Source organism: Rheinheimera baltica, assembly GCF_030731985.1.
Taxonomy (GTDB): domain Bacteria; phylum Pseudomonadota; class Gammaproteobacteria; order Enterobacterales; family Alteromonadaceae; genus Alishewanella; species Alishewanella baltica.
The window spans coordinates 321,778-378,710 of record NZ_JAPJDY010000003.1 but is presented as its reverse complement, the minus strand read 5'-3'; the positions used below and the strand labels follow the sequence as shown (position 1 = coordinate 378,710).

Genomic DNA, 56,933 nt, shown 5'->3' with positions numbered 1-56,933 from the left:
GCGGCTTAAACCCTCACGCTGGTGAAGATGGACATCTTGGCCGGGAAGAGTTGGATATTATTATCCCAACACTGGATACATTGAGAGCACAGGGTATGGATTTAGTAGGCCCTTTGCCGGCAGACACCTTGTTTCAGCCAAAATATCTGGACGACGCCGATGCTGTATTGGCCATGTATCATGACCAAGGACTCCCCGTATTAAAGCATATGGGTTTTGGTCGCTCGGTCAATATAAGCCTTGGTTTACCGCTGATCAGAACATCGGTAGACCATGGCACCGCGTTAGATCTTGCTGGCACAGGTAAAGCAGATGCAGGCAGTTTATTTCATGCTGTAAACCAGGCCATAGCATTGGCCACCAAAACGATGACTCAACATGACTGATAATGTACATCAGGGCCACCGGGCCCGTAAGCGCTTTGGCCAGAACTTCCTGCATGACCCAAACGTGATAGGCCGCATTGTAAAAGCTATTGCACCTAAACCTAACGACGTATTAGTTGAAATAGGCCCGGGGTTAGGCGCATTAACCGAGCCCGTTGTAGAAGCTGCAGGGCATCTGACGGTTATAGAGCTGGATCGTGATTTAGCTGAACGACTACGCCATCATCCTCAAATGGCGGATAAATTGACAATACATCAAGCAGACGCGATGAAATTTGATTTCACCAGTTTGGTACGAGCAGGTCAGAAAATTAAAGTGTTTGGTAATTTGCCTTACAACATTTCTACACCCTTGTTATTTCATCTCTTCCAGTATGCTGATTTAATAGAAAACATGCATTTTATGCTGCAAAAAGAAGTCGTACAACGTATGACTGCCAGCCACGGCAGCAAAGCTTTTGGGCGCCTAAGTGTAATGACACAGTATTTTTGCCACGCTATGCCGGTAGTGGAGGTAGGGCCTGGTGCGTTTAAGCCCGCACCAAAAGTAGATTCAGCGGTTGTAAGACTATTACCTAAAGCCATAGCAGAGCGTGCGCCAGTGCCTGCAGAAGTACTAAATCGGGTTTGCCTCGAAGCATTTAACCAGCGCAGAAAAACTATTCGTAATTGTTTTATTAACTTTGCAACAGCAGAGCAATTGTCCGAGCTCGGGTTAAACCCAGGATCACGTCCGGAGCAACTGAGTGTTGATGACTTTACTCGCATCGCACAGTGGCTCCATCAACGGGAATCAGAGGTATGACATCACATTTTAATGTCCCGGTTGAAGTAGAAACATTCTATATTGCAGCACAATCTGACCCATCGTCTGATCGCTATGTTTTTGCTTATACCATTACTATTCGCAACCTCAGTGAAGAGTCGGTTCAACTGTTACGACGCTACTGGTTAATTTCTGATGCCAACGGTAAACAAACCGAAGTTGAAGGCGATGGTGTTGTTGGTGAACAACCAAGCCTGGCTCCTGGTAGCAGCTACCGCTACACCAGCGGTGCAGTTCTTGAGACCCCCGTTGGCACAATGCAGGGCCATTATGAAATGGCAACCTCACAGCATGAGCGTTTTAAAACGGATATTCCTTTATTTAGACTGGCTATGCCTAACATTCTCAACTGATGGCGACTTATGTAATCGGCGACCTGCAAGGCTGTTTTGACGCGTTACAACGATTGCTTTGCCATGTCAATTACCAACCTGAGCATGATAAGTTATGGTTTTGTGGGGATCTGGTTGCCAGAGGCCCACAGTCTTTGCAATGCTTACAGTTTGTTAAAAGCTTGGGGGAAGCAGCTGTTACAGTACTTGGTAACCACGATTTACATCTTTTAGCCTGCTACTATGGCGTGAGCGAGATAAAAAAGCAGGACTTACTACAGCCAGTATTCGAAAGCCCAGAGCTAGAAAGTATCGTTAATTGGCTGCGCCAGCAACCGTTATTGCATGTCAGCGCAGACCAACGTTTTATGATGGTGCATGCTGGGCTTGCGCCTGCATGGTCGCTCCAGCAAGCTATAACAATGACACAGGAAGTTCAAACACAACTCAAGACGGATCCGTTGCCAATATTACAAAATATGTATGGTAATAAACCGGAACATTTTCACGATGCAACTACGGAGCAACTGCGATGGCGCTTCACAATTAACAGTTGTACACGTATTCGATTCTGTCGCCAAGACGGTTCTTTAGAACTTAAAGAGAAAGGACACCCACGTAACCAGGAGCAACTCGTACCTTGGTATGAGTTTTGGCGCAATAAACTGCAAGCTGAACTATTTTTTGGCCACTGGGCAGCGTTAAACGGGTATAGTCCTATTATCAATATACATGCGCTTGATACTGGCTGTATTTGGGGAAATGCACTTACTGCATACTGCATTGAGACTCAACAGCGTTATAGTGTGGCAGGTTTAGCGCGGACGCGGTATATTTAACATCATCATCCAAACTTGTTCAGTGTAGACAGTTGAACTAGGCCATTATTCAACACCACAATATGGGAGTTATTATGAAGTTAACCGTTGCATTGCGGGTCATTGGTGGCTTTGGCATCATCGCGTTACTCCTGCTGATTATCGGCGGCACAGCTTATGTCAGCTTGAACAATATCAGTAGTTCCACTGCTGAAGTTAATAAGGTGTCTATACCAGCACTCGAAAATAGTGCAGCAATGCAAAGCGAGTTTGTTGTGATGAGCAAGCTTAGCTTGCAGGCATTTAATGCAACATCGTTGTCTGAGATTGCTGCTTTTAGGCAGCGCTTTAATGATGAACAACAGTTGTATAAGCAAGCATCTGAGCGTTTAATGAATGCCGTGCAGCAGGAGGCTACATTAAAATCTGCAGCAGCTTCGGTCGAAAAGTCCTATGCTAACTTTACACCTGTGACGACTCAATTGTTCGAACAGCTGGAAAATAACCTGCGGTTGCGCGACGCCATTGATAAGAAAATGGAAGAGTTGGAAACACAGGCCGACGATATGGCATCGCTGGTGCTGGATTTTACCGACATTCGTGATGTTAAACGCCGCTTTCCTGATTCACTTCAGGCAGCCGCGAGTATTGAGACAGGCATTAACACCCTTGTAAGTAATGTCGTTGATTTGAATCGAACCTTGTCCCGCTCCACGGCGACTACCATTAGCAATGAAATTGCATTCCGGTTGAAAGATTTAAACGATCAGTTTGCCCTTATGCAAACGGAAACTTCCGGCCAGGTTAACTTGGTAAGTGATTTAGAAGAAAAAATAGCTGAGATTAATGGTTTGCTAGGTGGTAACAACAGTATCCCGGCATTAAAGCAGAAACGGTTACAAAGTACTGATGATGCAACCAATTTGCTAGCGTCTGCTGAGGAGCAAACTGCCAGTGCGATGAAGAGCTTAGCTGGATTGTTAAATCAGGCCAGTCACGCAGCAGAAGTTATTCAGAATGATTCAACGTCGCAAGTTTCTAATGCAATAACCTTAATTTTTGTTGTGGTATTAGCATCGATCCTACTGGCCATTTTTATTGCCACAGTGACAGTGCGCAGCATTTCAATTCCGTTGGCGAAAGTGAATCAGATACTTGGTGTTGTTGCATCGGGTGACATGACACAGAAACTTGATGACAGCGCACAGGATGAGTTTGGTGATTTGGCCCGTAACTGCAATAAAGTTATTGCGAACTTACAACAGCTAATTCAGGGTATCATTTCGCGCTCTACTCAATTAGCGGCAGCTTCTGAACAAACCTCAGCAATTACAGTGCAAACTACTCAAGCTATCCGTGAGCAGAAATCTCAAGTAACTCAAGCCGCTACTGCCACTACAGAAATGAGTAGCACAGCGCAAGGTGTATTGCAAAGTGCTAACGATGCTGTAGCTGAAATTAAAAACGCTGACAATGAAGCTGAGCGTGTTAAAGGTATTTCGGTTGAGAATAAAAATATTATCCTTCAGCTTTCACATGAAGTTGAACAAGCATCGGTGGTGATCAACAAACTGCACAAAGACAGTGCCTCTATCGGCAGTATACTTGACGTTATCCGCGGTATCGCCGAGCAAACTAACTTGTTGGCACTAAACGCTGCGATTGAAGCCGCCAGAGCCGGGGAGCAAGGTCGCGGTTTCGCGGTAGTTGCTGATGAAGTTCGCTCGCTCGCCAGTAAAACACAGGCGTCAACTCAAGAAATACAAGCCATGATCCAAGTGCTGCAAAGTGGTGCTCACGCTGCAGTAGAAGCGATGAATAAAGGTAAAAAGCAAGCTGAAAACTGTGTAGAGAAAACTGAAGTTGCAACAAAAGCACTGGATTCTATTACGCATGCTGTGCACTTGGCGCATGATATGAGTGAACAGATTTCTGACGCTGCAAAAGAGCAAAATCAAGTATCACATGAGATTAGTAAATTACTTGAATCTATTGTATCTATTGCTGAAGAAACAGCCTCAGGCGCAGAGCAAACATCAGAGTCAAGCCATGAAGTTGCACGCTTGGCAGAAGAGCTACGCGTATCAGTAGAGCAATTTAAAGTGTAACTGGCTATGAGTTTATAAAAAAACCGCCAAATGGCGGTTTTTTTTTGTAGTTATTAATCGCCATCACCGGCGCGACTTTTTAATACCGCCAATAACGGCGAGGCAGAAAATCCATTAGACTCAGCCCAGTCAATATCGCCAGAACCTGATATAGATGAGCCTGGCAACTGTTTTACGATAAATTCACCTACATCCGCCGCTTCTTTTTTGAACGCATAGCGAATCATACTTTCACCATCGCATACAACACCGTCATAAATATTACGTAAACGAAGACGATAGTCACTCAGTACCTTACGTAAACGACTTTTATCATCTGCCGCAACATAATCACATATAGAAGCAGCTAATTGATCATCGGCTACCGCAACCGGGGCTGTTAATAGTGATAATGTAACTGCAGCACCGCAAAACAAAGTTGGCAATAATCTCATTTACTACTCCTCACTAAATATGACTTAAATCATCTTATCAACATGTATCTGCCTGTGCAAACTCATGACGCAATTAGTCTAGTCGTTGTAACGTTATAAAGCGACAGTGATAAGGATTCGTTGTATCAGCCTTATGCTCAGATTCTGCTGTTACCTGCCAAGAGGCAGCATGGTCAGCCTGATAATCTGGAAAATAAGCATCGCCATCTGTCTCAAGATCAATTTTAGTCAGATACAGACGCTTCGCCAGTGGTAAACATTGATGGTAAATCTGCGCACCACCAATAATCATGATTTCAGCCTGCTCCTGTAACAAAACAAATGCTTGCTCGAGACTCGTCACCCATTCTGCGCCTTGGTTTTGCTCCGGTTGCTGCCGGCTGATAACAATATTACGACGGCCTGGTAGAACACGACCGATAGATTCAAAGGTTTTTCGCCCCATGACGACAGGCTTACCCATTGTCACTTGCTTAAAATGCTTGAGATCTGCCGGCAAATGCCAAGGCATTTGGTTATCTTTGCCAATGACCCTGTTAGCAGCCATCGCGGCAACCATTGAAATAATCATAAAGAGTTATCCTAACGCTGATAAATGACTTCTACGTCGTAATCATCATCATTGAAATCATCGTCATCATCGTCTTCGTCATCTACTACTTGCTGAACATCGTTAGGACTATCATCCCATTTAAAGTTAACCGGATCTGTTACTTTATCCGCAGGTTCGTCAGCTGGCAACAATTCAATATAATTTAAAACGTCAGCCGCCAAACGGTCGGTATTGGTACGACTGGCTGCAGCAATTTTAAAGACCGGACCATCCCAGTCTAATGCAGACGTTACCTGTTCGATAACTTCTTGCAATTCATCATCCATAACCAAATCAAGTTTGTTAAATACCAACCAGCGAGGCTTACCAGCAAGCTTCGTACTGTACTTAGCAAGCTCTTGTACTATCGTGACAGCGTTCTCAGCAGGATCTGAACCATCAGCAGGCAGAACATCAACAACGTGTAACAATAAACGACAGCGTTCAAGATGCTTCAAAAATTGAATACCAAGCCCCGCGCCTTCTGCTGCACCTTCAATTAAACCTGGAATATCCGCGATAACAAAAGAGCGATGTGATTCAACCCTAACCACACCCAAATTTGGTACTAGTGTGGTAAATGGGTAGTCAGCCACTTTAGGTTTAGCCGCTGATACAGCACGAATAAGAGTAGACTTCCCCGCATTTGGCAAACCTAATAATCCAACATCAGCGAGTAATAACAGTTCCAAACGTAGGTTACGGATTTCACCTGGTGTACCGTTAGTTTTCTTGCGAGGCGCACGGTTTGTACTGCTCGCAAAGCGCGCATTACCTAAACCATGCCAACCGCCTTTAGCCACGCGCAAACGCTGGCCATGGCGCGTTAAATCGCCAATAACCTCATCCGTATCAACATCAACAGCCCGGCTACCAACCGGCACCCGGAGTTCCAAATCTTGACCACGCTTACCAGTGCAATTCACACTGCCACCTTTTTCACCAGGCTCTGCGCGATGAAACTTTTCAAATTGATAATCAACCAGCGTATTCAGGTTTTCATCAGCAACTAAATAAACGTCTCCGCCGTCACCACCATCGCCGCCGTTAGGGCCACCCTTTGATACAAATTTTTCCCGTAAAAAACTGATAATACCATTGCCACCGTCGCCGGCTTCAACTCGAATTATCGCTTCATCTACAAACTTCATGGGGTGCGTCCTGATTAAACGGTTTAAACCAGCCAACAGCTAACTGGCGATAAGTATAACTTAGGTTACTGAAAGGTGTTGAAAAATCACGATTTGAAATGTCAACGACACCTTATTTAATAAAAAACCCCGCACCAGGCGGGGTTTCTTCGAAGTTTTTCAGCTTACTCGCTGACGATGCTTACAAACTTACGGTTGTACTCACCTTTAACTTCAAATTTCACTTTACCTTCAGTTAAAGCGAATAAAGTATGGTCTTTACCGATACCAACGTTAGTGCCAGGGTGGAATTTAGTACCACGCTGACGCACGATGATGCTACCAGCTAAAACTGACTCGCCACCAAAGCGCTTAACACCTAAGCGTTTAGCTTCTGAATCGCGACCGTTACGAGTGCTACCTACACCTTTCTTACTTGCCATGTGTCGATACTCCTGTTACGCGCTGATGCTGGTAATTTTCACTTCAGTGAACCACTGGCGGTGGCCCATCTGTTTACGTGAATGCTTACGACGACGGAATTTAACGATTTTAAGCTTATCGCCACGGCCATGAGTGACCACTTCCGCTACTACTTTACCACCTTCAACTAAAGGTGCACCGATACTGATGTCTTCGCCATTAGCGACCATCAACGGTGTAAATTCGATTGTTGCGCCGGTTTCTAAGTCTAATTTTTCAAGACGTAGAGTTTGACCTTCCGTCACACGGTGCTGTTTGCCACCACTTTGGAAAACCGCGTACATAGTTAACTCCGTACAAAGCACGCCTACGCTTTTTAAGGGGCGTGTTAATTCAATTCACAGGGCGCGAATTGTACGCAATTTCCCCTACCCCCGCAAGTAGAAATATAAAAAAGATCATTGATGCAATAAAAGGATCCGGTTTTACTTTGGGAGTGCCCCACCGATGGTGTAGAATTAGCGGCATTCTAAGGTTTAAGCAGTTGTTTTTCATGACGCTCGAACAAATTCAGCAGCTATCTTCTGCCGATATGGCTGCGGTAAATAAACATATATTCTCACAGTTGAACTCTGACGTAGCGCTAATCAATCAGTTGGGTATCTATATCGTTAACAGTGGAGGCAAACGCTTGCGGCCACTCCTGGCGGTGCTGGCAGCCAGAGCACTGGGATATGAAGGCAATGCTCACATTAGCGTTGCCGCTATTATTGAGTTTATCCACACCTCAACTCTGCTCCATGACGACGTAGTGGATGAGTCTACCTTACGTCGAGGTAAGCAAACAGCCAATGCCGTGTTTGGTAATCAGGCCAGTGTATTGGTAGGTGACTTTCTATATAGCCGTTCTTTTCAGATGATGGTATCGCTGAACAATATGCAAATCATGCACGTTTTGGCTGATGCCACCAATGTTATTGCCGAAGGTGAAGTACTGCAGTTGATGAATGTCAATGATCCAGACACAACAGAGCAAAGCTACATGCAGGTTATTTACTGCAAAACCGCTAAGCTATTTGAAGCCGCCACCCAACTTGCCGCTATTATTACCCAACAACCTGAAGCTATCGTGAATAGCATGAAATTATACGGTATGCATCTGGGCACTGCGTTTCAGTTAATCGATGACGTATTAGATTATCAAGCTGATGCAGCAGAACTTGGCAAGAATATCGGCGATGATTTAGCAGAAGGCAAACCTACCTTGCCGCTGATACATGCTTTAAAGCATGGCACGGCAGCGCAAAAAGCCCTTATTAATGAAGCTATAGTAGAAGGTAACGGCATGCAGCATCTTGATGCTATTATGGCCGCATTACATGAAACTAACGCCTTTAGCTACACGCGTAAACTGGCAGAAGCCGAAGCTGAAAAAGCACGTAATGCGATATCTGAATTGCCCGAGTCACAATATAAGCAAGCGCTCCTCGCACTTGCTGACATCGCGGTATCGCGCAATCATTAAAACCTCTGTTGTATATTACCAAAATTAAAAAAGGCGCCTAGGCGCCTTTTTTAATTTAAAGCATAACTTAGTTATTCTTTACAAACTCTTCACCTAACGTGATATCGGCTTTTAAAGTGTCGAGCATATCAGCCATCGCTTTTTGCTCAAACGCACTTAACGTACCAATGGGCAGTAACGCTTCGACACCATTTTTGCCCAAAGTAATAGGTTGAGCAAAGAAACGTGCATGCTCACCGTCACCTTCTACATAAGCATATTCAGTAACTGCTTCGCCCTGTAAACCTCGGATTAACGATATACAAAAACGTGCAGCTGCCTGTCCCATTGATAAGGTTGCAGATCCGCCACCCGCCTTCGCTTCTACTACTTCAGTTCCTGCATTTTGAATACGGTGAGTCAGCGATGCTACTTCTTCATCACTAAAGCTAACGCCAGCGATTTGAGAAAGTAAAGGTAGGATTGTCGTACCACTGTGACCGCCAATTACAGGTACTGCAACTTCTGTTGGGTTTTTGCCTTTTAATTCACCAACAAAAGTTTCAGCGCGGATCACATCAAGCGTGGTCACACCGAATAAACGGCGTGCATCATAAGTACCGGCTTTTTTGAATACATCGGCCGCAATGGCTACTGTGGTATTTACCGGGTTAGTAATAATACCCACCAAGGCTTTAGGACACTGCTGTACTATGGCTTCTGCTAATGTTTTTACAACGCCAGCATTGATATTAAATAAATCTGAACGATCCATACCCGGCTTACGTGGCATACCAGCTGGGATCATTACTACATCAGCCCCTGCCAGCGCAGTATGCAAATCTTCTTTACCATAGCCGGTTACTTTGACAGCAGTAGGGATATGACTTAAATCAACCGCAACACCCGGCGTGACAGGCGCCAGATCGTATAACGCTAAATCTGTGCCCGCAGGTAAGTCTAATTTCAGCAATAACGATAATGCCTGACCAATACCACCGGCGGCACCTAAAACGGCAACTTTCATGATTATTTCCTTCGATAACGGTTGAATGAAAAACGCGCCAACAATACTGAAACCGCGCAGAAAATACAAATAGGTTAAGCCTAAAGTCTAAGCATTTTAGCGAATTTTAGTGTAGTTTACTTCACAAAGTGTAGCGAACAGTGAACTTTGCTAAAATAGAAGCATTAAATAAACAGGTATAGGCGTAGCATGACCAAACAAGCGAAACAAGAAGCATTAATCCAAGCGTTTAAAGCCCTATTGAAAACAGAAAACTTTGGCTCGCAAGGCGAAATAGTCGATGCGCTTAAAAATGAGAGCTTTGATAATATTAGTCAGTCGAAAGTCTCTCGCATGTTAAGCAAGTATGGTGCGGTTCGTACCCGTAATGCTCGACAAGAAATGGTTTATACCTTGCCACCGGAACTTGGTATTCCGACGACTAAAAGCCCTCTACGTCAATTAGTGCTTGATATTGAACACAACGATGTGATGATTATTATCCGCACTAGCCCTGGCGCGGCGCAGTTAATTGCTCGCTTACTCGACTCTGTTGGGAAAGCAGAAGGTGTGCTTGGTACCATTGCTGGAGACGATACCATTTTTATCGCGCCCATCAGCATCAAAAATATTGATTTCACGCTGAAGAAAGTGACAGAGCTATTTGAAAAAGTTTAGTCATCCAATGTGTTTAGTCTTTAGCTGATTGCTCAAGAAAGCTGATAGACGGTGCAAAAAAGGCAGCGCTTAATTCAACACGGTGATAATTCAGAAGTAAGTCAGGCCCCTTTGCATTTTCAGACAGCCCCAAACGTTGATGCAATCTCAATTTTAATGCTTCTGAAGTAGCGGCAAAATTAAGCTGAATGACACCTTGGCGCTGCAACTGATAAAACGGCATACTTTGTATCAATACTGTCGCTGCAGCGTTTAAATTTTGTATTGTAGCAAGATGACTACAAGGCAACTGCTGTATATTAGCTAAAGCTTTACCTGACACTTTGTCATAACCCATAATTTCTTCTTGTTCAGCTTGGCTCAACCGATGCCAAGCTGCCTGATCAAAACTTAAATGTTGAAAATATACATAACTCCCACCCGAAAATATGGGCTGCTGTGCCACATCGACTAAGGCGACTTGTCGCTTTATTCTGTTAGCTGGATTGAAAGGCGTATCAATGAAGCCTGTAAAATTACGACCATCAAGGTAGCGAAAGCCCTGCAATTGCTCCTGTACTTCAACTAGTCCTTGGAACAGTTGCAAAATTTGCTGACAAGCTATAGTGATGACGTCCAGCCTATCTGCGCGTACAACGATGAGTAAATCTATTGGTACGGGTGATAAATTAAATTCATCAACGGCTAAATATGGAAAAGCATCTAGCATTGCGGGCCTGGCGTTTGGATATAATGAGCTCCAGAAATTAGAGCCTATAGCAACAATCCCCGTTAGCATGGCTTCTGAAAAATGTTCGGATAATCGGTCGAGCAATTGCGAAATAAGCGGCAGCTTGTAACGTAGCAACTTCTCCTGCCCGTCAAGGGCATTTAGCAGCAAATAACTTGCATGCAAATTTGCTTCTGCACATATCCCCAGCTGCTCTCTGGCCATATTAATTCCCTTTTAACTGTAGGCTACTCGTTTTTTAACAAACGACATCCAGTATGCCGCCGATATTGTGAGATATCTCTCACATTCGAGTGCGCTTAAACGCTATTTTACCGTTACCTCTGCAACGCCAAAAATAAGTATCTAACTGATTTTAATAACTATATTTTGAATATAGTCATCTTTACAATAATATTACAGTGAACTTATTCAAAAAAATGGCTCCCGCACTAACACCGAAGAGTTCATAATTAACTCGTCAAAGGATAGACCCCCACAGCAGGATGCTAAGGGTGTTACTGCAGGATGCAGCGTTTTGCTAGGATAGCACAAGGATGTAAACTGGACACGCTCAGGATGAGTAAGCTTTTTTCAGATTCTTCACAGGCGCTGAAACTTGCATGGAAGGTTTAGGAATCTCTCAGGATGAGAGCGCATTATACGGATGATAATGCATATGGATAGTTGGACAGGCAGGACGCTTTTGGAACACTCCAGGATGGAGCCAGGGATGACGTGCTAAGGACAGTATCGACAGGATGACGAAACAGGACCTTAGGTGGCCGCGCAGTGTGCGGCCCACCTTCTGCTCCACAAATCAGCAATTTACTCGCGCTTACAACAATCCCAAAATCTCCATTTCAAGTGGTTATTTTTGTTCTAACCTATTTTGATAAACAGAAAAGTCAGGAACTTCGCGCTGATAATTTTGCTGGTATAAGTTGGAATGAACGATGAAGTCCGCCGTAGCCTGATTACACGCAACCGGTATATTCCATACCACAGCAAGTCGAATTAGCGCTTTTACATCCGGGTCATGCGGCTGTGATGATAATGGATCCCAAAAAAACACTAACCAATCTATTTTTTGTTCAGCAATCATAGCGCCAATTTGTTGATCGCCTCCTAGCGGTCCACTTGCTAAGCACACCACTTCTTGCTGTAGCACCTCAGCGACCATTTTGCCTGTCGTACCAGTGGCAACTAAATTTTTATTAATAAAGAACGCTTTGTGTTGGCCAACCCAATTTAGCAAAGCTTGCTTTTTACCATCGTGAGCGACTAATGCAATCGTTTTCACGTCTAGGCCTCCAGTTTGTAAAATCATAGCTTAGCGCGAAAAAAAAGCCCTGCATAGCAGGGCAAAACAACCAAGGTCCACGTATAACATCGTTATTGGTCAGCTAACATATGCACTTTTGGCGCTCTACATTACCTTTAACCACATAATTCTTTCAAGTTACTGATTTGATTCCACAATACGTTTCATCGCTGTCATATAACCACGTAATTTCTTTCCTACTGTCTCGACAGGGTGTTGACGTATAGCTTCGTTAACCGCAATCAGCTTGAGGTTATCAACACCGTTGCTACCATTGATACCCTTGCCAAGGCACTCACTGCTTAAACCATTAACCAAATCTTTTAACAATGGTACTGCTGCATGAGAGAACAAGTAGCAACCGTATTCTGCCGTATCTGAAATCACCACATTCATTTCATATAAGCGTTTGCGTGCTATCGTATTAGCAATGAGTGGCGTTTCATGTAATGACTCATAATAGGCCGATTCAGCAACAATTCCGGCATCAACCATGGTTTCAAATGCCAACTCGACACCCGCCTTCACCATAGCAACTAACAATAAACCACGGTCAAAATAATCTTGCTCTGTAATTTTTTCATCTGATACCGGAGCCTGTTCAAAACCGCTACTGCGAGTTTGCTCACGCCATGTCAGTAAGTTTTTGTCGTCATTAGCCCAGTCCGCCATCATGGTACTGGAAAATTCACCACTTATAATGTCGTCCATATGCTTTTCAAATAATGGCCGCAACGTCGTTTTCAACTGCTCTGCAAGCTCAAAGGCTTTGATCTTTGCAGGATTACTTAAACGATCCATCATATTGGTAATACCGCCATGTTTAAGCGCTTCAGTAACGGTTTCCCAGCCGTACTGAATTAGCTTGGCGGCATAACCCGACTCCAGGCCATCTGCGACCATTTTATCGAATGCTAAAATAGCACCAGTTTGCAACATACCACATAGGATAGTTTGCTCCCCCATCAGGTCCGACTTCACTTCTGCTACAAATGATGATTGCAACACACCGGCCCTGTCTCCCCCCGTTGCCGCTGCATACGCTTTGGCGATATCTAAGCCTTGTCCTTTGGGATCATTTTCCGGGTGTACTGCAATTAATGTTGGTACCCCAAATCCTCTTTTGTATTCTTCGCGAACCTCCGTGCCTGGGCACTTAGGCGCCACCATCACTACCGTAATATCAGGACGAATTTGCTTACCTTCCTCAACAATATTAAAACCATGAGAATAAGCCAAAGTTGCGCCTTGCTTCATTAATGGCATAACAGCATCCACTACACTGCTGTGTTGTTTATCCGGTGTCAGATTTAATACCAGATCTGCTGTCGGAATTAACGCCTCGTAGGTGCCAACGGTAAAGCCATTACTGTTAGCCTTTTCAAATGAAGCGCGTTTTTCTGCAATGGCTTCAGCGCGCAGGGCATAGCTGATATTAAGGCCGGAGTCGCGCATGTTAAGGCCCTGGTTTAAACCTTGAGCCCCACAACCGACAATAACAATATTCCAGTCTTTTAATAATTCACAACCGTTGGCGAATTCAGACTTATCCATAAAACGGCACTGAGCTAACTGACTCAGCTGCTGACGTAAATTTAATGTATTAAAGTAATTGGCCATACTACATCTCTAAAATTAGTTTCGTTGCTCAAACCGTTTGGTGAGCATAAGCAGTACGCGGTGTCTGCTTTAATAACGTCATATTAGCTGCTGGTTTTAATTGCGTGAAGTGATATATTTAGAAGTCTGTATTTCAATATATGAAACCATAAAGGCAACCTATGGATATTCGTAGTGCCCAACTTTTTCAACATTTAGCCAGTAGTTTAAACTTCAGCAAAACCAGTGAACAAATGTATGTCAGTGCCCCTACTCTGACCCGCGTAATTCAACGGTTGGAACAAGAGTTAGGTGCTGAACTGTTTTTTCGCGATAAACGCTCTGTTAAATTAACGGCCGCAGGCCAACGTTTTCAGCGTTTTGTGCGCCATTGGCTTGATGAGTGGCATCAACTTCAGGTTGATTTGCAGTTAGCGAGTGCGGAGCTAACCGGCGAAATTAGGTTGTACTGTACCGTAACTGCAAGCTACAGCCATTTACCAGCTATATTAGATAAGTTTCGTTTGATGTGTCCAAAGGCTGAAATCAAGCTCACCACTGGTGACGCAGCTTCTGCAATTGAGAAAGTAAGACTCGGTGATGCCGATATTGCGCTGGCTGCTCATCCGGCACATTTGCCTACAAACTTGGCTTTTAGGAGTATAGCTAGCCTCCCAGTCATGCTGATAGCCCCCAACATTCCATGTAAAGTAAATGACTTACTACAAGAACATCCTATTTCCTGGCATAAAATACCCATGATCATGCCGGAGCACGGTCCAGCGCGGGGCCGCTTTGATCGTTGGTTGCAAGACATGAACATTTCACCGCAGGTTGTGGCAAAAGTGGATGGCCACGAAGCGATGGTATCAATGGTCGCTCTGGGTACTGGCATTGCGCTGGTTGCTGATGCAGTGGTCATAAACAGCCCGGTAAAGGATCGGGTGCGTACGCTTGAATTACATTACCGATTTGAAGCATTTGACTTGGGGGTGTGCATGCTGGCAAAACGGCAACATGAGCCGCTAATTCAGGCATTTTGGCAGGTTGCCACTGCTAAAAATTAATAGCAGTGGCGGTAATTGATTAATTAACGACTTTGTTTACTTAACGACTTTAAGGTGAGAGGCTTTTTTCGGTTTTGGTGGTTCAGGTAAATCTGAATCCTCCGCAAGCTCAGAGTTAAAAAACTCTGCCTCATCCTCTTCCTCTTCCAGCGTAAATACCGTGCCTGCGCCATTCTCGCGGGCATAAATCGCCAGCACAGCAGATACAGGAATAAACAACGCAAAAGGCTGACCGCCAAAACGTGCATTAAACGTAATAGCATCATTGCCTAACTGCAAATTTCCAACCGCGGAAGGTAACACATTAAGTACAATTTGACCGTTTTGAATAAATTGCGTTGGCACCTTTACCCCATTAGCAGTCGCATCAACAACAAGGTAAGGGGTGCAACTATTATCAACAATCCATTCATAAAACGCCCGAAGCAGATACGGGCGGTTTGCAGTCATCTTCATTACAACTTCATTCCTCTGCGAATTTCACGTTCTACATCACTTAGAGAGGCTTGAAACGCATCGCGTTCGAAAATGCGTGTCATATAGTTCTTAAGTTCTTTGCTACCAGGGCCTATTAACTCGATACCTAATAACGGCAAGCGCCATAATAATGCCGCCATGTAACAATCCACTAAGCCAAACTCTTCGCTCATAAAGAACGGGGCTTCATTAAACAATGGCGCGATGGACAACAAACCTTCTTTAAGTTCTTGTCGCGCACTCGCCGCTTGTTCGTCACCGTTCAGTACTAATGCAGCCAAACGATACCAGTCTTTCTCGATGCGATACATCATTAATCTGGCTTGACCACGAGCAACTGGGTACACCGGCATCAGCGGTGGATGCGGAAAACGTTCGTCTAAATATTCCATAATAATATTAGCTTGATACAACGCCAGTTCACGATCAAGCAAAGTTGGCAGGCTACCATACGGGTTAACTTCGTACAGGTCCTCCGGCAAATTATCTTGTGCGACCTGAAGAATATCGACAGTTACGCCTTTTTCAGCCAGTACTATGCGTACCTGATGGCTGAACATATCATCCGCTGATGAGAACAGTGTCATCACAGGGCGTTTATTGGCAGTGATCGCCATGTCTTCCTCCGGTAAAATAAAAAACGGCAAAGGGGCGCTAAGGCCCCTGTAAACATATCTAGTTGAAATAACTAGTTAATGTACATCTTTCCAATATTCTTTCTTCAACAGATAAGCCAGTACAAAGAAAATAAGCAGGAATACCATAACTTTCACACCCAACTCACGGGATTCTAATTTGGTAGGCTCGCCAACATATTCAAGGTAGTTTACCAGATCTGCTACAGTACGATCATATTCTTCTGCACTAAGTTCACCGGTACCATCAGCTTTAATACCAACATAAACCTGTTTAGACTCGCCATCAACTAAGCGCGTTTCGTAAGTCTTCCGAGGTGTACCTTGAAGTTCTTGCAATACATGCGGCATACCAACCATTGGGAATACTTCATTGTTAACGCCAAACGGACGTGACGGATCAGCATAAAAACTACGCATATAGGTATATAACCAATCAGGGCCACGAACTCGAGCAACGTTAGTCAGGTCTGGTGGCGCAGCACCAAACCATTTTTCGGCATCTTTGGTTGCCATATTATTTTTAATATGGTCACCCACCTTTTCCCCTGTAAACATCAGATTTTCCATACCAACATCTTCTGGAATATCTAAGTCTCTAAAGGTACGTACATAGCGTTGATACTGCATTTGGTGACAACCTAAACAGTAGTTCTGAAAGATACGCGCACCATTTTGCAAAGAGGCTTTGTCTTTCAGATCAATCGGTGCCTTATCCAGATGGACAGCAGGACCAGCAGCCATCACCCAAGACGACGCTACTAATGCAATTACTGAAAATAAGTTCTTCATCATCAGGTTAACCTTACTGGTAATGGTTTAGTTTTTTCATTCTTGCTGTAGAACCACAACAGAATAAAGAAGCCAAAATATGTAAACGAGAAGATTTGTGCCAATAAGGTATAAAGACCTGTAGCAGGCAGAACACCTAACACGCCTAGCGCAACAAAGCTTACACAGAAATTAATCAGGTTTGCGGTATGCAACGCACTACGATAACGCACAGAACGAACTGAACCGCGGTCAATCCATGGCAATAGCGCTAAGGCTAAAATAGCCAGGAACATGAATATCGCGCCAAACAGTTGATCCGGAACGGCACGCAAAATGGCGTAAAACGGCGTAAAGTACCATACCGGTGCAATATGGGCTGGTGTTTTTAACGGGTTAGCCGCTTCAAAGTTAGGTGGTTCAAGGAAATATCCGCCGCCTTCTGGTAAAAAGAAAATAACCCAGGCAAAGATAAGTAAGAAACCCGCGACCCCAACTAAATCTTTCACTGTGTAGTAAGGGTGAAACGGTATAGCATCAACAATGATTTTCTTGCCACCTTTAGTAAAGTACTGGTGGAAGGTGAATTTCTTGTCTGCTTCAGTTTGCTCTACCGAACCATCATTTTCACGTTTTACGTCAATACCATCAGGGTTGTTTGAGCCGACTTCGTGCAATGCCATAATGTGTAGGAAAACCAGCACGACAAGCACTAATGGTAATGCGATAACATGCAGCGCGAAGAAACGGTTTAATGTAGCACCTGAAATAACATAGTCGCCGCGGATCCAGAGTGTTAAATCATCACCAATACCGGGAATAACACCAAATATCGAAATAATAACTTGAGCACCCCAGAACGACATTTGCCCCCAAGGTAACAAGTAGCCCATAAAGGCTTCAGCCATTAACACCAGGAAAATCAGCATACCGAAAATCCAGAGTAACTCACGAGGCTTTTGATAAGAGCCGTACATCATGCCACGCAGCATGTGTAGATAAACAACAACGAAGAACGCTGAAGCGCCAGTGGAGTGCATATAACGCAGCAACCAGCCATAATCCACGTCACGCATAATATATTCAACAGAAGCGAAAGCTCCGTCGGCTGAAGGCTCATAGTTCATCGTTAACCAAATGCCCGTTAGGATTTGGTTAACCAGTACTAACATGGCCAATGAGCCAAAAAAGTACCAGAAGTTAAAGTTTTTTGGTGCAGGATACTGCATTACGTGGAGATTCATTTTCTCCATGAAGGGTAAGCGGTATTCAATCCAGCTCATCAGGTTTTTAAACATCAGACGGTCCCCTCATCATCACCAATCAATATGGTATTGTCATCGGTAAACATGTACGGCGGGATCTGTAAATTTTTCGGCGCAGGTACACTTTGAAATACCCGACCAGCCATATCAAACTTAGAACCGTGACATGGGCAGAAGAAACCCGACGTGACGCCTTCAACCTGAGCCGCAAAGTCATCCGCGATATAGGTTGGAGAACAGCCAAGGTGGGTACAAATACCCACAGCAACAAAAATCTCAGGCTTTTTAGAACGATGGCGATTCTGGGCATACGCAGGTTGCTGCTCAATTTCAGACGCCGGGTCACGCAGTTTATCTTCATGCGTAGCCAGTTCATCCAGCATTGCTTGTGGTCGTTTAACAATCCATACCGGCTTGCCACGCCACTCAACCCGGATTAACTGACCAGGTTCAAGCTTACTGATATCCGCACTGACCGAAGCCCCAGCCTGCTTTGCCTTTTCACTTGGCATCCAGGACGCGACAAAAGGCACAGCAGCTCCGACAGCACCCACGCCCCCTACAACTGAGGTTGCAATGGTAAGGAAGCGGCGGCGACCTTGATCTACAGGCGCATTGCTCATCCACTCATCTCCACGTTAACGCTTAAACATAATTTAAGCGGCTGAATTTCAGCAATTATTATAAATCGAAAAATATCGCCGATCATAATGAAAAGCCCTGCTTTACACAAGGATTAAGGCAAACTGAATCGGTATTAAGTTATCTCATACACTTTAATTACGTAACGCAACCGCTACTAGACTCGATGAAGTAGCTAGAGTCGAAGTAAAAAAAAACCCGACAACGAGTGTCGGGTTTCTGTACTGTAATAAAACGATTAACGTTTTGAGTACTGTGGACGTTTACGTGCTTTACGCAGACCCACTTTCTTACGTTCAACTTGACGAGCGTCACGAGTAACGAAGCCTGCTTTACGCAGTGCAGGACGCAATGACTCATCGAATTCCATCAGTGCACGGGTAATACCGTGACGGATAGCACCCGCTTGACCGCTGATACCACCACCTTTAACAGTGATGTACAGGTCGAATTTCTCAACCATATCAACCAATTCTAATGGTTGCTTAACGATCATACAGGCAGTCTCGCGACCGAAGTACTCAGTTAACGCGCGCTGATTAACAACGATGTTACCTGAACCTGCTTTTAAGAAAACGCGGGCCGTTGAGCTTTTACGACGACCAGTTCCGTAATATTGATTCTGTGCCATGTTATGCTCCGATTAAATATCTAATACTTGCGGTTGCTGAGCAGCATGCTGATGCTCGGCGCCTGCGTAAACTTTCAACTTACGGAACATAGCGCGGCCCAGTGGACCTTTTGGTAACATACCTTTAATGGCAAGTTCCAAAACCATCTCAGGTTTTTTCGCGATCAATTTCTCAAAGCTGATTTCCTTAATGCCGCCAGGGAAGCCAGTGTGAGAATAATACATTTTGTTCTGTGCTTTGTTACCAGTTACAGCCACTTTTTCAGCATTAATAACGATGATGTAATCACCGGTATCAACGTGTGGAGTGTACTCTGGTTTGTGCTTGCCACGTAAACGGGCAGCAATTTCTGTTGAGATACGTCCCAGCGTCTTACCTGTCGCATCAACAACGAACCAGTCGCGTGTTACGCTTTCTGGCTTAGCAGTAAAAGTTTTCATTCTTTCAATCCAAAAAAATAACTTAGTTACACCTGACACAGTGCAGGGCTGATGCATCATGTGTCGTTAGCGTACCCCTTCGAGTACAAAACCACCGGGCTAACGGCAGTATTTAGGCTGTAACGTAGGCCGGGCGCGGATTATATATTAACCAACTTTAAAAATCAGCATTCTGTTGTAAATTTTCGACGTAATTTGCAAAAAATTACGGGATATGCGGCTTAGCCAAGTATTCACGGGATTGCATCTCTTGTAGTCTACTAATGCAGCGCTTAAATTCAAATGACAGAATACCATCTGAGTAAAGCTGCTCTAAGGCAACTTCGGCTGAGATGATCAAGGTAACATTGCGCTCATAAAATTCATCTACCAGGGCGATAAAACGCCGGGCAACATCGTCATTCTGACGTCCCATAAGTTTAACCCCTGATAGCAATACCGTATTGTAGCAGCGGCTTAACTCCATGTAATCATACTGACTACGGGCTGTTTCACACAACTGAGTAAACTCAAACCATACAACACCGTCAGCTTCAAAACGTGCATGCAACTTACGATTTAGCACATCAATTTGGGCATCTTGCTGACGAGGTTCAACTGACAAGGCATTAAAATACTCGAGTAAATTTTTTTCTGCTTGTTCGTCTAGCGGAAAATGATAAATCTCCGCCTTTTCTAGTGTCCGTAATCGGTAATCAATACCACTATCTACGTTCACTATTGAACAATACTGCTTTATTGCAGCAATGGCAGGCAAAAAGCGCGCTCGCTGCAAACCATTCCGGTATAAACCATCGGGCTCAATATTCGACGTTGCGACTAATGTCATACCTCGGGCAAAGAGTGCCTGCATCAAGGTGCCCAGAATCATGGCATCAGTAATATCTGACACAAAGAACTCATCAAAACACAGGATGTCAGTTTCTTGTTTAAATATGTCAGCCACTTTTTCCAGTGGTGAACTGACACCTTTGAGTAGTTTAAGCTCTTCATGAACCCGATGCATAAACCGGTGAAAATGAATACGTAACTTGCGCTCCCCTGGCAGACACTCGTAAAATGTATCTACCAGATAGGTTTTGCCACGGCCAACACCACCCCAAAAATACAATCCCATTAATGGCTGAGGCTTGAGCTTTTCGCCGCGTAAACGCTGCCATAACGACAGTTGCTGTGGCTTTTGTTTGATATAATCGTCAAACAGTCGTTGCAGCTGCAAAACCGCAAACTCTTGTGCAGCGTCATGCTGAAAATCATCCCGCGTTAAGTCTTGCTGGTATTTTTGTAGTGGCGTCATGGGTATCTTACTTGAAAGCGACAGAGTTAAGCCCTTAATATCAGCAATAATAGTAACATGCCTTACCACTCTGGATAAGAAGTTAGGTTACACTATCTATAGATATTACCCCCCGCAGGAGTTGTTATGGAATATATGTACGCCGCAGCATGGCTTGGAGCAGGTTTAGTTATTGGGGGCATTATCGCCCGGCTGATCACCTTAAAGCAATTCGATAAGCATAAGTTGCAAACAGAACTTGATGAAAGTCAGGCCCAGTTGGCACAGTATCGGCAAGATGTGTCTACACATTTGGAAACTACCAACCAGTTAATGACACAGCTGCAGGATAATTATGCACGTATTGCACGGCATATTGCTGACTCTAAAATGCAACTGGTTGAACGGCCAACAGATTCTGTAAACCAAGAAATCAATTATTTGTCTGGCGATACCGCAGCCCACATTCGCCAATCTCTACATCAAATTGATGAAAAACGTCGTGTCTATTCTGCGGCGGAACAGCAACCGCGGGACTACTCGGGTGAAGCTAGTGGCTTAATTAAAGTTAAACAGAATACGAAAACCACAGAATAATTTGTTACACAATCTAAAATTATTGGCTGAACTTTTTCTATTTTTCAGCGCTCTTAGTCGCAACTTGTAAGAGGAGACTATGACGCTATGAATAAAAAATTGTCATTGCTTGGTGCTGCTGTAGCCGCCAGTTTGTTGTTGACAAACCCCGCTCCGGCAGAAGCAAAAATCCCATTTTTTTCTGGTGAACAGGAAATACCTACTTTAGCTCCCATGTTGGAGCAAACTACACCGGCAATTGTCCATATATCGGTTGCCGGCAATCGTGAAGTTCGACAACGCTTACCTGAAGCTTTTCGCCATTTCTTTGGTCAACGTGGATCAAATGAATACAAGGAGGAGCGCCCGTTTAAGGGGCTTGGCTCAGGCGTAATTATTGATGCAGAAAAAGGCTATATCGTTACCAACAACCATGTAATTCAAGATGCTGATGAAATTGAAGTCAGGCTGAAAGATGGCAGAACATTTAGCGCGAAAAAACTAGGAGCCGATCCAGAAACTGATATCGCATTACTGCAAATTGAGGCGAAGAAATTAGTCCAAATTACTTTGGCTGACTCTGACAAAACCCGCGTAGGCGATTTCGCTGTTGCCATTGGCAACCCGTTTGGATTGGAACAAACCGTTACATCCGGCATTATTAGTGCTCTAGGACGCGGTGGCTTAGGTATTGAAGGCTTTGAAGACTTTATACAGACGGATGCAGCCATTAATAGCGGCAACTCTGGTGGCGCTTTGGTCAACCTAAGAGGTGAGCTTATTGGTATCAATACCGCGATTCTGGGGCCTAACGGCGGTAATATTGGTATTGGTTTTGCGATACCGGCTAACATGATGAAAAACCTGGTAGACCAAATTATTGAGCATGGCGAGATTCGACGCGGTAGTTTGGGTATTCGTGGACAGGATGTTACGTCGGATTTAACAGAAGCAATGAATCTCAAAGTGAGCAGAGGTGCTTTTGTTAATGAAGTCATGCCTGACAGTGCTGCTGCCGAGGGGGGCTTGGAATCCGGTGATGTCATCATTAGCATGAATGGCAATAAAATCAATTCTTTCTTAGAGTTACGTGCCAAAGTAGGCACCCTGGGCGCGGGCCGGGAAGCAAAGTTTGGCATTCTGCGCGAAGGTAAAGAGCGAACAATTACCGTTAAACTTAAGGAAGTGTCTACCAGTCAGGTAGCTGCCAGCCAGATGCATCCTATGCTTGATGGTGCAGAGCTTTCTAACGCAGAAGGCGGCGGAGTAAAAATTGACAGCATTGCTAACAATACCGCAGCTGAGCAAATAGGCTTACAAGCAAACGATGTGATAGTAGGCGTTAATCGACAGCGGATAGCCAATTTGGCAGAGCTTCGCAAAATGCTAGACAATCGCAGCGGAGTCGCTGCTTTAAATATCCGACGAGGCAACACTAATTTGTATGTGTTAATTCGCTGATAGCTAAGGCTTAAGCAGTAGCCAACGGCTACTGCTTAAACGATATTAATGCTATGCTAGCGTTACCTAAACATTGTTGAAACCTCATAACCCGTGACCAAATTCTTGTTCTTTCTGCTTAAAAGCATTGTCTATGGGCTTGCATTAGCCTTTATTCTGATGCTTTTTTTTCCATCGATGAATCAACTATCCTCACTCCTTTTTGGCCGGGCTGATTCTGCAGAAGAACAGCACGCTGTAACCTATGCCAAAGCTGTACGTCGAGCTGCCCCTGCGGTAGTAAATGTTTACACACGTAGTACTTTGGTCGATCCGCGCTCATTACGGCCACGCACCATTGAGCGACAGGAGCTGGGCTCAGGGGTCATTATGAGCGCACAAGGATACATTCTTACAAATTATCACGTCGTTAACGGCGCTGACTATATAGAAGTGGCGTTGCAGGATGGTCGTACACTTGAAGCCGTTTTAATTGGTCAGGATGAATTAACCGATTTAGCCGTACTGTATGTGCAGGCAGAGAATTTGCCGGTAATACCGCAGCAACCCGAACTAGAGTCGCAAGTAGGTGATGTAGTACTTGCTATTGGCAATCCGTTGAATCTGGGCCAGACCATTACCCAGGGTATTATTAGTGCAAACGGTAATACCGGTTTAAGTTCGCGCGGTTATATCGATTTTATGCGTATGGATGCCGCCATCAACCGCGGCAATTCTGGCGGCGCCCTGGTTAATAGCAATGGTACATTAGTAGGCATTAACGCAGCAGCGTTTCAGTTAGAGAATCAGGATATACAAGGTATATTTTTTGCCATTCCTTACCAGTTAGCGCTAAATGTGATGAACAAACTGATTAAACATGGCCGGGTGACCCGCAGCCATCTTGGCGTTTCTGGTGATGCTGTAGTAAATGCTGCAGGCGATAGACTAATTTCCTCAGGACAACAACTCTATGGTCTTAGCATAACTGGAATTAATACCCATGGCCCTGCAGCTGAAGCAGGGTTACAAGTAGGGGATATTCTGCTAGAAATTGATGGTCAACACTTCAATAGCGTACCACAAGCATTAAACATGATTGCCGAAACCGCACCAAATACCAATCTTGCGTTAACGATAAATCGCAATGGCCAACAACTGACTGTGAATGCAATAACGCGAGAATTAAGGCGATAAAAAAACGCGGCTTATGCCGCGTTTACTCGTTCAATATTAGCGCCTAAACGCTTTAGTTTATCTTCTATTTGCTCATAACCACGGTCAATATGGTATATGCGATCCACTATCGTAGTACCCTCAGCAACAAGACCTGCAATCACAAGACTTGCTGAAGCGCGTAAATCTGTTGCCATAACTTGAGCAGCCATAAGCTTGTCAGTGTGCTGACACACCGCAGTATTACCTTCCAAATTGATTTTCGCGCCCATCCGCTGCAGCTCTGGAACATGCATAAAACGATTTTCAAAAATCGTTTCCGTTACCATACCTACACCTTCAGCTACCACATTTAGCACGGTAAACTGTGCCTGCATATCTGTCGGAAACCCTGGATGCGGGACCGTTTTCACCTTCACCGACTTTAGCACGCGCCCAGTCATATTTGCGCGGATCCAATCAGGACCTGTTGTAATATCTACACCTGCCTCACGCAGTTTTTCCAGCACCACTTCGAGTTCAGCTGGATCAGCGTTCCGGCATGTTACATCGCCACCGCTGACAGCCGCAGCTACCAAAAAGGTACCGGTTTCTATTCTGTCGGGTAGAACTTTATGATTACCGCCATGCAAAGACGTTACGCCTTCAATAACAATACTGTCAGTTCCTGCACCAGTAATTTTTGCACCCATGGTATTGAGGTATATTGCCAAATCGACCACTTCCGGCTCGCGCGCAGCATTATCGATGGTTGTCACTCCATCAGCTAACACGGCTGCCATCATCAGGTTTTCAGTGCCAGTAACACTGACCATCTCCATGATAATGTGCGCACCTTTAAGGCGGCTGGCTTTGGCTTTAATATAGCCATTTTCAACCACAATATCGGCTCCCATCTTGCGCAAGCCATCAATGTGCAAATTGACAGGACGCGCGCCGATGGCACAACCACCGGGTAAAGATACTTCAGCTTGGCCAAAACGGCTCAATAACGGCCCAAGTGCTAAAATAGACGCCCGCATTGTTTTCACAAGATCATAGGGCGCAAACTGATTTGACACCGGTCCAGCATCTACCTGAACTACGTTATCAGTAAAGTTAACGTTTGCACCAAACAACTGCAGAAGCTTCACTGTTGTTTCAATATCTTTAAGCTTAGGCACGTTGCTAATCGTGGTGGGTTTTTCTGATAACAAACTGGCAAATAGAATGGGTAAAGCAGCGTTTTTAGCACCAGAGATAATGACATCTCCGTGTAACGCCTGACCACCTGTAACTAAAAATTGCTGCATAAATTACTACATCGGAGGATTGAGGAGTTTTTCTCTACGCCATTGTTCAGGCGTAAAGGTCTTAATGCTGACGGCGTGGATAGAGCCATCTGCAATTGCCGACATAAGCGGCGCATATACCATTTGTTGTTGCTTGACACGGCTGACATCAGCAAAGCAGGTGCCCACTGCCGTAACGGCATAGTGTGACCCTTCTGCGCTGACCCTGACTTCAGTCAGTTGCAATTGCTCAGACAGCAATTGCTCTATTTGCTTGATATCCAATATAAAACCTTAATCACTAATAGGTAAGAGTGGACGCACGGCTGTAACATCTGCTAGTGATAGCAACTGCTTCGGCACATTAGACAACACTATTGATGTACCCTTTTCTTTCGCTTTAGACAGCTGATGTAATAGCCAGGCTAATCCTGCAGTGTCTATATTTTCCAACGCAGCAAAGTCGAACGTTACCGCAGTTGACGCGTTATTTAACAACGTAAAGGGTGAATACTGCATTAACGTATCACGATTTAATACACCGGTAAAATGCAAAACATCACCTTGTTGTTGAATCTTCAGTGTCACTTTGCTTCTGCCTTGGTGATGGGTGCCTTGGCTTTTTCCTGTAATAACAACGTGACGCTGTTTAGTCCTTGCTGGCGAATAAGGTTACCCAGCTCGGCTCTTTTACTGTCTAATAAAGATATTCCTTCAGCAACCATATCGAATACCTGCCAACTTTCAGAGTCTTTTGCACGGCGCAGTTTAAAGTCAATATTGATATCAGGTTTACCTGGGTCAATAACCCGGGTTTTAACAACAATGATTTTTTGTTCTTCAATGCCACCTAACGCAGGCTCAATAATCACTTTCTGGTCGCGGTACTGGGTAAAAACGCCAGCATAGGTCGCCACCATATAATTTTGAAACGCATCAACAAACGCCAGGATGTCCTCACGCGGCGTCTTTCTCAAATCGGCGCTAGTACCAATAACCCTTAAAGCAGCGTATCGACTATCGATGTAAGGCACCAATTCTTCATTAACGATAACCCGCAAGACTTCTGGGTCGGCTGCGATATCTTGCTGTTGCCTGGCAATGCGGCTAAAGGTGTTATCTGCCAGCACCTCCATCATCTTGTATGGGTCGCTGTATGTTGGTGTATCAGCTCCAGCCTGGGGCATATAACTTAACGCAGCAAACACTGTCGCCAACAAATACTTATAAAATTTCATGATTAATTCCCGCGATTAAATAAGAACTGACCAATCAGCTCTTCTAATACCAGAGCAGACTTCGTGTCTTCGATGTAGTCACCGTCTCCCAAAATTTCAACTGTCTCATCGACAAAACCTGGTTGTAAACCCAAATATTGTTCCCCCAACAAGCCTGACGTCAGAATGGCCAGTGAACTCGTTTCCGGGAAATTACTGTAATCACTGTTAATGGCAATTGTGACAACCGGAGTATAGTAAGTGGTATCAAGTTCAATAGATGCAACCCGGCCAATAACCACGCCGCCAACTTTTACTGGAGAACGCACTTTCAAGCCACCAATATTTTCAAACTTGGCGCGAAGATTATAAGTATCACTACTCGCCCCCATTCCACTGTTTGCTACTTTCAGCGCTAAAATGAGGAATGCGCCTAGCGCCAAAACGATAAAGCCACCAACTAAAATTTCGATTTTCCGTGTGGTCATGTTATCCACCAAACATTATTGCAGTTAAAATAAAGTCAAAACCCAGTACAGCAAGTGATGCTGTCACTACAGTTTGCGTTGTGGCTGCACTGATCCCTTCAGAAGTGGGCACAGCGTCATAACCTTTGTGTAAAGCAATCCAGATCACAATTAGCGCAAATACGGCGCTTTTAATGATACCGTTCAAAACATCTTCATATAAATCAACATTTGCCTGCATTGCAGACCAATAACCACCACCGTCAACGCCAAGCCAATCAACACCCACAAGATGTCCACCTAAAATACCCACCGCGGTAAAAATTATGGCCAACAACGGTAGACTGATCACGCCAGCCCAAAAGCGCGGTGCAATTATGCGCCTGAGCGGGTCAACCGCCATCATCTCCATGCTGGATAACTGCTCTGTTGCTTTCATCAGGCCAATTTCCGCCGTCAAGGCACTACCCGCTCTACCGGCAAACAATAAAGCTGCAACCACAGGCCCAAGCTCGCGCAACAAACTTAGTGCCACCAGAGGGCCAAGCATTTGTTCCGCACCAAACTTCACTAACACGGTATAACCCTGCAGTGCTAATACCATACCGATAAACAAGCCTGAGACGAGTATAATGAGTAGCGACAACACCCCAATAACATAGAGTTGTTTAATTAATAGAGGAAAACCCTTACGAAAACTAGGTTTACCCAACAGCGCCCCAAATAGCATCACGCCTGCACGACCAAAACCGGTAATACTGCCAATCGTCGCTGCACCAAGTTGTTGTAGTTTATCTGCAATCACTTAGCTAACTCCATCAACTCTTCCTCGTATGGCGCCGCTTTAAAATGAAATGGAACCGCACCATCGGCCTCACCTTGCAAAAACTGTTGCACTAACGGCGACGAGCTTTGCCGCAGTTGCTCTGGTGTACCGTGACCGATCACCGTTTGCTCAGCAACTACGTAGACATAGTCAGCAATGCTCATCACTTCCGTTACATCATGTGATACCACTACAGATGTCAGGCCTAATGCATTATTTAACGAGCGAATCAGGCGCACGATCACTCCCATAGAAATAGGGTCCTGCCCCGCAAACGGCTCGTCATACATGATTAACTCAGGGTCAAGTGCTATCGCTCTGGCCAGTGCAGCTCTTCGGGCCATGCCACCAGACAATTCTGCGGGCATCAAATCACGTGCACCGCGCAAACCTACGGCTTCAAGTTTCATTAACACAATTAGTCTAATAAGTGATTCAGGCAGCCTGCTGTGCTCTCGTATAGGAAAAGCAACATTGTCGAACACAGACATTTCGGTAAAAAGTGCCCCGCTTTGAAACAACATACTCATTCGCTTGCGCGCCTGATAGAGCGCACTACGGCTTAACTCCGGTATATTTTCGCCATCAAACAGAATCTTTCCGCTGTCTGGTTTTAGCTGCCCACCTATCAGCCTTAATAGCGTCGTTTTACCAATGCCACTGGGGCCCATGATGGCAGTTACTTTACCGCGGGCAAACTGCATATTCATATCACGATAAATAGTCCGTTCGCCGCGGCTGAATGTCAGTTGCTGTATATCTATTAATATCTCTGACAAGTTAACTCTCTTTGCCTATCTCAAGGCTTTTTTAAAACTGCTACGCAATATACATACATCTATGTATGTTTTCAATGTTACGCCAGCCCACATGCACTAATTGTAAACGGCTTACGCCATAAAGTCGTTACAAAAAATCGTAACAATATGTGCGAAAAATGAAACCTTTGACAAAATCGACAGCTTTTTTTGCATTTAGCCGCAATAAGCTGGAAAATAATTGCTGTTGTTTGTTTTTTTCAGGGAATAAATTTTGTCACCCTTGCTGTTAGCCATTATTTTCGTCCTTGTTGGACTGGTTTTACTCATCTGGAGCGCAGACCGTTTTGTGTTCGGTGCATCTTCTGTTGCACGCACAGCGGGGATATCGCCAATGATTATTGGTTTGACTATCGTCGCCATGGGGTCCTCTGCACCAGAAATGTTAGTGTCAGCCAGCGCAGCGTGGCAAGGCCGGCTCGATACATCAGTAGGCAATGCCCTTGGCTCAAACATCACTAACATTTTACTGGTTATTGGCGCAGCAGCTCTGCTAAAGCCCATCGCAGTATCGTCATTGACCCTTAAAAGAGAGTACCCGTTATTGGTGCTGTGCTCGTTAATTGGTTGTTACTTTATCAGTGATAACAGCTTAACCCGAGCTGAAGGCATATTACTGCTTGGCGCCTTCGTTAGTTTTTTATGTCTGTTAGTTTATTGGGGGAAACACGCCCGCGCAGATGACCCATTAATCGCAGAGATTAATGAAGACATCCCCGAGCCAGTATCGTTAATCCGTGCACTATTATGGGTGGGTATTGGCTTGGTGTTATTATTGGCAAGTTCGCAACTACTGGTCCATGGTGCGGTAACCATCGCCCGCTATGCCGGCATGAGCGATCTGATTATCGGTTTAACTATAATTGCTATTGGCACCAGCTTACCGGAGCTTGCAGCAAGTATTATCGGCATTCTAAAAGGTGAAGATGATTTAGCACTGGGTAATATTATTGGTTCAAACATCTTTAATATTTTAGCCGTATTAGGGCTTGGCGCAGTAATTGGGCCGGATCAACTGGATCCAATGGCGGCAAGCCGGGACAGCCTGGTAATGATCGCTGCAACCGTCATTATGCTAATAATGTCAGTTCGCTTGGGTAAAACACAACGTATTAATCGCACAGAAGGTGCACTATTGTTATGTAGCTTTGTTGGTTATCAATACCTGCTCTTTACCGCTTTGGCTTAATAATGTCTGGACTCTAATATGATGATTGACTTTCGTATCCGCGCTGCAGAAGTGCTGAAAATTGAAGCTGAAGCTGTAGCACAACTACACCAATACCTTGATGTTGATTTCAATCAAGCTTGCCAGCTAATTTTCGACAGCAAAGGTAAAACCATAGTAACAGGCATGGGAAAGTCCGGGCATATAGGTAACAAAATTGCTGCAACGTTAGCTTCTACAGGTACGCCCGCGTTTTTTGTTCACCCTGGTGAAGCCAGTCACGGTGATCTTGGCATGTTATCTGGCGACGATGTTGTTATTGCGATCTCAAACTCGGGTGAAACGGCAGAAGTACTCACAATTATCCCGGTGATAAAGCGTTTAGGCATTAAACTCATTGCCATGACAAGCAATGCCAAATCAACACTGGCTAAACTTGCTGATGCTCACCTGTGTGTAAAAGTAGAACAAGAAGCCTGCCCACTGGGACTCGCACCGACAGCAAGTACCACAGCAACATTGGCAATGGGCGATGCGTTAGCCGTTGCACTGCTAGACGCCAGAGGTTTTTCAGCGGATGATTTTGCCTTATCGCATCCCGGAGGTAGTCTGGGACGCAAACTCTTGCTGCGCTTGGAAGACATTATGCACACTGGTGAACAGGTGCCGGTTGTACCGCAAGCTGCCACCATTAAAGATGCCTTACTGGAAATATCAAAAAAAGGTTTAGGTATGACTGCTGTTGTAAATGCTAACGGCATCTTAGTTGGTATTTTCACTGACGGCGATTTACGCCGTATTCTTGATCAACGTTTTGATATTCATAGCAACACCATTGACGAAGTCATGACTAGCCACTGCATAACTGCAAAGCCAGAAATGCTGGCAGCAGAGGCCTTGCAAATCATGCAGCAAAAGAAAATTAACGGCATGATAATCGTAAATGCCGCAGCCCATCCGATTGGCGCGATGAACATGCATGATTTACTACGAGCAGGGGTGCTGTAGATGTCATTGTTTAATGAGTTATATCATCCGGTATCTGACGATATATGCGCTAAAGCCAGCGCTATCAGGTTGTTAATTTGTGATGTCGACGGCGTGTTCTCTGACGGTCGTATTTATTTGGGCAATAACGGCGAAGAATTAAAAGCTTTCCATACTAGAGATGGCTTTGGTATTAAAGCATTACGCCAAGCGGGTATAGAAGTTGCCATTATCACTGGGCGTAATTCAGCTATAGTACAACAGCGTATGACGTCATTAACCGTGCCCTACATTTATCAGGGACAGGAGAACAAGTTGGGCGCGTTTGCTGAATTACAGCAAAAGCTGCAACTTAAACCCGAACACATTGCCTATATTGGCGACGACTTAGCAGATTGGACAGTTATGCAACATTGCGGTTTAGCAGTAGCAGTAAACGACGCCCATCCTTACTTAATAAAACATGCCCATTTTGTCACTAGTATCGCAGGCGGGTATGGTGCCGTGCGTGAGCTGGCAGATTTGCTACTGATAAGCCAAAATAAATTTGGTTTATTTGACGGTAGTAGTTCATGAGAAAACTACTTATTTTTGTCGTCCTACTGTTAACAGGCACTGCAGCATACCTGTGGTTTCAACCAACTGACGATTCAGACTCTTTGCAAACCGATCAGGAGCTATTACCTGATTACGTTGCACAAAACATTACGCGCCGGCTGTTTGATGTCGAAGGCTACCTCGTTGACACCGTAAGCGCTGAACGCCTTGAGCATTTTGAGCTACTTGGATTTACTCAGTTTGAAAAGCCTGTATATACGCTGTATAACAACCAACACCAACCTAGCTGGCAAGCCAGCAGTCAGTATGCAGTATGGTTCCCACAAGACAAGGTTATTCTGGAGCAACAAGTGAGTATCGATAGCCTGGAGCCTAACGAACTGATAGAGCGAATCGAGACGGAAAGACTTGAAATGTTGTTTCCTGATAACAAATTGAAGAATAATCAACCCGTGTTGATTCAAGGGAAAGGCTTTTATATTAAAGGTAGCGGTATTGACGCCGATTTAAGCCAAAAAACTTTTCAATTATTACAGCACGAGCACACGGTATATCAAAATGAAGACTAACCTTATTGTCGTTTTATTTCTTACCAGCATGTCGGTGTTTGCCGCTGAGCCGGACTATGCACAGAAAATCCAAATTGATGCAGATAATCTGGTTTCAATTGCAGAAAACGTAGCAACCTATCGTAGCAACGTATTGATCACTCAGGGATCAATGCAAATGAAAGCAGATCAACTAGAAATAAATGCCAGTGCAGGTAAAGGCAAAGAAGTTTATGTTGCAACTGGCACCCCGGTGCGTTATTCACAGCTTCTTGCCGATGGAAAACCGGTTACTGCATCAGCGGCGGAAATGCGCTATGAACCCTCGAGTCGCACGCTAACATTGACCGGCGATGCAGAACTAACGCAAAGTGGTAGCGTGGTAAAAGCATCGGTCATCAGATATAACGTCGAAAAGCAACAGCTTAGCGCTGAGAGTAACGAGACCAAGCGTGTAACAACAATTTTCACGCCTGAGGAAAAAACTAATCCATGAAGTTAATCGCATCACATTTGGCGAAAAGCTATAAAGGGCGCCAGGTTGTTAAAGATGTCAGCCTGGAAGTTAACGCGGGGCAAATTGTCGGTTTACTGGGGCCCAATGGCGCGGGTAAAACCACTACGTTTTACATGATTGTCGGCCTGGTACCTTCAGATAAAGGCAGTATAAGTCTGAATGATAAAGACATTACATTCGACCCGATTCATACCCGCGCCCGACAAGGTATTGGTTACTTACCGCAAGAAAGTTCGATTTTTCGCAAACTAACTGTGCACGACAATTTACTTGCGATCTTACAAACCCGTAAAGACCTCAGCCGCACCCAACGTGAAGAAATCGCGGATGACCTGTTAGAAGAGTTTCATATCGGTCATATTAAGCACAGCCTGGGCATGAGCTTGTCCGGTGGTGAACGTCGCCGTGTTGAAATAGCCAGAGCACTGGCTGCCAATCCAGCATTTATTTTGTTAGATGAGCCTTTTGCCGGCGTTGACCCTATTTCAGTTTTAGATATAAAAAAAATTATCCAGCACCTTGGCCAACGGGGTATCGGCGTATTAATAACAGACCATAATGTACGCGAAACCCTTGATGTGTGCGAAATTGCCTATATTGTTAGTCATGGCGAGCTCATTGCAGCTGGCCCACCACAAGACGTACTGGCAAATCAAAAGGTTCGCGATGTATACCTCGGTGAGCAATTCAGGCTATAGTTAGCCAAAATAACTCACAGCGTGTCATTCAGGAGAACGGTAGAAGTAGATGAAGCCCTCTTTGCAACTTCGCTTAGGACAGCAGCTAACCATGACGCCACAATTACAGCAGGCAATACGCCTACTGCAATTGTCGACGATTGAGTTGCAACAAGAAATTCAGGAAGCACTGGATGCTAATCCATTGCTTGAAGCAGAAGACGAATACGATAGCTTTTCTGCCGACCCCAAAGACACCAAAGACAACGCAGAACATAACACTGCAGACAATGACAGCTCTGGTGACGATAACCATTCTGACGACAGCTACGAGCCCAACGAACCAGACAGCAGCGATTCCATGACTGAGCAGAATATCCAGGAGGATTTACCTCTGGATAATAACTGGGACGATTTAGTAAGTGCAGCTCCAGTGAGCGCTGGAAGCGGCTCTGGCGAAGATGATATGGTGTATCAGGGAGAAACCAGTGAAACGTTGCAAGATTATTTGCGCTGGCAAATGCAACTAACACCATTTTCAGATACCGACCTTGCCATCGCACAAATTATTATTGAAGCTATTGATGACAATGGCTTGCTAACCATCAGTTGTGACGACATTCTTGAATCACTTGGGCTTGACGATATAGAAGCCGATGAAGTTGAAGCCGTCATAAAACGCATTCAACTTTTTGACCCTGTAGGTGTAGGCGCTCGTTCGGTACAGGAATGTTTGCTGGTTCAGCTGCGTCAATTTGCCCTAGATACCCCGTTTTTGGAGGAAGCACGGAGTATGATTCGGGATCATACAGAATTTTTAGCCAATCGTGACTTTCGTTCTCTCATGCGTGTGACTAAACTCAAAGAAGATGAGTTAAAGGAAGTGATGCGGCTAATACATAGCCTGAACCCACGACCTGGCGCTGACGTCATCCGTGAAGAACAACAATACGTTGTTCCTGATGTCAGTGTCATTAAAGTAAAAGGGCGTTGGCAGGTTGAACTAAACCCTGACGCTATGCCCAAAGTTCGAATAAATCAGCAATATGCTGCAATGTCGCGAACCGCTAAGAACAGTGCAGACACCCAATTTATCCGTTCTCATCTGCAAGAAGCGAAGTGGTTTCTAAAAAGTCTGGAAAGTCGGAATGAAACACTGTTAAAAGTGGCTAATTGCATCGTGCAACAGCAACAAGCGTTTTTTGAGCACGGCGAAGAAGCGATGAAACCGATGGTGCTTAACGACGTTGCAGAGATGGTTGGAATGCACGAATCCACCATATCTCGAGTAACGACGCAAAAGTATATGCACACACCAAGAGGTATTTTTGAACTTAAATTCTTCTTTTCCAGTCATGTTAGTACTGAGAGCGGTGGCGAATGTTCCTCCACTGCAATTCGCGCATTTATTAAAAAATTAGTGGCGGCAGAGAATCCGGCCAAACCGTTAAGTGATAGTAAAATGGCCGAGATTCTGTTGGAGCAAGGTATTAACGTAGCACGGCGTACCATAGCCAAGTATCGTGAGTCCTTGTATATCCCACCGTCAAATCAACGCAAGACCTTGCTGTAAATAAGCCTAAAAGAAGGAATATGTCTATGCAAATCAATCTAACTGGTCGCCATGTTGAAATCACCACAGCCTTAAAACAATACGTAGACAGTAAATTTGCCAAACTAGAACGACACTTTGATCATATAAACAATGTACATGTGATCTTAAACGTGGAAAAATTAAAGCAGATTGCTGAAGCCAAACTGCATTTAACCGGTGGTGAAGTCTTCGCAATATCTGAAGATGAAAATATGTATGCTGCGATAGACCAGCTGATAGATAAACTAGATCGCCAGGTTATCAAGCATAAAGAGAAAATTTCCCGACACTGATTAGAAGATGATGAACTTAACTTCAATGCTTGCCGAGAACTGCACTAAAAGTGCAGTTCTTTTTAACAGCAAAAAACGCATTCTTGAATACATTGCTGAACTGGCGCACCAACAACTTCCAGAAATGTCAGAGTACAGTATTCTAGAAGCCCTGATGACACGAGAAAAACTGGGTTCAACCGGTATCGGGGGAGGTATAGCCATACCACATGGCAAACTAAAATGCGTAACAAAGCCAATATTAGTGTTTGTCGTCAGTAAAGAAGCCATCCCATTTGATGCTATTGATAATCAACCGGTTGATATATTCTGCGCTATTATGATCCCAGAAGAGCAATGTCAGGCGCATTTGAGCACACTGGCAGGTATAGCCAAGTTACTCAGCCAAAAAGAATTAACTAAAAAAATTCGTCATGCTGACACTAACAGCCAGTTATATCAGCTACTCATGGAATACAGTGCTTTGGAAACTGAAAAATGAAACTTTTGGTTGTCAGTGGTCGTTCCGGTTCGGGTAAGTCAGTCGCACTGCGTGTAATGGAAGACCTTGGCTACTACTGTGTTGATAATATTCCGGTAAATTTATTACCTACGTTGGCAACAACCGTGATGGGGCAGTACGAGCGAGTTGCAGTGAGTATAGATGTACGCAATTTGCCACAAGACCCTGACGAGCTGGCGGAAATTTTGTCTTACCTGCCACGTAAGTTGGACTTAACCATTCTGTACCTTGATGCCGATCACGCTAGCCTGATAAAGCGCTTTAGTGAAACCCGCCGCTTGCATCCGCTGTCGCATCAGGCGATGTCGTTAGACGAAGCTATATCACAAGAACAGCAATTATTAGACCCGATATCCAGCCGCGCTGACTTATATATCGATACCACAGATTTGAACGTGCATCAGCTAGCAGAGCAGCTGCGTGAGCGTATTTTAGGACAGAAGTCTGGCCGCTTAGTGATTTTATTTGAATCTTTCGGCTTTAAATATGGTATTCCCAAAGATGCAGATTTTGTATTTGACGCGCGTTTTCTGCCTAACCCACATTGGGAGCCTGATTTAAAACCATTAACCGGACTAGACCAACCAGTAAAAGACTATCTGGCATCTGAGCCTGTAGTAGCAAAATATATATGGCAAATTAATAGTTTTATTAGTACCTGGTTACCCCATTTAGAGCGGAACAACCGCAGTTACCTTACTATTGCAATCGGTTGTACCGGCGGACAACACCGTTCAGTATATATGGCTGAAAGTTTGGCAGAAAGTTACCGCAGCTCGCGTGATGATGTTCAAATTCGCCATCGTGAACTCGTACGCCATCACCACAAGACAGATACTGTATGAAATGCAGTGAAACCGTCACAATAGTTAATCAGCTTGGATTGCATGCCCGTGCTGCAACCAAATTAGCACAACTGTGCCAAAAATTTTCATGCCGTATTGAGCTGGTACAAGAAGAAAAAAGCGCAGACGCCAGCAGTGTGTTAGCACTATTAATGCTGGCCAGTAGCAAAGGCAAAACATTGCAAGTTTGCACCAACGGTGAGGACGCCGAGCAAGCACTCAGCGCGGTGGTGGATCTCATTAAAAACGGTTTTGACGAATCGTAAATACCCTTAAGGCTTTTTCCTGTCGTGGGCTTTTCGCTGAGCTGGCTCTATTGTCTCTAAACCCCGGGTTTTGCTAATCGCGGTTAACTTATGATGTAACGCCGTTTTAATTAGCATATGCGCACTGATAGGTGCGGTAATAAGCAGAAATATGGTAATTAACAGCTCATGGACACTCACTTCGCCGGTTAAACTGAAGAAAAAAATAGAACCGAGTAAAATCCCCCCCATTCCCAGCGTTGTAGCCTTAGTAGGGCCGTGCAAACGCATAAAAAAATCTGGCATTCTGGTTAAACCAATAGAGCCAATCAATACAAAGCAGCCGCCTAGCAGTAAGAAGAACGCCACCGCCCATTCCATCCAATGTTGCATCAGTGTCTCCTATTCAATAATATCGCCACGTAGCAAAAACTTGCACACCGCTACGGTACTGACAAAGCCTAACATTGCGATAAGTAATGCTGCCTCAAAATACAGCGGCGATCCCATTAATAAGCCATAAAGAATAATCAAGGCAATGCTGTTTATATACATTGTATCCAGCGCTAGTATACGGTCAGGTAAGCTTGGGCCGCGCAATAAACGCCATAGATTAAGAAGTAACGCGATACTGATCATGGCGAATACCAACATAATCACCTTATCTAGCATTGAAAAATCTCCTTTAACGGCATTTCATACCGCTGCTTAATTGATTCAATCAGCTCAGTTTCATCTGTTAAATTAAGCACATGAATTAACAGGTAGCGCTGAGGCATTGGCTCACCTTCAACAAATAACTCAGCACTTGGGTACACTTCTGCGCTCACCGTTCCTGGTGTCATAGATACGGTACTGGCTAATATAGTAATCGGCAAATTATGTTGTAAATCTAACGGCACCCGCACAAAAGCGGGGTTTAAACGCCTTTTCGGGCCTAAAATAAGCATAGACACCTGAATGTTGGCCGTCACAATATCGGCAATAACGAGCAGAATATAGCGTAGCGCTAATAATGGCCGCTCTATTAACGGTTGAGGTTCGCGAAAACGTAAAGTTAATAGCGGAATTAATAATGCCAGGATAACCCCAAAAAACAGATGTACGGCTTCAATACTCTGGTTTAGCAGCAACCAGACCATAAACAATAACAAACTACGAAATGGTGTTGGTAACCAACGATATTTAGGCGTTAACCTCATAGCCCATCTCCCACAATAGTTTGCGACCCAAGAATCGTGTTTATTGCCGTCTGGGTGTCGTACAACTGCACTGCCGCTTGCTGCGACAACTCCGTTAAAGGCCCCGCAAATATAACAAGCAATGGGCTGGCAACAAGCAACCAGCTTATAGCAAATACTTGTAGTGGTGCGGCTTTATCACCACCCGAGTCAGTGCCGCTAACCCGCCAAAATAATGTACTACCGGCACGAGACAAGCCAATAATCACTAATAAGCTACACAATAAAATGGTAGTCCATACTATAACCTGCTTCGCCGGATCCGTTACGGATTGTAGTAACATGAGCTTACCAATAAAGCCGGATAGTGGCGGTAAACCGGCAACCGACATCGCACCGAGCATAAACATGATCCCCAACATAATAGGCTGAGTAACACGGCGCCCTGATACCAGCCGGTCTGCTGCTTTGCCGCGCTGATTTGCAATAACATCAGCAATCAAAAATAGCGCAGCGGTAACCAAGGTTGAATGCACACTGTAATACAATACGGCAGCAGCTGACTGTTCAGTTTGCAGTGCCACCAAACTTACCAGGGTGCCCACTGACACCAGCACTAAATTGGCCACCAACTTACGAAAATCGTGGCTAGCCATCACACCTATCGCGCCTAGCACAATTGTCGCCAACCCTGCAGGTAATAACCAATCATTGGCCATACCGCTGAGTTCACCAGCATCCGCTCCAAATATAGTGGTATATACACGCAACAGCGCATAAACACCTATTTTGGTCATTACTGCAAATAAAGCCGCTACCGGAGCGGAAGCTGCAGAATAGGTTGCAGGCAGCCAGAACTGCAGGGGCAGTACCGCGGCTTTTAAAGCAAACACAATCATTAACATCAAGCCGCCGGATTTAACCAACATCTGATCTTCTGCAGGCAAGGTGGCCACTTTCTGTGCCATATCAACAATATTCAATGTACCTAAGGTGCCGTACAACACTGCCAACGCAAAGAGAAAGATGGCCGAACCGGTAAGATTTAACACCACATAATGCACTGCCGCTTTGGTTTTATTTTTACCACCGGCATGAATTAACAAGGCATAGGATGCAATCAACAGCACCTCAAAAAACACGAATAAATTAAATAAGTCTCCGGTAAGAAAGGCACCATTTATGCCCATTACCTGAAACTGAAACAAAGGGTGGAAAAAGGAGCCCTTCTCATCTTCTCCGGCACTACCATAGCAAATCGCACCAAAAGCCAGGAAGGCGGTTAAACACACCAACACGACTGACAAATTATCAGCCACTAAAATAATACCAAAGGGCGCTTGCCAATCGCCCACAGCGTAGTGAATAAAGCCCGCTTGCTGCACCTGTAGTAGTAACAGTACTGCCAATACCAGCTGCAACGCACTGGATACCATACTAACCCATCTGCGACGAGACGGAGAATAATGCACCGGAGGCAGCATAATGATTAATGCGGTTAACATCGGCAGTACTACGGGCAACATAATTAAATGCCACATCAGCGACTCTCCCTCTTAGCTGCGCCCATGTTAGGCAGTTTTCCATCAACATGATCGTTGCCAAGATCTGCCCGTGCCCTGATAGCCAGAATCACCAGAAATGCAGTCATGGCAAAACCAATAACAATGGCAGTTAGCACAAGTGCCTGAGGCAATGGATCTGCGTAATGTTCTGTGCTGCCAAGCACGACTGCACCACGCAATGTCAAACGGCCCGAGGCAAAAATAAACAAGTTAACAGCATACGACAGCATGGTTAACCCCAACATTACCGGAAAGGTTCGTCCTCGTAGCATCAGAAAAATGCCGCAGAAGGTGAGAAAGCCTATACAGCAGGCAAACAATGTTTCCATTAAATCGTTTCCTTATGTACTGGCCGGTGTGCGGTAGTCATTTTGCCCAAATTGGCCAAAATTAATAGCGTAGAGCCAACAACGGTAACATAGACACCCAAATCAAATGCTATAGCGCTTGCCAGTTCTATTTTACCCAGCACAGGTATCGAAAAATAATCAAACCATGATGTAAGAAATGGTCGGCCAAACAACCAGCTTGCGATACCGGTAGCCAGTGCAATCAGCAAACCAATAGCAACAACTCGTTGATATTCAACATTCATTCGCTCTTTAACCCAATCCACACCGTGAGCAATGTATTGCAAAATAATCGCAACCGCAGTCACCAAACCGGCAATAAAACCGCCACCGGGCAAGTTGTGCCCCCGGAAGAAAATGTAAATAGACACCATTACAGCCAAGGGGAGTAAGCTTTGCGAAACGGTAGAAAGTAATAAAGAGTGCCTCTCAACAGCCCAGGGCCTGCCCTCTCCGTCACTGCTAGGTTTAAACAGAGGAATACGGGTTAGGAGTTTAAAAATACCTAACGAGGCTATACCTAATACGGCTATTTCACCCATAGTATCAAAGCCGCGGAAATCAACCAGAATAACATTGACCACATTTGTACCACCGCCACCGGTTTTGGCATTAGCAATAAAGAAGTCTGAGATGCTATTAAATGGCCGCGTCATTAACGCATAACTCAAGCTGCCAACAACAACACCTACCATACTGGCTATACTTAAATCTCTTACCACTCTTGAGGATTCAGATTGTTTAGGTGTTTTGTGCGGTAAGAAAAATAGCGCCAGCATCAGTAATATAATCGTCACCACTTCCACTGAAAGCTGGGTCAGCGCCAAATCTGGAGCGGAGAATCGGGTAAAGGCAATTGATACCATTAGGCCTACCACTGAAATCATCAGCAATGCAATAACCCGCTTTCGATGCCAAACAACAGTCGCAAAGGCAGCAATAAGTAACATTATTGCCCCGGTTGCATTTACCGCATCAATGGGTAACTCCTCCCTACCCCCCCACAAGGTTGTAAGGTGGGTAAGCGGCAAACCGGCCAGCAATACAAAACTCAGCAATACCAATGTCATGTAGCGCTGAAGCGAACCATTATCTAACCACTGATAAAGCCTGTCGCAACGTGCCGCAAACTGTTTTACGCCACGCTCAAAGCTGTTAAGAGCATCAACTTCAGGCAAGGTATTTTGAAAATCAAACAAATGTTTGCGATTAACGTAAATCAAGGTTCCGGCCAGTAATGCGGCCACACTCATCAACAACGGCAGGTTAAAGCCATGCCATATAGCCAGGCTATACTCCGGTACTTTAGCGGGCAACACCGCCAGTGACGCAGCATGCAGCAAATCACCAATAATATAACCGGGGAAAATGCCCACCAAAATACACAGTGCTACCAGTATTTCTACTGGCACGCGCATATAGCGCGGCGGTTCATGCGGCGTCTTAGTTAGCCCTTTGGGCTGGCCATTGAAAAACACGTCGTGAATAAAACGCATTGAATAAGCCACAGAAAATATGGCCGCAATTGTCGCCAATACTGGGATCACCCATGACAATGAACCCAACAAATGCTGGTGTAGCGTCTCAGCAAAAAACATTTCCTTCGACAAAAAACCATTTAGCAACGGTACGCCAGCCATGGCTGCCGCGGCAACCATGGCCAGCGTGGCAGTAATGGGCATAAATTGCCACAAACCGTTTAGTTTACGCATGTCTCGCGAACCGGATTCATGATCAATAATACCCGCCGCCATAAATAATGACGCCTTAAAAGTGGCGTGATTAATAATATGAAACAAGCCAGCAACGGCAGCCAAATCAGTGCCCATACCAAATAGCAACGTAATAAGACCCAAATGACTAATAGTTGAGTACGCCAGCAAGCCTTTCAAATCGTGCTTAAATAGTGCCAGATAAGCGCCTATTAATAAGGTTGCCAAACCCGTAACACTCACCAGAATAAACCATAGTTCCGTGCCGGATAATGCCGGGTAAAATCGCGCCAGCAAGAAAATACCGGCTTTAACCATTGTAGCCGAATGTAAGTAAGCACTTACCGGCGTAGGAGCGGCCATCGCATTAGGTAACCAAAAATGAAACGGAAATTGCGCCGACTTGGTAAAACAGCCCAGTAAAAATAAAACCAGCAGTAACGGGTACAAACTATGCTGCTTAATCAGCTCGCCACTATTAAGCACCTGCTGCAAATCATAACTACCTACTATCTGACCAATAAGCAAAAAGGCAGCCAACAGTGCCAAACCGCCGGCCCCTGTTACCGTTAGTGCCATTCGGGCACCACGACGCGCTTCCGCTTTATGCCACCAAAAGCTAATAAGTAAAAAAGAACTAATGCTGGTTAATTCCCAAAACAGCCATAGTTGCAACAAATTCCCCGAGAGTACTATGCCCAGCATCGCCGTCATAAACAGCATCAAATAGGCATAAAACCGTGGCATGGAATCACGCTCAGACAGGTAGTAACGTGCATACAGGATAATTAACAGGCCAATGCCCAAAATCAACAAACTGAACAAAAATGCCAAACCGTCCAGCACTATGGTGATGTCTAGCCCAAGTTGCGGAACCCAGGAAGCAAAGAAACGTAAACTTTCGCCAGCAAAAACCTGCTGTCCGTGCAGCAACAGCAACATTAACGCCAAGGCGGGAGGGATGGCGGAAGCCAGTGCGCAGGCGCTCCTATTCCAACGTGCAGTAAACACGGGAACCAAGCTTCCCAGCAGTGGCAAAAGTAAAATCCACAAGAGTGTCATAGCTGGCGCGCTTCCTTTTTCTAATTAACCAGACTGATATTGCTAACGGCCACACCAATTTTACAGATTAAGTTATTGATATCCATAAAAAGTTGAATAGGTGTAGAAGATAGGTTGCCTTTACAACATCTGGCAGGTTGAAATATCAGCATGTCGGTTTTAATGTCATTATTTATAACGTTATCTCCACGAAATGTCTATCAAAGCTGGCAGCAGAAGCCTAAAGCCGTTACAACTTAAAGCATAAGTAACAGCCAACAAGAGGAACTACCATGCAAACCCGCACAGAACAAGACAGTATGGGCAAACTTAATGTGCCAATTGACGCACTTTACCAGGCTCAGACCCAGCGCGCGGTGCAGAATTTTCGCATAAGTGGCCAAACGCTACCCGTCGATTTTATTCAGGCTTTGTTACAGATAAAAAAAGCGGCGGCAGAAACGAATCTGCAGCTGGGCTTAGTGGATGCCGACATTAGTACAGCAATTTGTCAGGCGGCAGATCAACAATTAAGTGAGCTTGCCAAACCGCAACCCAGCCTACGGCACTACCCAATAGACGTGTTTCAAACCGGTTCAGGCACCAGCACGAATATGAATGTCAACGAAGTGCTCGCCACACTGGCCAGTAAGGCATTAGGAAAGAACATTAGTCCAAATGATCATGTTAATCTGGGGCAAAGTAGCAACGATACGATTCCCAGCGCGATACACATCAGCGCAGCACTGGCAGTGCAGCAACAATTACTGCCTTCACTACAACAACTCCAGCAACAATTAGTTGAGAAAGCGCAGCAAATTGGTCATCTGGTGAAAACAGGCCGCACCCATTTAATGGATGCAATGCCGGTAAACTTTTCCCAAATATTGGGCGGCTGGCAAGCACAGTTGCATCAAGCTGAACAACAGCTAAAGCAACAATTAACCTTACTGCAAGCGCTAGCACAAGGAGGCACGGCGGTGGGTACCGGTATCAATGCCGATCCGGCATTTGCTGCCACCTTTTGCAAACAATTAAGCCACAACACCGGCTTAGCTTTTAGCCCAGCCGCTAATTTTTTTGCTGCTATTGGTTCGCAAGACACCGCCGTATCTGTGTCAGGCGCATTAAAAACTCTCGCAGTATGCCTAATGAAAATGAGTAACGACTTGCGCTGGATGAACTCAGGGCCTTTAGCCGGATTAGGTGAAATTTCGCTGCCAGCATTACAGCCAGGCTCTTCAATTATGCCGGGAAAAGTAAACCCGGTGATCCCAGAAGCCGTTGCCATGGTCTGTGCACAGGTTATTGGCAACGATTGCTGCATTACTGTTGCAGGTCAATCTGGCAACTTTGAATTGAATGTCATGCTACCGCTTATTGCCCAAAACCTTTTACATAGTATTCGTTTACTGGCAAATGGTTGCACCGCACTTAGCGAGCAGGCTATTAAAGATTTTACCGTGCAGGAAGATAACATCAGTAAACCGCTGGCATTGAACCCCATTTTAGTAACCGCACTGAACCCACTTATTGGCTACGCAAAAGCCGCCGAGATTGCCAAACAAGCTTATCAACAACAGCGGCCAGTGCTAGATGTAGCATTAGAACATACGAGCTACAGCCGTACAGAACTGATGTCATTACTGGATCCTGCCAAACTATGCCAGGGCGGCAATTCGGCTTAAACGCTGAATGAACAAAATTAGCATAATCAAGGTACCACAGCATGTAGCACTTCAAGAAACAGGACTCTATTGGGTGTACGTTTTAAAAACACTTTACATTGCTATGTCTTGAATATTCAATATAGAAGGACATTCGTTAATTTTTCAATAAATATTCATTGCAAACAACCCTTAACTTATCGCTATAATGCGTCCCTTGCGTTACATACGAATAACAAAAAAGGAAGTTGTACAATGGAAAACTCAGTTAGCAATGACGCAGCATCTGCTGAAAACAAACCACAGCGTGCCAGTAAAGTCGTATTTTCCGGTCAAGGCGGAGAATTCTTTGGCATCTGGATTGTTAATTTGCTGCTTAGCATAGTGACATTGGGTATTTATAGCGCTTGGGCGACAGTGCGTACCCGGCAGTACTTTTATGGCCATACGCAAATAGAAAAACAGCCGTTTCGCTACCTGGCCTCCCCAATGCAAATTTTAAAAGGCCGTATTATTGCCATTGTTATTTTTGCATTATTCTTTGCCATTTCTTACCTATCGCCCGTCATGGCTGTAGTACTGGCAATCCTGTTTATGTTTGTATCACCCTGGCTAGTAGTGCAAAGCCTAAAGTTCAATTTGCGTATGACCAGTTACCGTAATGTGCGTTTTGCATTTCACGGAGATTACCTGGGTGCCTTTAAGTATTTCATACTGTTGCCAATATTGTCTGTTTTCACTTTATATTTGGCATTGCCATGGGCATTAAAAAAAATCGATCACTACATCTGTAGCAATACCAGTTTCGGTGGCAAGAAAATGCAGGTAACAACTGACACCAGCTCTTACTATATTGCTGCATTAGTCGCTGCTGCTATTGTGTTTGGCGTGATGACCGTTGTAGCCATTATCGGTGTGGTACTCGGAATTTTGATGGCAGTAACCGACAGTGGTAATGCTTCAGCTGCGGCGTTAATGACATCCGTCGCCGTGTTTGTAGCATACTTTTTCGCTTTTACGTTAAGCGGGGCTATTTACCATTGCATGATTCGTAATCATCTGTTTGAGCGCACAGAGTTGCCTGGCATTGCCAAATTTAAATCTAAGATGGAAGTGTTACCTTTCCTGATGCTGACGTTAACTAACCTTGTTGCAATAGTCTTGACGCTAGGCTTGGCTTATCCGTGGGCTAAAGTGCGTAAAGCACGTTATTTGGCCTCGGTAACTTCACTGATTATCTATCCTCAGATAGATACCTTAGTTGATGAACAGCAAAGCGAAAATAGCGCATTTGGCGAAGAAGCTGCCGGCCTGTTTGACGTTGATGTGTCAATAGCCTAATGAACACCGTGGCTAACGTTACTGGCCAGTATCAACATGCGGGCAGCAGCACTTTGTATGCTGCTGTTGCGGTCATTAACGACCAGCAACAACTGCAGATATGCTGTCAGCAATCGGGTGATGTGTTGTCTGAGTCTGCGGCAGCTGACTACCGTTACGGTACCATAATACCGGGCTTGCCGGTTGAACTTCGTTTACGTGACGGTGCCGTTTTTTTACCTGACGATGCCCATTTTCGCTGGCCCTCTCAAGCCAGATCTTCCGGTTGGGCGGCCAGGTTAGAAAGCCATAAATTGTCTATCGTTGCGGCGGTGTTACTGTCGCCGCTTTTGCTATGGTGGATAATTTTCGACCTAATGCCAATAATGGCCAGTGCAGCCGTGCCCCTGGTTCCTGATAGCGTTAAGCAGCAAATGGGTAAACAAACCTTTTATACTTTGCAAAAAACAACGCTAAAACCGACAGAGCTATCCGCCAGTGCACAAGCAACTGTGCATTACCACTGGCAAATGGCGCTGCAAAAACTGCCATTAACAAATAAAAACTACCAGCTGCATTTGTACAAGTCAGACTTCTTTGGTGCAAATGCGTTTGCTCTGCCAGATGGCACTGTGGTGATGACCGATGACCTTGTTATCCTGTTACAAAACAACCCAGATGCTATTTTGGCGGTGCTGTTGCATGAAATGGGACACGTTGAAGGCCAGCACAGTGTGCGAATGGTCGCGCAATCGCTCGGTGCGACATTGGTTATTGGCATTTTGTTTGGTAGCCCGGACGGCGTAGCAGATTTACTGTTAGGTTCAGGTACGGCGCTATTACAAAATGCGTTTTCTCGCGATATGGAACGAGAAGCTGATAATTTTTCCCTAACACAACTGCAGGTACTGGGTAAATCACCGAAAGCTTTTGCCGATGCGATGTCAGCATTACTTGAAGCCAGCAGTGCTGACGCCAGCACGTCAAATCAGCTGCTTAAATATCTAAGCACTCATCCGGATACAGCAGAACGGATTAAGCTCGCGACCGACTTGCAACAGTAACATCTTGCTTTTACTTCACACCGCACCAGATTCCTCTGGTGCGGTTTTGTTGCTATAGTTGGCGACAAATACAAACAAGGACAATGCCTTATGTTTCGTTTAGCCAGCCTGATGTCTGCTTTATTTATTACCAGTGTTCAAGCCGCCCCGGTGGTGCTATCCAATATTAACGGTTATGGCTTTGATGCCAACAGACAATTACAGCCTTTTAGTGTACTGGTGTTTGACGACAGCACGGGCAAAATCTTGGCTCGTGGTGATGCTGCTCTTGCGGCACAATATACTCAAGCAATGCAACGCGATGGCAAAGGTAAAACCGTGCTACCTGGCTTAATTGATGGCCATGGCCATGTGCTGGGATTGGGGCAATATTTAGCCGTAGCAGAGCTGCGCGGCAGTAACAGCGAACAAGATGCGGTAAACCGGGTAGCAAAGTTTGCTGAAGCAAATAAAGACGCACAGTGGATTATCGGCCGCGGCTGGAACCAGGTATTGTGGCCGACTAAGCAGTTTCCTACCACGGCACTACTGGATGAAGCCGTTAACGACAAACCGGTTTACCTGGAGCGGGTAGATGCGCACGCTGGCTGGGCTAACAGCAAAGCACTGGCGCTGGCCGGCATTACTAAAGACAGTATAGACCCCCCGGGCGGCGAGATCATACGCGACAGTAAAGGCAAGCCAACCGGGGTGTTAATAGACAACGCCATGGCCTTGGTAGAGCAACATATTCCGCCTGCCGATGAAAACGCGAAACGCCGAGCACTGAATGTGGCGTTTTCGCACCTGCTGGCGTTGGGTATTACCAGCGTGCATGACGCCGGCGTAGACACCGACACCGTTAAGCTGTTTCAGCAACTGGCGGCCGAGCAAAAACTGCCGCTGCGTATTTACCCTATGCTATCGGCGCGCGATCCGCAGCTGCCACAATGGCTGGAGGCTGGCATTATTGACGATCCGACAGATTTTCTCGATATCCGTTCGGTTAAAATCTACGGTGACGGCGCGCTGGGCAGCCGCGGTGCCGCTTTAATAGACCCCTACAGCGACCAGCCATCACAAAAAGGCCTGTTGGTTACCCAGCCGGATAAACTGACGCAAATTATGCAGCTGACCATCGACGCCGGTTTTCAAACCAATGTGCATGCTATAGGCGATTTAGCCAACCGTTTAGCACTGGACCGCTTTGAACAGTTAGTGCCGGAAGATAAACGCGCATCAAGCCGCCATCGTATTGAACATGCGCAAATTGTGTCGCCCAAAGACATTCCGCGTTTTGCCAAACTGCATGTACTACCCGCCATGCAGGCGGTGCATGCTACTTCAGATAAAAACATGGCCGGCGATCGCTTAGGCGTAGCACGCCTGCGTGGTGCCTATGCCTGGCGCAGCTTTGTCGACCAGGGCAGCATTATTGTTGGCGGCTCGGATTTTCCGGTAGAGCTGGCCAACGTGTTTCACGGCCTGCATGCTTCTGTTACCCGGCAAAGCCAGGATAACCAACCCGAAGGCGGCTGGCTGCCGGAACAAAAACTCAGCTTAACCGAAGCGCTGCGCTCGTTTACTGTTGATGCTGCTTACGGTGCCTTTCAGGAAAATAGCATGGGCACGCTGGCACCGGGCAGCTGGGCCGATTTTATTCTGATAGACCGCGATATTTATAATATTCCGCCGCAGCAGCTGTGGCAGACAGAGGTAGAGCAAACCTGGGTTAACGGTAAGCAGGTATTCACTAAATGATCAGCCAAAAGTGGAGCAAGTTAATCCGCTCGTTACAGCAAAAAAAATACCGTAAAGCCGAACAGCTGTTTTTTGTAGAAGGCGAAAAAGCCGTATTAGAACTACTGGCCTCTACCTGGCAGGTCGAGGCCGTGTTTGGCACTGAAGTGTTTTTACAACGCTACCCGCTGCAACTGAAAACAGCGGCGCTGGTACAACAATGCAGCGCCGATGAACTGGTAAAAGCGGGTACTTTTACCAGTAACGACGCAGCACTGGCGGTGGTAAAAATGCCGCCACAAACCGATTTTGTAGCACATAGTCACGGCTTTGTACTGGTACTGGATCAGATCAACGACCCGGGTAATCTTGGTACTATTATCCGCGTTGCTGACTGGTATGGTATCAAACATATTGTTTGTTCACCCGACACCACGGATTGTTACAACCCAAAAGTTATCGCTGCTGCCAAAGGCTCATTTTTGCGTGTAACATTACACTACCAACCGCTGGCACCGCTTTTAACGGCGGCTACTCTACCTGTTTTTGGCGCTTATCTGGGCGGCGACTCAATACATCAGCTACGCTTACAACATTCTGGCGGTTATGTTGTTTTAGGTAATGAAGCCAACGGTATCAGTGCTGAACTGGAACCACTCATTGGCCGTAGAATTACCATACCTGCTTTTGGCGGTGCTGAATCTCTGAATGTCGGCATTGCCACAGCAATTATTTGCGACAACTTAGCCAGGCTGCAAACAACGCAGTAACGCTAAAATTGGGATGCAGTAATGTTAGATTTTGCGAAGGTAGTGTATGCCATTTCGTGCCTGTTTATACCGCTTCAGTCAGTGTTGGCGGTAAGTCCTACGCCAAAAGAAGAGACAACTAATGTGGTCTATTTGGCTTCATTGGAGTGGCCTCCGTTTACAGGACAACACTTACCTGACGGTGGCAAGACCACGGCACTGGTTAGCGAAATTTTCCGCCAATTAGGCTATGTCGTTAAAATTGATTACTTACCCTGGTCACGCGCGGTTAAACTTAGCACAGGCAAAACGCCGAAATATTTAGCTTACTTCCCAGAATACCCACTACATGATGACGATTTGCGCTTATCGGGTTGTATTGGCTATAGCCATGTAGGCTTGGTTGAACACAAAAACGCTCCGCTACAAATAAGCTCAAGCGCTGATCTACAAAACTATACTCTGGGCGTAGTACAAGATTATGTTAATACCACCACCATTGACCAAATGATTAAGCAGCAAAGGTTAACCGTTAAAACCAGTTTGACCGATAAACAGAATTTACTCCGTGTCGGGTACCAAAGACTCGATGGTGCAGTCATTGACTATGATGTGATGAAATATTTGCTGCAAACCGAACCAGACCTGGCAGAAATGGCACAGTCACTGCAGTTTAATAGTGCCGAATACGAACTGAAAACATTACACATGGCGGTAAATATAAACCATCCGCAAGCGAGCTTATTGCCCGTATTTAACAAATTCTTAAGCCAACATGGGTTAGTAAGTCAATATCCAACTTCGCTCAGCATTGAACAAGCTGGTTTATGTCAGCCTGAAGCGCCCATGACTCATATGACAACGGAACCTTAAATGCATTTCAACAGCATAGAACACTCTGTCGGCCAAACACGGCTGGTAAAATTACAACGTATGGCCGCTCATACCAACAGCACGGTATTGCTTAAGCTGGAAGGTGACAACCCGGCTGGTTCGGTAAAAGACCGTCCAGCGTTGAATATGATTGTGCAAGCCGAAGCGCGCGGCACAATAAAACCCGGTGATCGCATTATTGAAGCCACCAGTGGCAACACCGGTATTGCTTTAGCCATGGCTGCAGCGATTAAAGGTTATAGTATGACGCTGATTATGCCGGATAACGCTACGGAAGAACGCAAAAGTTCAATGCGTGCTTATGGTGCTGAACTTATTCTGGTGACGAAAGCAGAAGGCATGGAAGGCGCCCGTGATTTAGCGTTGGCAATGCAAGCAGATGGCAAAGGCATTGTGCTGGACCAGTTTAATAACCCGGACAACCCGGCAGCACATTACGCCAGTACCGGGCCAGAAATTTGGCAGCAAAGCCAGCAGCAGATTACGCATTTTGTATCCAGCATGGGCACCACCGGCACTATTATGGGTGTGTCGCGTTATTTAAAAGAGCAAAACCCAGCAATACAGATTGTTGGCCTACAACCGGCTGAAGGCGCCAGTATTCCGGGCATTCGGCGTTGGCCGGAAGCTTACCTGCCCGGTTTTTTTGATAAAAGCCGTGTCGATCAGATTATCGATATTACTCAGGACGATGCATTAACTGCAATGCGTCGCTTAGCGCGTGAAGAAGGCATCTTTGCCGGCGTTAGCTCCGGCGGCTCTGTGCATGCCGCGATACAACTGGCCGAGCAGCATGACAATGCCGTTATAGTGGCGATTATTTGCGATCGCGGAGATCGTTATTTATCTTCCGGAATTTTTTGATTGATGCACCAAACCGAGCTGCACCAAACCGTTGCGGCAAACTACTACGAGCAGCGGCTTGCATTTCACCTTGGCTATTGGCATAGTGCGCAAAAGCCACAACAGGTCAGACCACAATGAGCCAGATAAAACCGAATAAACTGCAGCGAATCGTTACCAAATGCTACAAACTACCAAAATCGCTACAGGCCTTTGCGCTAAGCACGGTATTTGGCCGGGTGATTAAATTTGCTGGCACTGCTGGGGTTGAAGTATTGGAATTGAAAGGCTCCCGCTCAGTCCTACGACTTAAAAACCGTAAAAAAGCGCAAAACCATATTGGTTCAGTACATGCCGCCGCCACAGGTTTATTGGCCGAATCTGCTACCGGTTTTTTGGTTGGCATTCATTTACCTGACAGCAAACTGCCGCTGCTAAAACAGATGCAAATTGACTATGTTAAACGCTCTACCGGAGACTTAACCGCCGTTGCTACGCTTACAGAACAGCAAATTGCCGCCATGCATAGCGATGACAAAGGCGAAGTTACAGTAAGCGTGACCATTACCGACAGCGCAAATATTGAACCGGTACAAGCGAAAATGACCTGGGCCTGGGTCCCCAAAAAGCGCTAAAACCCGTTAATACGCTGTGGTGTTAGGGGGTTAGTCTCAGTCTTTATCCCGTTCCAGAATTTTAGGCAGTTTGCGATGACGCTCTTTCGCCACCTGTATGGCATCACTAAATGCCGAGGCCAGGATCCCGGTTGGCATTGCGATAATACACACCCCGGTAATCGCCGTGAAACCGGCTAACACCCGCCCCAACGCGGTTACCGGATAAACATCGCCATAACCCACTGTTGTCAGTGTGGCAACCGCCCACCAGGCACTGCGTAAAATAGAACCAAACGCCTCTGGCTGATGCGGGCCTTCCACCAAATAAAGTAGCGTTGACGACATCAACAACAACGCTGCGGCAAAAATAGCGCTAACCAGTAGCTCATATCCACGGCTACGAACCGCTTCTATAATGCAATCCATCGCCATGGAAAACCGCCCTAACCTGGCCAAACGCAACACCCGAATAAGCAATAACAACCGCAGTAATATCCCGCCGTTACCCAGATAGACCGAAAACGCTACCGTTACCGCCAATAAATCAGCAATGGCCACAAAACTAAAAATGTAATGCCAGCGGCTTTTTACCTTGCTATTCTCGACACAGGTCCATACCCGGGCTAAATATTCCAGCAAAAATATAGAGCCAAATATCAGCTCAGAATAACGAAACCAGTGCTCATTGCCCGTAACCACCATGGGCTCAGTTTGTAAAACCGCCAGCACAATACCAACAACAATCACCAGGGCGATAAACATATTCAGTAGCGTTAAGCCATCTTGCCGGCTAAGCTCCGGGTCTAACTGTATCGCCAGCTTGTGGCGCATAGCATGCCGTGATGATGCGGTCATAAGTTACCCAATGCTCCTTTAAGGTGGTTATTCGCTGGTGTTTTACTATGTCAGTTTTATAATACGTTACCTGCTCTATGTCGGCTAACCTTTTGTCTTACGAATACTTAGCATTACTTGCCGCGGCCTGCTGGGCGCTTGGCAGCTTATTGTCAGCACAGGCCGCTACGCATTTGGGGGCGTTTTGTTTTACCCGTTGGCGCATGTTGTGTGCAGGAATTATGCTGTGGTGCATTGCCGCTTACACCGGCGGCTGGCAAAGTTTGTCGCTAAGCAGTAGCAGCTTACTCATCGTTTCAGGGGTTATTGGTATTTTTATTGGCGACACCGCCCTGTTTGCCTCAATGAACCGCCTCGGCCCTCGCCGTGCCGGCGTGCTGTTTGCCACCCATGCTTTATTTTCAGTGGTATTGGCTTACTTTTTTCTTGGTGAACGCCAATGGGGCTGGACGCTAACAGGCAGCAGCCTGCTGATGAGCGGCGTGATGATTGCGATATTTTTTGGCAAACGTAAAACCGAACAACATGCCTGGGAAGCCAACCAAAGCCAACTAAAATCTGGCGTCGCCTTAGGTTTGCTGGCCGCACTATGCCAGGCGGTTGCCACGCTAATGCTAAAACCGTTAATGGAAACTGATATCGACGCTATTGCCGCCAGCGCGGTACGCATGACAACCGCATTTGTGCTGCATCAGGTTATTTTTATGCTGGGCTTTCAAGTTGCGCGCGCGTATTTACCCATGACCAAACAGGTATTTTTACTGGTGCTGACTAACGCGGCCTTATCAATGGTTCTGGGAATGACGTTAATCCTGTATGCACTGCGCTATGGTGATGCTGGCTTAGTGGCCATTCTGTCATCGGTAAGCCCGGTTATCATATTACCACTATTGTGGCTGGTGTATAAACGCGCCCCAGCTTTGGGGGCTTGGCTGGGAGCACTGCTTACCATAGCCGGAACAATTCTCATTCTGCAAGTTAGCTGAATATAAACTGAATTAAGCTTGACGTTGTTAACAATTAAGGCTGAAATATATACTGATGAGCCAATTGAGCTAACCATGTCGCAAAAATTTCACTTTATCTCTGGTTTACCTAGGTCAGGCTCTACCTTGTTGTCGGCAATATTACGCCAAAACCCAGCATTTTACGCTGGCATTTCCAGTCCGGTAGCACCATTACTAACTAGTATGCTGCAGCAATTCAGTGCCGGCAGTGAACACGCACCTTTGGTTTCCACGGCACAACGCCAAACATTGTTGCAAGGACTGTTTCACAGCTATTATGCCGAGCAACAGGATAAGCGGGTTATATTCGACACCAACCGTTTGTGGTGCGCTCGGGTACCTTTGCTGCAAAAATTATTCCCACAAAGTAAAGTCATCGCTTGCGTGCGAAACGTCGCTTGGATCATGGACAGTTTAGAACGGCTTTATAATGCCGACCCGTTTGAAAACAGCCGGCTGTTTAATGATGAGGCTGAACGCAATACGGTATATAGCCGCACAGACACGCTAGCAATGTCTAATCGTATGGTGGGATTTGCCTGGTCAGCGCTGAAAGAGGCATATTATAGCCCTCACGCCAACTCTGTATTACTGGTTGATTATCAATTGCTAACCGAGGCACCGGAAAAAGTATTGAAATTAATTTACCAGTTTATCGATGAACCGTGGTTTGAACACCGTTTTGACGATGTCGCGTTTGACACGCCCGAATTTGACCAAAACATTGGTTTGTCTGGCCTGCACCGCATACGCAGCAAGGTTGCTGTTGCAGCCCGACAAACCATATTACCCCCCGATTTATTTGAACGCTACGCTGCAATGAATTTCTGGGATCAGGATACCAGCAGCCAAGCCAACGTAATCCGAATTAAGCAGCAATAACTTTGCAGGAAAGCATTATGTCAGTTAAACATCACGTTACCACTGTTTCAAAGCCGCTATGCAAAACGCTGTTTGTTACAACGTTGCTTGCCAGCTCAGTGCAGATGGCCCTCGCTCTGCCGCTTTCCGGCATTCCCGACAACGCGCAAGCCGCAGCCTATATTGGTGCAGCAGATACAGGCTCAGAGTTAGTATTTATAGATTCTCGCGTACCAGACGTGAACACTATTCTCAAAGCTGTAAAGCCAGGTACCGAAGTTATTTTTATACACGACCACAGTAGTGGTATCGCACAGCTAGCAAACTATGTAAGACAGCGTAGCAATATTTCCACCATTCATATCATTTCACATGGCAATCCAGGTTCACTACTACTGGGCAATGAGCCACTGTCGACCGAAAATATAAGCCAGTACAGCAACCAGTTAAAATCTATAGGTACTGCTTTAACGGAAAATGGCGATATCAAGCTTTATGGTTGTGATGTTGCCAATGGCACAAAAGGGGCTGAATTTCTGACGCAATTGTCGCAGTTAACCGGCGCCGAGATTGCAGCATCAAATGATAAAACCGGCGGTGGTGCTGCTGGCGGGAATTGGGATCTGGAGATTACCACCGGTAATATTGAAAGTAGCCGGGCGTTGCTGGCAAACCGGCTAGAAAATTATGATCACACCCTGGCAACAATCAGTGTTAACTCTGTTGCACAACTTAAAGCTGCTATTGCTTCGGGTAGCAGCGATGGCCTCGACGACGTGATCACTTTAACCGGTAATATCAGCTTCGCTTCAGCAGCTGACGCCATTTCAATCAATGTCACCGATGGCAAGACTATGTCAATTGTCGGCGGCGGCTTTACGCTCAACGGCAATAACCTTACGCGGGTACTGGATGTTGCATCATCGGGTGCAGGCTCAGAAGTCGCTATCAGTGGCCTGACAATTAGCAACGGTTTCTTGACCGGCAACGGTGGTAATACCCCAGGCAACGGTGTCGGACTTGCTGGTGGCGATGCACTGGGTGCCAATATCCGCAATACCGGGACGCTCATAATTACTAACTCTACCATCACCGCAGGAAAAGCAGCTGGCGGTGGTGGTGGCGGCGGCGGTGCAGGTGGTGGTGGCGGTGCCGGTGGCGGTGGTGGTGGTTTCGGCACGACTTTTGGCGGTGCCGGCGGCACTAATCCGACACATACTGCAGGTTTGCCCTCGGCAGGCGCGGGGGGCGACGGTGCTGGCTTTGGTAACCTGGTCGGGCGTGGCGGCACGTTTAACGGCGGTGCAGGTGGAAACTACGGAGGTGGCTACACCGATGGTGGCGTTGGCGGTACCGCCAATAATGGCTCAATCAGCATCGGTGGCGGTGGCGGTGGAGGTGGTTATAGCTATGGTGGCGGACGCGGCGGTAACGCGGCGGGAGGTATTTACAATACTGGCTTACTCACCATCACCAGTAGCAATATCACTAACAACGTCGGCGCGGGCGGTGGCGGTGGTGGTGGTGGCGGCGCAGCTGTTAGCAGCGCCAACGGCGGTGATGCCGGATCTGGTATTGGTGCCATCTGGAATGCGGGCGGTACAGTACAGATAGACTCCAGTACCAACACCTCACTGGCAACGGGAAATTTTGGCGCCGCTGGCGGAATTGGCATTACGCTTAATGGCGGCAGCGCAAACGGTGCCGTTGGTGTGTCAACCTCACAGATACACACCACGAGTGGAGGCACAACCAATACCAGTTATGTTGCTCCGCCCACAGTCAGTATCGGACTATCTGACTCGGCCCTGAGCATAGGTGAAACCTCCACGGTTACTTTCACCTTTTCTGCTGCTGTTACGGGTTTCACCAATGCCGATCTAAACATCCCTAACGGGTCAATGACAAATGTTAGTTCGGGAGATGGCGGCATCACCTGGACGTCAACCTATACACCAAATGCCAGCGTCCAGGATACTACCAACCTTATTGCTGTTGATATGACCGGGGTAAGCAGCTCGGGGACTCCTGGTGTCGGCACCACCAATTCTGGCAATTTTACCATTGACACTTTGCGGCCAACAGCAACTATAGTGGTCGCCGATACCGCATTAAAAGTTGGTGAAACTTCGCTGGTGACCTTCACGTTCAGTGAAGCCGTTACCGGTTTTACCACCGCCGATCTATCAGCTGCCAATGGCATAGTAAGTTCATTGAGTTCTAGCGACGGTGGCATTACCTGGACAGCAACCTTCACGCCAACCGGTAACGTTACCGCCAGCACCAATGTAATTACGCTGGATAATACCGGTGTAGCTGATCTATCTGGCAATGCAGGCACAGGCACCACAAACTCAAACAATTACGCTATAGATACCGCGCCGCCTGCTGTTGCTTCTGTTTCCGTACCGGCTAATGCCACTTATGTTAGTGGGCAAAACCTTGATTTTACAGTTAACTTTAATGAAAACGTCACGGTAAACACCGGCGGTGGTACGCCGCAATTGGCCATTACCGTCGGCGCGACAACCCGCCAGGCTACCTACCTCAGTGGTAGCGGTACCTCGGCGATACTGTTCCGCTATACCGTGCAAGCTGGCGATAGCGACACAGATGGTATTAGCATTGGCACCCTGGCTGCCAATGGCGGCACCTTGCGAGATGCCGTAAATAACGATGCCACGCTCAC

General features: G+C 45.8%; 64 protein-coding genes (1 of these 64 running past the window's edge). 33 read left to right on the top strand and 31 right to left on the bottom strand.

Features of this window, described 5'->3' with window-relative positions; translation table 11 throughout:
* The 5 genes from pdxA to ORJ00_RS07135 form a co-directional block, all read left to right on the top strand.
* Positions 1-386: the final stretch of a 4-hydroxythreonine-4-phosphate dehydrogenase PdxA gene (pdxA, locus tag ORJ00_RS07155; protein WP_027669913.1), read on the top strand. 610 nt of this gene lie to the left of the window's left edge; only the last 386 of its 996 coding nucleotides appear in the window; its start codon lies beyond the left edge, outside the window; it ends in the stop codon at positions 384-386.
* The gene (gene rsmA / locus ORJ00_RS07150; protein ID WP_306139393.1) at positions 379-1,191 is read left to right on the top strand and encodes a 16S rRNA (adenine(1518)-N(6)/adenine(1519)-N(6))-dimethyltransferase RsmA; all 813 of its coding nucleotides are present in this window, start codon (positions 379-381) and stop codon (positions 1,189-1,191) included. The genes pdxA and rsmA overlap by 8 nt, the downstream gene beginning before the upstream one ends.
* Positions 1,188-1,565: a Co2+/Mg2+ efflux facilitator ApaG/CorD gene (apaG, locus tag ORJ00_RS07145; protein WP_306126226.1), complete on the top strand. Its 378-nt coding sequence runs from the start codon at positions 1,188-1,190 to the stop codon at positions 1,563-1,565. Before rsmA ends, apaG begins: the two co-directional genes overlap by 4 nt.
* A complete protein-coding gene (locus ORJ00_RS07140) occupies positions 1,565-2,383 on the top strand; it encodes a symmetrical bis(5'-nucleosyl)-tetraphosphatase (RefSeq protein WP_306126225.1) in 819 nt (272 codons plus the stop codon). Before apaG ends, ORJ00_RS07140 begins: the two co-directional genes overlap by 1 nt.
* 74 nt (positions 2,384-2,457) lie before the next feature.
* Positions 2,458-4,470: a methyl-accepting chemotaxis protein gene (locus tag ORJ00_RS07135; RefSeq protein ID WP_305976597.1), complete on the top strand. Its 2,013-nt coding sequence runs from the start codon at positions 2,458-2,460 to the stop codon at positions 4,468-4,470.
* Between the two features lie 53 nt (positions 4,471-4,523).
* On the opposite strand, the gene ORJ00_RS07130 is transcribed toward ORJ00_RS07135, so the two are convergent.
* From ORJ00_RS07130 to rplU, 5 genes are all read right to left on the bottom strand, one after another.
* Positions 4,524-4,904, bottom strand: a complete 381-nt coding sequence (locus ORJ00_RS07130) for a DUF3718 domain-containing protein (RefSeq protein WP_305976114.1) — start codon at positions 4,902-4,904, stop codon at positions 4,524-4,526.
* A 73-nt stretch (positions 4,905-4,977) separates the two neighbouring features.
* Positions 4,978-5,475 (bottom strand): type 3 dihydrofolate reductase, encoded by a 498-nt coding sequence (gene folA, locus ORJ00_RS07125; RefSeq protein ID WP_027669919.1) that lies wholly within the window; start codon positions 5,473-5,475, stop codon positions 4,978-4,980.
* A gap of 11 nt (positions 5,476-5,486) precedes the next feature.
* Positions 5,487-6,647, bottom strand: a complete 1,161-nt coding sequence (gene cgtA / locus ORJ00_RS07120) for an Obg family GTPase CgtA (RefSeq protein ID WP_027669920.1) — start codon at positions 6,645-6,647, stop codon at positions 5,487-5,489.
* Positions 6,648-6,811: 164 nt separating this feature from the next.
* Positions 6,812-7,069 (bottom strand): 50S ribosomal protein L27, encoded by a 258-nt coding sequence (gene rpmA / locus ORJ00_RS07115; protein WP_306139392.1) that lies wholly within the window; start codon positions 7,067-7,069, stop codon positions 6,812-6,814.
* A 15-nt stretch (positions 7,070-7,084) separates the two neighbouring features.
* Positions 7,085-7,393: a 50S ribosomal protein L21 gene (gene rplU, locus ORJ00_RS07110; protein WP_068233856.1), complete on the bottom strand. Its 309-nt coding sequence runs from the start codon at positions 7,391-7,393 to the stop codon at positions 7,085-7,087.
* A 209-nt stretch (positions 7,394-7,602) separates the two neighbouring features.
* Here rplU and ispB point away from each other — a divergent pair, with 209 nt between their 5' ends.
* Positions 7,603-8,574 carry an octaprenyl diphosphate synthase gene (ispB, locus tag ORJ00_RS07105; protein ID WP_305976112.1) on the top strand — a complete coding sequence of 324 codons (972 nt, stop codon included), beginning with the start codon at positions 7,603-7,605 and terminating at the stop codon, positions 8,572-8,574.
* A 67-nt stretch (positions 8,575-8,641) separates the two neighbouring features.
* Here the strand turns inward: ispB and mdh are convergent, their stop codons facing one another.
* Positions 8,642-9,580 (bottom strand): malate dehydrogenase, encoded by a 939-nt coding sequence (gene mdh / locus ORJ00_RS07100; RefSeq protein WP_027669924.1) that lies wholly within the window; start codon positions 9,578-9,580, stop codon positions 8,642-8,644.
* Between the two features lie 189 nt (positions 9,581-9,769).
* Between mdh and argR the strand changes: the two genes are divergently transcribed.
* Complete coding sequence (gene argR, locus ORJ00_RS07095; protein WP_027669925.1) at positions 9,770-10,237, top strand: transcriptional regulator ArgR; 468 nt, start codon at positions 9,770-9,772, stop codon at positions 10,235-10,237.
* A 13-nt stretch (positions 10,238-10,250) separates the two neighbouring features.
* On the opposite strand, the gene ORJ00_RS07090 is transcribed toward argR, so the two are convergent.
* From ORJ00_RS07090 to ilvC, 3 genes are all read right to left on the bottom strand, one after another.
* Positions 10,251-11,171, bottom strand: coding sequence for a Dyp-type peroxidase (locus ORJ00_RS07090; RefSeq protein ID WP_306139391.1), 921 nt, complete (start codon positions 11,169-11,171; stop codon positions 10,251-10,253).
* Positions 11,172-11,817: 646 nt separating this feature from the next.
* Positions 11,818-12,249, bottom strand: a complete 432-nt coding sequence (locus ORJ00_RS07085) for a methylglyoxal synthase (protein ID WP_027669927.1) — start codon at positions 12,247-12,249, stop codon at positions 11,818-11,820.
* Positions 12,250-12,408: 159 nt separating this feature from the next.
* A complete protein-coding gene (gene ilvC / locus ORJ00_RS07080) occupies positions 12,409-13,890 on the bottom strand; it encodes a ketol-acid reductoisomerase (protein WP_306126221.1) in 1,482 nt (493 codons plus the stop codon).
* A 161-nt stretch (positions 13,891-14,051) separates the two neighbouring features.
* On the opposite strand from ilvC, the gene ilvY reads away from it, so the two are divergent.
* Positions 14,052-14,936, top strand: a complete 885-nt coding sequence (gene ilvY, locus ORJ00_RS07075; protein ID WP_306139390.1) for an HTH-type transcriptional activator IlvY — start codon at positions 14,052-14,054, stop codon at positions 14,934-14,936.
* 36 nt (positions 14,937-14,972) lie between these two features.
* Here ilvY and ORJ00_RS07070 read toward each other — a convergent pair whose 3' ends face one another.
* The 8 genes from ORJ00_RS07070 to zapE form a co-directional block, all read right to left on the bottom strand.
* Complete coding sequence (locus ORJ00_RS07070; protein WP_027669930.1) at positions 14,973-15,386, bottom strand: ClpXP protease specificity-enhancing factor; 414 nt, start codon at positions 15,384-15,386, stop codon at positions 14,973-14,975.
* A gap of 5 nt (positions 15,387-15,391) precedes the next feature.
* Entirely contained in the window at positions 15,392-16,030 is a 639-nt protein-coding gene (sspA, locus tag ORJ00_RS07065; protein WP_027669931.1) for a stringent starvation protein SspA, read from the bottom strand.
* A 75-nt stretch (positions 16,031-16,105) separates the two neighbouring features.
* Positions 16,106-16,843 (bottom strand): cytochrome c1, encoded by a 738-nt coding sequence (locus ORJ00_RS07060; RefSeq protein ID WP_037053553.1) that lies wholly within the window; start codon positions 16,841-16,843, stop codon positions 16,106-16,108.
* Positions 16,843-18,117: a cytochrome b gene (locus ORJ00_RS07055; protein ID WP_027669933.1), complete on the bottom strand. Its 1,275-nt coding sequence runs from the start codon at positions 18,115-18,117 to the stop codon at positions 16,843-16,845. Before ORJ00_RS07055 ends, ORJ00_RS07060 begins: the two co-directional genes overlap by 1 nt.
* Entirely contained in the window at positions 18,117-18,707 is a 591-nt protein-coding gene (gene petA, locus ORJ00_RS07050; protein ID WP_027669934.1) for a ubiquinol-cytochrome c reductase iron-sulfur subunit, read from the bottom strand. Before petA ends, ORJ00_RS07055 begins: the two co-directional genes overlap by 1 nt.
* 257 nt (positions 18,708-18,964) lie before the next feature.
* Positions 18,965-19,357 (bottom strand): 30S ribosomal protein S9, encoded by a 393-nt coding sequence (gene rpsI, locus ORJ00_RS07045; RefSeq protein ID WP_027669935.1) that lies wholly within the window; start codon positions 19,355-19,357, stop codon positions 18,965-18,967.
* A gap of 12 nt (positions 19,358-19,369) precedes the next feature.
* Positions 19,370-19,798 (bottom strand): 50S ribosomal protein L13, encoded by a 429-nt coding sequence (gene rplM / locus ORJ00_RS07040; RefSeq protein ID WP_027669936.1) that lies wholly within the window; start codon positions 19,796-19,798, stop codon positions 19,370-19,372.
* Between the two features lie 205 nt (positions 19,799-20,003).
* Positions 20,004-21,095 carry a cell division protein ZapE gene (gene zapE, locus ORJ00_RS07035; protein ID WP_306139389.1) on the bottom strand — a complete coding sequence of 364 codons (1,092 nt, stop codon included), beginning with the start codon at positions 21,093-21,095 and terminating at the stop codon, positions 20,004-20,006.
* Between the two features lie 126 nt (positions 21,096-21,221).
* Between zapE and ORJ00_RS07030 the strand changes: the two genes are divergently transcribed.
* From ORJ00_RS07030 to ORJ00_RS07020, 3 genes are all read left to right on the top strand, one after another.
* Positions 21,222-21,671, top strand: coding sequence for a Z-ring associated ZapG family protein (locus tag ORJ00_RS07030; RefSeq protein ID WP_027669938.1), 450 nt, complete (start codon positions 21,222-21,224; stop codon positions 21,669-21,671).
* Positions 21,672-21,758: 87 nt separating this feature from the next.
* Positions 21,759-23,111 (top strand): Do family serine endopeptidase, encoded by a 1,353-nt coding sequence (locus ORJ00_RS07025; RefSeq protein WP_306139388.1) that lies wholly within the window; start codon positions 21,759-21,761, stop codon positions 23,109-23,111.
* Positions 23,112-23,288: 177 nt separating this feature from the next.
* Entirely contained in the window at positions 23,289-24,287 is a 999-nt protein-coding gene (locus ORJ00_RS07020) for a trypsin-like peptidase domain-containing protein (protein WP_306139387.1), read from the top strand.
* Positions 24,288-24,298: 11 nt separating this feature from the next.
* On the opposite strand, the gene murA is transcribed toward ORJ00_RS07020, so the two are convergent.
* From murA to mlaF, 7 genes are read right to left on the bottom strand one after another with little or no spacing between them, the layout of a single operon-like run.
* Complete coding sequence (gene murA, locus ORJ00_RS07015; RefSeq protein ID WP_305976098.1) at positions 24,299-25,558, bottom strand: UDP-N-acetylglucosamine 1-carboxyvinyltransferase; 1,260 nt, start codon at positions 25,556-25,558, stop codon at positions 24,299-24,301.
* 6 nt (positions 25,559-25,564) lie between these two features.
* Positions 25,565-25,822: a BolA family protein gene (locus ORJ00_RS07010; RefSeq protein ID WP_027669942.1), complete on the bottom strand. Its 258-nt coding sequence runs from the start codon at positions 25,820-25,822 to the stop codon at positions 25,565-25,567.
* 9 nt (positions 25,823-25,831) lie between these two features.
* Positions 25,832-26,125 (bottom strand): STAS domain-containing protein, encoded by a 294-nt coding sequence (locus ORJ00_RS07005; protein WP_305976096.1) that lies wholly within the window; start codon positions 26,123-26,125, stop codon positions 25,832-25,834.
* Complete coding sequence (locus ORJ00_RS07000) at positions 26,122-26,775, bottom strand: MlaC/ttg2D family ABC transporter substrate-binding protein (RefSeq protein WP_051219719.1); 654 nt, start codon at positions 26,773-26,775, stop codon at positions 26,122-26,124. Before ORJ00_RS07000 ends, ORJ00_RS07005 begins: the two co-directional genes overlap by 4 nt.
* Before the next feature lie 2 nt (positions 26,776-26,777).
* Complete coding sequence (gene mlaD / locus ORJ00_RS06995; protein WP_027669945.1) at positions 26,778-27,242, bottom strand: outer membrane lipid asymmetry maintenance protein MlaD; 465 nt, start codon at positions 27,240-27,242, stop codon at positions 26,778-26,780.
* 1 nt (position 27,243) lies between these two features.
* Positions 27,244-28,026, bottom strand: a complete 783-nt coding sequence (gene mlaE, locus ORJ00_RS06990) for a lipid asymmetry maintenance ABC transporter permease subunit MlaE (RefSeq protein ID WP_305976094.1) — start codon at positions 28,024-28,026, stop codon at positions 27,244-27,246.
* Positions 28,023-28,826 (bottom strand): phospholipid ABC transporter ATP-binding protein MlaF, encoded by an 804-nt coding sequence (gene mlaF, locus ORJ00_RS06985; RefSeq protein ID WP_027669947.1) that lies wholly within the window; start codon positions 28,824-28,826, stop codon positions 28,023-28,025. The genes mlaE and mlaF overlap by 4 nt, the downstream gene beginning before the upstream one ends.
* Positions 28,827-29,079: 253 nt before the next feature.
* Here mlaF and ORJ00_RS06980 point away from each other — a divergent pair, with 253 nt between their 5' ends.
* Genes ORJ00_RS06980 through ORJ00_RS06930 form a run of 11 tightly spaced genes read left to right on the top strand, consistent with a single transcriptional unit; the run spans position 29,080 to position 36,820 of the window.
* The gene (locus tag ORJ00_RS06980) at positions 29,080-30,054 is read left to right on the top strand and encodes a calcium/sodium antiporter (RefSeq protein WP_205623165.1); all 975 of its coding nucleotides are present in this window, start codon (positions 29,080-29,082) and stop codon (positions 30,052-30,054) included.
* Positions 30,055-30,072: 18 nt separating this feature from the next.
* Entirely contained in the window at positions 30,073-31,041 is a 969-nt protein-coding gene (locus ORJ00_RS06975) for a KpsF/GutQ family sugar-phosphate isomerase (protein WP_306139386.1), read from the top strand.
* On the top strand, positions 31,042-31,596 hold the full coding sequence (gene kdsC / locus ORJ00_RS06970) for a 3-deoxy-manno-octulosonate-8-phosphatase KdsC (RefSeq protein WP_306139385.1): 555 nt from the start codon (positions 31,042-31,044) through the stop codon (positions 31,594-31,596).
* On the top strand, positions 31,593-32,147 hold the full coding sequence (gene lptC / locus ORJ00_RS06965; RefSeq protein ID WP_027669951.1) for an LPS export ABC transporter periplasmic protein LptC: 555 nt from the start codon (positions 31,593-31,595) through the stop codon (positions 32,145-32,147). Before kdsC ends, lptC begins: the two co-directional genes overlap by 4 nt.
* Positions 32,137-32,622 (top strand): lipopolysaccharide transport periplasmic protein LptA, encoded by a 486-nt coding sequence (lptA, locus tag ORJ00_RS06960; protein WP_305976086.1) that lies wholly within the window; start codon positions 32,137-32,139, stop codon positions 32,620-32,622. The genes lptC and lptA overlap by 11 nt, the downstream gene beginning before the upstream one ends.
* A complete protein-coding gene (gene lptB, locus ORJ00_RS06955) occupies positions 32,619-33,341 on the top strand; it encodes an LPS export ABC transporter ATP-binding protein (protein WP_027669953.1) in 723 nt (240 codons plus the stop codon). Before lptA ends, lptB begins: the two co-directional genes overlap by 4 nt.
* Positions 33,342-33,390: 49 nt before the next feature.
* Complete coding sequence (locus ORJ00_RS06950) at positions 33,391-34,893, top strand: RNA polymerase factor sigma-54 (protein ID WP_306139384.1); 1,503 nt, start codon at positions 33,391-33,393, stop codon at positions 34,891-34,893.
* A 26-nt stretch (positions 34,894-34,919) separates the two neighbouring features.
* Positions 34,920-35,207: a ribosome hibernation promoting factor gene (gene hpf / locus ORJ00_RS06945; protein ID WP_305976082.1), complete on the top strand. Its 288-nt coding sequence runs from the start codon at positions 34,920-34,922 to the stop codon at positions 35,205-35,207.
* Between the two features lie 7 nt (positions 35,208-35,214).
* A complete protein-coding gene (ptsN, locus tag ORJ00_RS06940) occupies positions 35,215-35,688 on the top strand; it encodes a PTS IIA-like nitrogen regulatory protein PtsN (RefSeq protein ID WP_027669956.1) in 474 nt (157 codons plus the stop codon).
* Positions 35,685-36,554, top strand: coding sequence for an RNase adapter RapZ (gene rapZ, locus ORJ00_RS06935; protein WP_027669957.1), 870 nt, complete (start codon positions 35,685-35,687; stop codon positions 36,552-36,554). The genes ptsN and rapZ overlap by 4 nt, the downstream gene beginning before the upstream one ends.
* Positions 36,551-36,820 carry an HPr family phosphocarrier protein gene (locus ORJ00_RS06930; protein WP_306139383.1) on the top strand — a complete coding sequence of 90 codons (270 nt, stop codon included), beginning with the start codon at positions 36,551-36,553 and terminating at the stop codon, positions 36,818-36,820. Before rapZ ends, ORJ00_RS06930 begins: the two co-directional genes overlap by 4 nt.
* Before the next feature lie 6 nt (positions 36,821-36,826).
* Here ORJ00_RS06930 and ORJ00_RS06925 read toward each other — a convergent pair whose 3' ends face one another.
* The 6 genes from ORJ00_RS06925 to ORJ00_RS06900 are packed head-to-tail and all read right to left on the bottom strand — an operon-like array spanning position 36,827 to position 42,669.
* Positions 36,827-37,192 (bottom strand): Na+/H+ antiporter subunit G, encoded by a 366-nt coding sequence (locus tag ORJ00_RS06925; RefSeq protein WP_305976076.1) that lies wholly within the window; start codon positions 37,190-37,192, stop codon positions 36,827-36,829.
* 9 nt (positions 37,193-37,201) lie between these two features.
* Positions 37,202-37,471 carry a K+/H+ antiporter subunit F gene (locus tag ORJ00_RS06920; RefSeq protein WP_027669960.1) on the bottom strand — a complete coding sequence of 90 codons (270 nt, stop codon included), beginning with the start codon at positions 37,469-37,471 and terminating at the stop codon, positions 37,202-37,204.
* On the bottom strand, positions 37,465-38,001 hold the full coding sequence (locus ORJ00_RS06915; protein WP_305976074.1) for a Na+/H+ antiporter subunit E: 537 nt from the start codon (positions 37,999-38,001) through the stop codon (positions 37,465-37,467). The genes ORJ00_RS06920 and ORJ00_RS06915 overlap by 7 nt, the downstream gene beginning before the upstream one ends.
* On the bottom strand, positions 37,998-39,521 hold the full coding sequence (locus ORJ00_RS06910; protein WP_037053568.1) for a monovalent cation/H+ antiporter subunit D: 1,524 nt from the start codon (positions 39,519-39,521) through the stop codon (positions 37,998-38,000). The genes ORJ00_RS06915 and ORJ00_RS06910 overlap by 4 nt, the downstream gene beginning before the upstream one ends.
* Complete coding sequence (locus ORJ00_RS06905) at positions 39,521-39,874, bottom strand: Na+/H+ antiporter subunit C (RefSeq protein WP_027669963.1); 354 nt, start codon at positions 39,872-39,874, stop codon at positions 39,521-39,523. The genes ORJ00_RS06910 and ORJ00_RS06905 overlap by 1 nt, the downstream gene beginning before the upstream one ends.
* A complete protein-coding gene (locus ORJ00_RS06900) occupies positions 39,874-42,669 on the bottom strand; it encodes a monovalent cation/H+ antiporter subunit A (RefSeq protein ID WP_306139382.1) in 2,796 nt (931 codons plus the stop codon). Before ORJ00_RS06900 ends, ORJ00_RS06905 begins: the two co-directional genes overlap by 1 nt.
* Positions 42,670-42,941: 272 nt before the next feature.
* Between ORJ00_RS06900 and ORJ00_RS06895 the strand changes: the two genes are divergently transcribed.
* The 8 genes from ORJ00_RS06895 (at position 42,942) to ORJ00_RS06860 (ending at position 51,539) form a co-directional block, all read left to right on the top strand.
* On the top strand, positions 42,942-44,336 hold the full coding sequence (locus ORJ00_RS06895) for a class II fumarate hydratase (protein WP_306139381.1): 1,395 nt from the start codon (positions 42,942-42,944) through the stop codon (positions 44,334-44,336).
* 234 nt (positions 44,337-44,570) lie between these two features.
* Positions 44,571-45,656 carry a YjgN family protein gene (locus ORJ00_RS06890; protein WP_027669966.1) on the top strand — a complete coding sequence of 362 codons (1,086 nt, stop codon included), beginning with the start codon at positions 44,571-44,573 and terminating at the stop codon, positions 45,654-45,656.
* An 8-nt stretch (positions 45,657-45,664) separates the two neighbouring features.
* Positions 45,665-46,699, top strand: coding sequence for a M48 family metallopeptidase (locus ORJ00_RS06885; RefSeq protein ID WP_037053608.1), 1,035 nt, complete (start codon positions 45,665-45,667; stop codon positions 46,697-46,699).
* Between the two features lie 90 nt (positions 46,700-46,789).
* A complete protein-coding gene (locus ORJ00_RS06880) occupies positions 46,790-48,439 on the top strand; it encodes an amidohydrolase (protein WP_306139380.1) in 1,650 nt (549 codons plus the stop codon).
* On the top strand, positions 48,436-49,188 hold the full coding sequence (locus ORJ00_RS06875; RefSeq protein ID WP_306139379.1) for a TrmH family RNA methyltransferase: 753 nt from the start codon (positions 48,436-48,438) through the stop codon (positions 49,186-49,188). The genes ORJ00_RS06880 and ORJ00_RS06875 overlap by 4 nt, the downstream gene beginning before the upstream one ends.
* A 21-nt stretch (positions 49,189-49,209) precedes the next feature.
* Positions 49,210-50,040, top strand: a complete 831-nt coding sequence (locus ORJ00_RS06870; protein WP_306139378.1) for a substrate-binding periplasmic protein — start codon at positions 49,210-49,212, stop codon at positions 50,038-50,040.
* On the top strand, positions 50,041-50,925 hold the full coding sequence (cysM, locus tag ORJ00_RS06865) for a cysteine synthase CysM (RefSeq protein WP_306139377.1): 885 nt from the start codon (positions 50,041-50,043) through the stop codon (positions 50,923-50,925).
* A 116-nt stretch (positions 50,926-51,041) separates the two neighbouring features.
* Positions 51,042-51,539 (top strand): DUF4442 domain-containing protein, encoded by a 498-nt coding sequence (locus tag ORJ00_RS06860; RefSeq protein ID WP_306139376.1) that lies wholly within the window; start codon positions 51,042-51,044, stop codon positions 51,537-51,539.
* A 36-nt stretch (positions 51,540-51,575) separates the two neighbouring features.
* On the opposite strand, the gene ORJ00_RS06855 is transcribed toward ORJ00_RS06860, so the two are convergent.
* Complete coding sequence (locus ORJ00_RS06855; RefSeq protein ID WP_306139375.1) at positions 51,576-52,376, bottom strand: potassium channel family protein; 801 nt, start codon at positions 52,374-52,376, stop codon at positions 51,576-51,578.
* A 77-nt stretch (positions 52,377-52,453) separates the two neighbouring features.
* Here ORJ00_RS06855 and ORJ00_RS06850 point away from each other — a divergent pair, with 77 nt between their 5' ends.
* The 3 genes from ORJ00_RS06850 to ORJ00_RS06840 all read left to right on the top strand — a co-directional run.
* Positions 52,454-53,362, top strand: a complete 909-nt coding sequence (locus ORJ00_RS06850) for a DMT family transporter (RefSeq protein WP_306139374.1) — start codon at positions 52,454-52,456, stop codon at positions 53,360-53,362.
* A gap of 75 nt (positions 53,363-53,437) precedes the next feature.
* Positions 53,438-54,265, top strand: coding sequence for a sulfotransferase family protein (locus ORJ00_RS06845; protein WP_305976060.1), 828 nt, complete (start codon positions 53,438-53,440; stop codon positions 54,263-54,265).
* A 17-nt stretch (positions 54,266-54,282) separates the two neighbouring features.
* A partial coding sequence (locus ORJ00_RS06840) for an Ig-like domain-containing protein (protein ID WP_306139372.1) occupies positions 54,283-56,933 on the top strand: 2,651 nt, incomplete at its 3' end.

Excerpts from the sequence above, each read along its gene's own strand:
- rsmA (WP_306139393.1), top strand. The coding sequence starts at position 379 with ATGACTGATAATGTACATCAGGGCCACCGGGCCCGTAAGCGCTTTGGC.
- apaG (WP_306126226.1), top strand. The coding sequence starts at position 1,188 with ATGACATCACATTTTAATGTCCCGGTTGAAGTAGAAACATTCTATATT.
- ORJ00_RS07140 (WP_306126225.1), top strand. The coding sequence starts at position 1,565 with ATGGCGACTTATGTAATCGGCGACCTGCAAGGCTGTTTTGACGCGTTA.
- ORJ00_RS07135 (WP_305976597.1), top strand. The coding sequence starts at position 2,458 with ATGAAGTTAACCGTTGCATTGCGGGTCATTGGTGGCTTTGGCATCATC.
- ORJ00_RS07130 (WP_305976114.1), bottom strand. The coding sequence starts at position 4,904 with ATGAGATTATTGCCAACTTTGTTTTGCGGTGCTGCAGTTACATTATCA.
- folA (WP_027669919.1), bottom strand. The coding sequence starts at position 5,475 with ATGATTATTTCAATGGTTGCCGCGATGGCTGCTAACAGGGTCATTGGC.
- cgtA (WP_027669920.1), bottom strand. The coding sequence starts at position 6,647 with ATGAAGTTTGTAGATGAAGCGATAATTCGAGTTGAAGCCGGCGACGGT.
- rpmA (WP_306139392.1), bottom strand. The coding sequence starts at position 7,069 with ATGGCAAGTAAGAAAGGTGTAGGTAGCACTCGTAACGGTCGCGATTCA.
- rplU (WP_068233856.1), bottom strand. The coding sequence starts at position 7,393 with ATGTACGCGGTTTTCCAAAGTGGTGGCAAACAGCACCGTGTGACGGAA.
- ispB (WP_305976112.1), top strand. The coding sequence starts at position 7,603 with ATGACGCTCGAACAAATTCAGCAGCTATCTTCTGCCGATATGGCTGCG.
- mdh (WP_027669924.1), bottom strand. The coding sequence starts at position 9,580 with ATGAAAGTTGCCGTTTTAGGTGCCGCCGGTGGTATTGGTCAGGCATTA.
- argR (WP_027669925.1), top strand. The coding sequence starts at position 9,770 with ATGACCAAACAAGCGAAACAAGAAGCATTAATCCAAGCGTTTAAAGCC.
- ORJ00_RS07090 (WP_306139391.1), bottom strand. The coding sequence starts at position 11,171 with ATGGCCAGAGAGCAGCTGGGGATATGTGCAGAAGCAAATTTGCATGCA.
- ilvC (WP_306126221.1), bottom strand. The coding sequence starts at position 13,890 with ATGGCCAATTACTTTAATACATTAAATTTACGTCAGCAGCTGAGTCAG.
- ilvY (WP_306139390.1), top strand. The coding sequence starts at position 14,052 with ATGGATATTCGTAGTGCCCAACTTTTTCAACATTTAGCCAGTAGTTTA.
- ORJ00_RS07070 (WP_027669930.1), bottom strand. The coding sequence starts at position 15,386 with ATGACTGCAAACCGCCCGTATCTGCTTCGGGCGTTTTATGAATGGATT.
- sspA (WP_027669931.1), bottom strand. The coding sequence starts at position 16,030 with ATGGCGATCACTGCCAATAAACGCCCTGTGATGACACTGTTCTCATCA.
- ORJ00_RS07060 (WP_037053553.1), bottom strand. The coding sequence starts at position 16,843 with ATGATGAAGAACTTATTTTCAGTAATTGCATTAGTAGCGTCGTCTTGG.
- ORJ00_RS07055 (WP_027669933.1), bottom strand. The coding sequence starts at position 18,117 with ATGTTTAAAAACCTGATGAGCTGGATTGAATACCGCTTACCCTTCATG.
- petA (WP_027669934.1), bottom strand. The coding sequence starts at position 18,707 with ATGAGCAATGCGCCTGTAGATCAAGGTCGCCGCCGCTTCCTTACCATT.
- rpsI (WP_027669935.1), bottom strand. The coding sequence starts at position 19,357 with ATGGCACAGAATCAATATTACGGAACTGGTCGTCGTAAAAGCTCAACG.
- rplM (WP_027669936.1), bottom strand. The coding sequence starts at position 19,798 with ATGAAAACTTTTACTGCTAAGCCAGAAAGCGTAACACGCGACTGGTTC.
- zapE (WP_306139389.1), bottom strand. The coding sequence starts at position 21,095 with ATGACGCCACTACAAAAATACCAGCAAGACTTAACGCGGGATGATTTT.
- ORJ00_RS07030 (WP_027669938.1), top strand. The coding sequence starts at position 21,222 with ATGGAATATATGTACGCCGCAGCATGGCTTGGAGCAGGTTTAGTTATT.
- ORJ00_RS07025 (WP_306139388.1), top strand. The coding sequence starts at position 21,759 with ATGAATAAAAAATTGTCATTGCTTGGTGCTGCTGTAGCCGCCAGTTTG.
- ORJ00_RS07020 (WP_306139387.1), top strand. The coding sequence starts at position 23,289 with ATGAATCAACTATCCTCACTCCTTTTTGGCCGGGCTGATTCTGCAGAA.
- murA (WP_305976098.1), bottom strand. The coding sequence starts at position 25,558 with ATGCAGCAATTTTTAGTTACAGGTGGTCAGGCGTTACACGGAGATGTC.
- ORJ00_RS07000 (WP_051219719.1), bottom strand. The coding sequence starts at position 26,775 with ATGAAATTTTATAAGTATTTGTTGGCGACAGTGTTTGCTGCGTTAAGT.
- mlaD (WP_027669945.1), bottom strand. The coding sequence starts at position 27,242 with ATGACCACACGGAAAATCGAAATTTTAGTTGGTGGCTTTATCGTTTTG.
- ORJ00_RS06975 (WP_306139386.1), top strand. The coding sequence starts at position 30,073 with ATGATGATTGACTTTCGTATCCGCGCTGCAGAAGTGCTGAAAATTGAA.
- kdsC (WP_306139385.1), top strand. The coding sequence starts at position 31,042 with ATGTCATTGTTTAATGAGTTATATCATCCGGTATCTGACGATATATGC.
- lptC (WP_027669951.1), top strand. The coding sequence starts at position 31,593 with ATGAGAAAACTACTTATTTTTGTCGTCCTACTGTTAACAGGCACTGCA.
- lptA (WP_305976086.1), top strand. The coding sequence starts at position 32,137 with ATGAAGACTAACCTTATTGTCGTTTTATTTCTTACCAGCATGTCGGTG.
- lptB (WP_027669953.1), top strand. The coding sequence starts at position 32,619 with ATGAAGTTAATCGCATCACATTTGGCGAAAAGCTATAAAGGGCGCCAG.
- ORJ00_RS06950 (WP_306139384.1), top strand. The coding sequence starts at position 33,391 with ATGAAGCCCTCTTTGCAACTTCGCTTAGGACAGCAGCTAACCATGACG.
- hpf (WP_305976082.1), top strand. The coding sequence starts at position 34,920 with ATGCAAATCAATCTAACTGGTCGCCATGTTGAAATCACCACAGCCTTA.
- ptsN (WP_027669956.1), top strand. The coding sequence starts at position 35,215 with ATGATGAACTTAACTTCAATGCTTGCCGAGAACTGCACTAAAAGTGCA.
- rapZ (WP_027669957.1), top strand. The coding sequence starts at position 35,685 with ATGAAACTTTTGGTTGTCAGTGGTCGTTCCGGTTCGGGTAAGTCAGTC.
- ORJ00_RS06930 (WP_306139383.1), top strand. The coding sequence starts at position 36,551 with ATGAAATGCAGTGAAACCGTCACAATAGTTAATCAGCTTGGATTGCAT.
- ORJ00_RS06925 (WP_305976076.1), bottom strand. The coding sequence starts at position 37,192 with ATGCAACATTGGATGGAATGGGCGGTGGCGTTCTTCTTACTGCTAGGC.
- ORJ00_RS06920 (WP_027669960.1), bottom strand. The coding sequence starts at position 37,471 with ATGCTAGATAAGGTGATTATGTTGGTATTCGCCATGATCAGTATCGCG.
- ORJ00_RS06915 (WP_305976074.1), bottom strand. The coding sequence starts at position 38,001 with ATGAGGTTAACGCCTAAATATCGTTGGTTACCAACACCATTTCGTAGT.
- ORJ00_RS06910 (WP_037053568.1), bottom strand. The coding sequence starts at position 39,521 with ATGTGGCATTTAATTATGTTGCCCGTAGTACTGCCGATGTTAACCGCA.
- ORJ00_RS06905 (WP_027669963.1), bottom strand. The coding sequence starts at position 39,874 with ATGGAAACATTGTTTGCCTGCTGTATAGGCTTTCTCACCTTCTGCGGC.
- ORJ00_RS06900 (WP_306139382.1), bottom strand. The coding sequence starts at position 42,669 with ATGACACTCTTGTGGATTTTACTTTTGCCACTGCTGGGAAGCTTGGTT.
- ORJ00_RS06895 (WP_306139381.1), top strand. The coding sequence starts at position 42,942 with ATGCAAACCCGCACAGAACAAGACAGTATGGGCAAACTTAATGTGCCA.
- ORJ00_RS06890 (WP_027669966.1), top strand. The coding sequence starts at position 44,571 with ATGGAAAACTCAGTTAGCAATGACGCAGCATCTGCTGAAAACAAACCA.
- ORJ00_RS06880 (WP_306139380.1), top strand. The coding sequence starts at position 46,790 with ATGTTTCGTTTAGCCAGCCTGATGTCTGCTTTATTTATTACCAGTGTT.
- ORJ00_RS06875 (WP_306139379.1), top strand. The coding sequence starts at position 48,436 with ATGATCAGCCAAAAGTGGAGCAAGTTAATCCGCTCGTTACAGCAAAAA.
- ORJ00_RS06870 (WP_306139378.1), top strand. The coding sequence starts at position 49,210 with ATGTTAGATTTTGCGAAGGTAGTGTATGCCATTTCGTGCCTGTTTATA.
- cysM (WP_306139377.1), top strand. The coding sequence starts at position 50,041 with ATGCATTTCAACAGCATAGAACACTCTGTCGGCCAAACACGGCTGGTA.
- ORJ00_RS06860 (WP_306139376.1), top strand. The coding sequence starts at position 51,042 with ATGAGCCAGATAAAACCGAATAAACTGCAGCGAATCGTTACCAAATGC.
- ORJ00_RS06855 (WP_306139375.1), bottom strand. The coding sequence starts at position 52,376 with ATGACCGCATCATCACGGCATGCTATGCGCCACAAGCTGGCGATACAG.
- ORJ00_RS06850 (WP_306139374.1), top strand. The coding sequence starts at position 52,454 with ATGTCGGCTAACCTTTTGTCTTACGAATACTTAGCATTACTTGCCGCG.
- ORJ00_RS06845 (WP_305976060.1), top strand. The coding sequence starts at position 53,438 with ATGTCGCAAAAATTTCACTTTATCTCTGGTTTACCTAGGTCAGGCTCT.